Here is a 56,478-nt window from a genome sequence, read left to right as displayed (position 1 = left end):
AAGCCGCGGTGTCGTCCTGGTCTCCCGTCCGACGGAAATCGGGCAGAAAAACCCGCTCCTGCGGGGCCGCACATGCCGTACCGAAGCCGAGCAAGGTGGTACCGAGGACCAGCGAGCTCGTCGCGATCGCACGACGTCGGGAGTAGCGCGGCAAGAATGGCGAACCATCGGGCATCGTATCGTGTCCTTCATTGGCTGATCCTACCGCCCGCCGCTACGGACCCTGTCCAGAGAGCGTCAAATCCCAGAACAGGACCTCAGTGCTCGGTCGATACTGGCAATCGACCCGTTAGCGTGGCGTCGTCCAGGCAGTTGGTCAGGCTCTGCCCTACGGGCAGTAATCTACATGCTGCAGAGGCCGACCATACATTCGGGGCCTTGCCTCACGATGACCGATACAGCCGGACCCTCGCTCCAGCAAAAAAACCAAAGATTGCGCGCAGCTTTCCTGGCTCTGGACCAGGCATCGCCAACATTGCGCCCTCCGCTCTCCTCCGCGCGTGGCGATTGCAGACACGAGCCCGCAGCTTGCGAGAACGAGCGTATGCAGCTTAAGGGGCCCTATGATTACTCGAGAAAGACAAGCGCGTCCTGCAACGCTCGCGCGGATCGTCGTGCCCGTGCTTGTCGGTCTGGCAGGTCTTTCTGCATGTTCGGATGAAACGCTTTCGTCCGATCATCTGCCTGACGATACGCCACAGGCAACCTATAGTGCGGAAGAGCGACGATCCGCCGAGCGCCTGTCGATGGGGAACGTGGCGGCGATCGATGCCGCCGGCAGCGAATATCGCCAGGCGGCATTGTGCGTCGTTGCGCTGGAAACCGTTTCCGAAATGGCCGAGGATGGAAGCACCATGACCACCGAACAGCGTGCAGCCATCCAGCAGGCGCTCCGCATTTTCGAACAGCGCGCGCGTCGCAGCGCCGCGGCCGATGCCAGCGTGGTCCCGGCGGAAGAGCGCCTGGCGCTCGAAGCGCAATATCCCGAACGCCGCGAGCGAGCCCAGCTCGCATTGGGGTGTTTGCGCAAATTGTAAGGGTCCAAGCGTGATGAGCGGTGGGCGCGAGCGCAGGGATCTCGGGCCGCCTGGTTCCAACAGGGCGCCGCGCGAGGTGGTCAATGCGGCCAGTTGCATCTAAGGGCCTGCTTGAGCTGCCCCAGAGCCGATATTACGAGAGATCCATGAAAGCAGTCATCCTTGCCGGCGGCCTCGGCACGCGGTTCAGCGAAGAAACATCTGTCCGACCCAAGCCGATGATCGAAATCGGCGGCAAGCCGATCCTCTGGCACATCATGAAGATATACTCCGCCAACGGGGTCAGGGACTTCGTCATTTGTTGCGGCTACAAGGGCTATGTCATCAAGGAGTATTTCGCGAATTACTTCCTGCACACGTCCGATGTGACCTTTCACATGGCAGAGAATCGCATGGAGGTGCATCAACGCCGGTCCGAACCCTGGAACGTGACGCTTGTTGATACCGGCGATGCGTCGATGACGGGCGGACGGATCAAGCGCGTTGCCGATTACGTCCGGGAAGAGGAAGCGTTCTGCATGACCTATGGTGACGGGGTCGGCGATATCGATATCGCCGGCTCGATAGCTTTTCACCGCCGGCACGGGAAGCACGCGACCCTGACGGCGGCGATTCCGCCGGGCCGTTTCGGCGCGCTGGACATGGATGGCGACCGGGTGGCGAGCTTCCTTGAAAAGCCGGCGGGCGACGGTTCCGCGATCAATGCCGGCTTTTTCGTCCTGTCGCCGGCAGTGCTCGACTACATCGATGACGATTCGACCATCTGGGAACAGGAACCGTTGCGGAACCTGGCGGCCGACGGACAATTGATGGCGTTCCATCATTCCGGCTTTTGGCAGCCAATGGACACTCTGCGAGACAAGCAGAAGCTGGAAAGCCATTGGGAAGCTGGCGATGCGCAGTGGAAAGTATGGTGACCGGTGCGGTCGATCCCGAGTTTTGGGCAGGGAAGCGCGTTTTCCTGACCGGCCATACCGGCTTCAAGGGGAGTTGGCTGGCGCTCTGGCTCGGGGGAATGGGGGCGGAGATTCATGGATTTGCCCTTGCTCCGGACGACAATCCCAACCTGTATGATCTCGTCGATGCGGGGCGGGAGATCACCTCGACGAGGGGTGATATCCGCGATCTCGCTGCGGTTCGCGCGGCTATGGCGGAGGCCGACCCGGAAATCCTCATCCACATGGCCGCGCAGTCTCTGGTGCGTCCTTCCTACGATGACCCGGTCGGAACATATGCCACCAATGTCATGGGGACCGTCAATGTCCTCGAGGCGGCGCGCGCCTGTCCCTCGCTGCGCGCGATCGTGGTCGTTACCACCGACAAATGCTACGAGAACCGCGAATGGGATTGGGGTTATCGCGAGAGCGAGGCGATGGGCGGCCACGATCCCTATTCCAGCAGCAAGGGATGCGCCGAACTGGTTTCCTCGGCATATCGAGCCTCCTTCTTTGCGTCGGTCGCCGGCGGCCCGAAGCTTGCCACGGCGCGCGCTGGCAATGTCATCGGGGGCGGAGACTGGGCGCGCGATCGCCTGGTGCCGGATGCACTCCGCGCTTTTGGTCACGGGCAACGGGTTGCCATACGAAACCCGTTGGCAACCCGTCCTTGGCAACATGTGCTCGAGCCGCTGTCGGGGTATCTGGTCCTTGCGCAAGCGCTATGGCGCGATGGGTCCGGTTTCGCGGAAGGGTGGAATTTCGGTCCACGTGACGAAGATGCGCGTCCGGTCCGCTGGGTAGTGGAACAGCTTGCTGCGCATTGGGGTGGCGATGCGGGCTGGGTGGAGGCGGACGGTTTCCATCCGCACGAGGCCCATTCCCTCAAGCTCGACATATCGAAGGCGCGGGCACGCTTACACTGGCGGCCCCGTTGGGCATTGGAAGAGGCCGTGGAGCGTATCGTTGCATGGCAGAAGGCCTGGCTCGACGGTGCCGATATGCGCACGCATTGCTTGGCCGAGATCGAGAACTACACCCACACGACGACAGCCCTGGAAGAGACAATTCGATAATGTCCGAAGAGATGCGTTCACAAATTATCGCCATGGCGCGCGACTATTTCGATGCTAAACCGCAGCCGGAATTCATACCGGGCGAAACCTACATCCCGCCATCCGGCAAGGTGATGGATGCTGACGACTGCGCCAGTCTTATCGATTCCGCGCTCGATATGTGGTTGACGGCCGGACGCTATGCCACCCAGTTCGAGGAAAGGTTGGCCAAGGTCTTCGGAACGCGTTTCGCCAAGCTGACCGTATCGGGTTCGGCCGCCAATCTCCTCGCCTTCGCTTGCCTGACCTCATGGAAGCTGGGCGAAAAACGAATCAAGCCGGGGTCGGAAGTCATCACTGTTGCCGCTGGTTTTCCAACTACCGTGTCCCCGATCGTGCAATATGGCTGCATTCCCGTGTTCGTGGATGTCGATATCGCGACGCACAATGTCGATGTCGACCTGCTGGAAGCAGCCATTACGGACAAGACCAGCGCGGTGATGATCGCGCATTCGCTGGGAAACCCCTTCGATGTCGAGCGCGTCGCGCGGCTATGCAAAAAGCACGGACTTTATCTGATCGAGGACTGTTGCGACGCCTTCGGCGCGACGATCGGCGGAAAACAGGTTGGCACGTTCGGCGACGTGGCCACGCTGAGCTTCTACCCGGCCCACCACATCACGATGGGCGAGGGGGGCGCGGTGATGCTAAACAGCCCGCTCCTTGCAAAAATCGCGGAATCCTTCCGCGACTGGGGCCGTGACTGCTATTGCGCGCCGGGTCAGGACAACACCTGCAACAAGCGGTATGGCTGGCGCTTGGGCACCCTGCCGAAGGGCTACGATCACAAATACACTTACAGCCACGTCGGTTACAATTTGAAGGTCAGCGACATGCAGGCAGCTGTGGGAGTCAGCCAGCTCGAGAAGCTCGACCGCTTCATCGAGAAGCGCCGGGCGAATTTCGCCGGGCTTACACGCCGCCTGAAGGATCACGGGCTGGACCGGGTTTTCCATTTGCCGGAACCCACGCCGGGGAGCGACCCGAGCTGGTTTGGGTTTCTACTGACGCTGCGCGACGGGACGGGGATCGATCGCAATCTGCTGGTCAAGACACTGGAAGAGCGCAAGGTCGGCACCCGCATGCTGTTTGCCGGAAACCTGACTCGCCAGCCCGCCTTCACCCACGTCGAATATCGCGTGCACGGCGAGCTTACGCATACGGACAAGATCATGACCGACAGCTTCTGGATCGGCGTGTGGCCCGGCATCGACGATCGGCGCATGGATTACATGATCGACACGCTGGCCGAGATCACTCGGGAACTGGCCGACCATACGGCTGTGCAGCCAGCGTGAAGGTGGGCGAACGATCATGGAATTTCACGATTTCGGGCTAGCGGGTGCCATCGTCGTTCGGCCGCGCATTCTTGCCGATATACGCGGCTCCTTCGTGAAGGCCTTTCACGCGCCGAGCTTCGCCGAACGCGGAATGCGGACCGATTGGCAAGAGGAGTTCTACTCGGTGTCGCGACGCGGCGTTATCCGTGGATTGCATTTCCAGACACCTCCTGCAGCCCACGCCAAATTCGTCACCTGCCTGGCTGGAGAGGTGATCGACGTGGCGGTGGACATTCGGCGGGGCTCGCCTACCGAGGGGCGGGTGTGCAGCGTGAAATTGGACGAGCAAGACGGGCTCGGCCTCTATCTCCCCAGCGGGATCGCCCACGGCTTCCAGTCGCTGAGCGATACGAGCACCATGCTATACAAGGTCACCAGCGTTCATGCGCCGCAAAACGATGCGGGGATCGCCTTCGACAGCATCGGCTTCGACTGGCCGATCGCCGATCCGGTGGTTTCCGATCGCGATCGCCAACACCCCGCGCTTTCCGATTTCGCCAGCCCCTTCACCTTCGACGCGGCGGATTCCTCCTCGTGAGGCGTGCTCTCGTTACCGGAGCCACGGGCTTCATCGGTGGACGCCTGGTGGATACGCTGGTTAGCGGCGGATGGGCGGTCCATTGCCTGTGTCGGTCGGGAAGCGACACCCGGTCGCTCGACCCCCGGGCGGTCGTCCACCGGGCGCAGGCGCAGCCGGACGCGATCGACGAGGCAATGCGCGAAGCGAAGCCTGACATCGTCTTTCACCTCGCGTCGCTCTATCTGTCAGAACATGAGCCGGCGGACGTGGAGCGCCTTATCGCATCGAACGTCTTGTTCACTGCCATGCTGGCCGAGTCCATGTGCGCAGCCGGTGTTACCCGGATGGTCAACACCGGCACGGCTTGGCAACGTTTCCGCGTGACCGACCCGGGTGATTTCAACCCGGTCAATCTCTATGCCGCCACGAAACAGGCCGCCAGCGACCTGCTTCGTTATTATCATGATGCCCGTGGGCTCTCGCTCGTGACGCTGGAGCTTTTCGACACCTACGGCCGTGGTGATCCGCGACGCAAGATCGTGCAGCTGCTGGTCGATGTGGCGAAATCCGGGGATACGCTGGGCCTTTCTCCCGGCGAGCAGGTCATCGACCTTACGCATGTCGACGATGTCGTGGATGCTTTCGTGTTGGCCGCCGGGCGTCTGTTCGACGACGACCGGCCACGCAACGAGCGCTTTCTCCTGTCCGGCGAGCGTGCGACATTGCGCGATCTCGCCCGGTTGGTGGGGGATACGCTGGGGCGACCGATGAATATCGATTTCGGCGCGCGACCTTATCGTGCTCGCGAGGTGATGGAGCCGGTCGTTTCCGGTCCCCAGGCAAAACTGCCCGGCTGGCATCCGCAACGCTCTCTCGTCAAAAGTCTGCCCGAACTGGCCGGGCCGGACTGAACAGGCGCGCGGCCCACGCCAGAACATCGCACCATGCCCCCGACCGGTTTTCTTCGCGAGCCCACGACGCTTCTGTTCCTGGCCAGATTGCGCGCCAACTCGGCCGTGGTTGTCGGCGGGCTCGCCCAGATGCTTCAGTACGGATCCGGCCTGATCCTGTTGCCGCTGGTCGTGACTCGTCTTTCCGCTCCGGAAGTCGGCATTTGGTACATTTTCATCGCCCTTCAGGGTCTCGTCGCGCTCGCCGATTTCGGATTTCAACCGACCTTCGCGCGCAGCTTCTCGTCGGCCTATGCCGGCGCGAGAACGATCGAGCGACACGGCCATGCCGAAACCACGGGCGAGCCCAATCTGCCGCTTGTCATGGAGGTGCTCCGTTTGTGCCGCCGCTTTTACGCCCTTCTCGCGGCGGGCGTGGTAGTGCTCATGACGCTGATCGGCGTCTTCTATCTTCCGGAGGTCGTCCGCGGCGCCGTTCCCTTCGCCGAAGTGGCGCAGGCATGGATGGTGTTTTCGCTCGGCACCGCGCTCATGCTGTACTTTTCCTGGAATGCGGGTTTCCTCCTGGGAGCAGGACGGGTGTCGTCGACCTATTGGGGGCAGATCGCCAGTCGCGGGGGGTTCGTACTGATCGGAGGCGGGGCGTTGCTGCTCGATTGGGGCTTGATGGGTCTTGCCGTGGGGAACCTCGTTTCGGTTCTTCTCGCGCGCGTGATCCTGCAGTTTCGACTGCTGCCCCTGCTCCGCGCGTTGAACATCGTCCCCGCACCGGGCGCGGCGAATAGCAAGGCGCTGTTCAAGGCCTTGTGGCCGAACGCCTCGAGGATGGGGATGGTCTCGCTCGGGGGATTTCTGATCACGCGGCTGAACGTGCTCGTGGCATCCGCATTCTTCAGTTTGGAAGTCGCCGCCAGCTATGCAGTGACGCTTCAATTGTTGACCGCGGTTGGATCCGTCTCGCAGCTCCCGATCAACGTTGCCGTTCCCGAGATGGTGCGTATGCGCGTGCAAGGGAACCGTGATGGTCTCCATCGGACGTGGCTGATCCGGCAGGCGGCTCTGCTTGCCTTGTTCGTAACCGGTGTGGCGTTCGTGGCATTCGCCGCTGAATTCCTGCTGGCCTCCGTGGGCAGCAGTGTCGCGCTGCTACCTTTGCCGCTGATTCTGCTTATGGGGATGGTTCTACTGCTGGAGACCAACCACGCCAGTTGCGCGCTCGTCATAACCACCGGCAACACCGTTCCTTTCGTCAAGGCGGCGCTCTTGTCCGGGATTGCCGTAGCCATTCTCTCGATCGCGGGCGCGTGGGCCGGCTTGGGGGTGGCGGCGCTAATCCTGGCACCGGGGATCGTCCAGCTTGCCTATAATAACTGGAAATGGCCGCTGCTTCTTTGGTCAGAGCTCAAACCATGACCGCTTTCGTTGCATCCGACCCTTTCGCCGCGATTTCCGGCGTGCCGTCCGAGCTCGTCTGGGAGAAGGGCGGATCGGGTTCCCTGCCGCGCGCGACTATCGCCATCCCGACATACAGGCGCTTCGACACTCTTGTCGAAGCGATCGCCAGCGCGCTGGCCCAGACGGGCGTCGAGCCACCCGATGTCGTGATCGTCGACAACGAAGGACATGGCGGTAAGCCGGCCGCCATACAGAAACGGCTGGAGGAAGCGGGCGACTGTCGTGTCCGCTATTTCGTAAATGCCGAGAACCTGGGCATGTTCGGCAATTGGAACCGTTGCATTGAGCTTTCGCGAACGCCGTGGCTGACAATCCTCAACGACGACGATCTTCTGCGCCCGTCCTTTCTGGAACGCAGCCTGGCGGCTGTCGCCCGGTTGGGCGCGCCGGATGGAATCGTCTGCCGCAAGGGGGTACGCGACCGTCGCGCCAACCCGTGTCCGGCTAGACCTCCCAGCGCCCGGCAGCGTCTGAACAAGGCGATCGGGCGGGCGCTCGAACGGACGGCATTTCGCAACGGTGTCCTAAAAGTTGATGCGAGGCGGCTCTTCTTCGGAAATTTCATCGGCAACGGTGCGGGATTTCTTTTTCGCCGGGAGGCCGCATTCGAGCTGGGTGGGTACGATCCGGACGAATGGCCTGCGGCGGATTTCCTGTTTTACGTCCGCATGGCGCGCGCGGGTGGGCTGTTCCTGCTGGACGAGGAACTTGCCGATGTCGGCCTTGGCGACAACGAATCCCTTTCGTACGACGTGTTGTTTCGTTTCGTCACGCAACTGCATACGAATCGAATGGACATGGTGGGTGAAGCCGTACCGGCTAACTGGGCATCCATGACGCCTCAGCTCGCATCCAACCACGCTCTGCAGGCGGAACGTGCGTGGGGCGTGTCGCTCGACCGGGAGGCTTTGGAAATCGCTCTCGGCGGCATCAGGCTACCTGATCCCGATACCCGGCGCGAGGCTCTATGGCGCCTGCGGCACGGGGCCTTCTGAAGCCGATTCCGATTGGCCTTCGATCTCGCGCGGCTCTTATGCAAGCGGTCGTCGTCTCGGTTAGGAACCATCGCCAGGATCGCTATTCGACTCCCAGGCATCGACTTATCACGCCTCGTTAGAGATCATTCTCCAGGATCGGCGGTAACGGGGAATCTTGCGCCAAGCCGTCGACGAATGCGAGCTGGCGCGGAAGACAAACATCCTTCAGATCGTAGCGCTCGACGGCCGTAGAACGGGCGTTTTCCGACAGACGCCGACGCAGCGCGTCGTCGGCCAGCATCGCAGCTCCTTGATCGGCCAGTGCGACCGGATCGAAGAAGGGAAACAGCATGCCGTTCTCGCCATGTTGAATCACCTCGCGCAGCGGGGCGGTGTCGCTGGCGAGAATGGGGGTGCCCAGCGCCATCGCCTCGAGGAGCGACCAGGATAGAACGAACGGATAGGTCAGATAGATGTGCAGGCGGGAAATCGATAGGAGTTCGAGAAAGACCGGGTATGCAAGCGAGCCGGCGAAGTGGACCCGGCTCATATCGAGCTGATCCTTCACCTCGCGCAGAAAGATGTCCCGCCAATTGCTTCCTTCGGGCGGACGCGCGCCATAGCCGGTGCCGTTGTTTCCGATAATGAAGACCCGCGCGTTCGGCCGCGCGCGCAGGAGCGCGGGAAGAGCGCGCATGAAGATGTGATATCCGCGATAGGGCTCGAGATTGCGGGCCACGAAGGTGATCACTTCGTCGTCGCGCGTCACGCTCAGCCCGTTTCCCGTGGTGATCCTTCCTGTGGTGATGGGGCGGATCGTGCGGGTATCGATCCCGTCGTGCACGACGGTTATGCGATCGCGGAAGCCGGCGGGATAGGTGCTTTTCTGGAATTCGGTCGGTGCAAGACCGCGATTGGCCATGGAGAAATGAAGCTTCTGCGGCAACCCCTTGAGCTTCAGACGGATATTGCGTGCCTCCTGGTCGTCTCCCAGGGGAAATTCGGGATCGAAATCCGCGTCCCCGCCCGCCATCGCGTAGAAATATTCGCAGTAGATCGCCAGACGCGCCTGCGGCCAGACGTCCTTCAAAAACAGGGAGTCGCCCCATCCCGGGTGCGCCAGGATCACATCGGGTTCAAACCCCGCGGCGCGCAGTTCCAGCGCGGTCCGGAATGTCGCCTCGCCCCGGATCAGCTTGGTTTCGAATTCCTGGGCCCAGGACAGCTGCGAGCCGGTGCCGATCCGCGGCGTGGAGCGATGGATCTCCACTCCATCCATAGGCTCTGACTGGTTCATGGCGAGCGCGACCACGCGATCGCCTCGTGCGACCAATGCGGGGGCGAGATGTTTGAACTGTCCGGGGAAATTCTGGTGGACCAGTAAAACGTTCACGCTGCCGATCATCCCTTCTCTTCGATCGTTCGGCGTTCACTCGCGGAAAGCGGTCTCCTTCAGACGAGTGAACGGCGTGAGGAAATAGCTCAGGATCGACCGTTGGTCGCCTATCAGATTGACGTCCGCGACCATGCCGGGGGTGATCGGGAGCCTCTGTCCGGCCGGAGATAGCAGCGTGTCGGTTTCGGTCCTGATGCGTACGGTATAATAAGGTTCGCCGGTCTGCTCATCGACGATGGCGTCAGGAGAAATCCCGACCACCCGGCCCTCCATTCCGCCGTAGATCGAATAATCGTAAGCCGTTATCTTCACCAGCGATCGCTGTCCGGCTCGAACGAAGGCGATATCCGAGGGGCGCACCGAAGCCTCGATGGTGAGCCCGGACTGGGACGGAACAATCTCCAGGAGCGGTTCGCCGGGGCGAGCGATTCCCCCTACCGTGTTGATCAGCACGCGGTTCACGGTTCCGGCGAGCGGGCTGCGGACGACAGTGCGGTCGAGCCGATTGGCAAGTGCAGGCTGCGCTTCGCGCCGACTGGCGGCCTCGGCCTGAGCCGCCGCCAGTTCCGCACCCGCATTGGCCGTCCAGTCCTGTCGGGCCTGAACCAATGCGGCCCGCGCTTCGGCGACGGAGGATTGCGCGCGCGAAATCGCTGCCGAGGCAGCCACCGCCTGGCTCGAACTTACATTCGCCTGACGCTCGGCCTGAAGCAGGCTCATCTGCGGTTCGATCCCGCTCTCCACGAGAGGGCGCAGAAGGGAAACCTGTTGCTGCGCGGAATCTCGTCCGGCAACGGCGGCGGCGCGGTTCGCCTCGGCCTCGTTCACGGCGCGCTGGGCCTGCACGAGGCGCGCGCGCGACGCTTCCATGACACTCGCGAGATCGGCTTGCCGAGAGCGGTACAAGGACCGTTCGATCTCGATTTGCTCCTGCACGGCTCTGTTCTGCGAACTGGCAAAACGCGGCTCCCTGCCCGTCACCTCGGCGGTCAACCGCTCGATCTTGGCATCCAGTGCAGCCAGCGAGGATTGACCGACGGAATAATCGCTTTCGGCAATGGTCGGATCGAGCCGGAGAAGGGGCTGGCCCTCGCGTACCGTATCGCCGGCACTGACCAGAACACGTCCGACGATCCCGCCTTCGAGATTGGAAATCCGCTGCAACTGCGCCGTCGGGACCACTCGGCCGGTGGCATGCACCGTCCGGTCGATGTTCGTCAGCGCGGCCCAGAGGATAAGTATCGCAAAGAAGCCGAGCGTCCCCCAGAGCATGTAATTCGACATGCGGCGCGGCCGCAGCCACCCGGTCTCTTCGGCGCTTTTCTTCGTCTCGAAATCGGTCTCGGTCGCAGTGGTCGTGGAGAATGGGTGGGGCGCGTTCATCTCATGCGGCCTGTGGCTTGGTGATGGCGCGAAGGACATCGTCGCGTTTGCCATCGGCGTGAAGTTTGCCGTCGGCGATGATGACGACCCGTTCCACCAGGCGCAACAGGGAGATGCGGTGGGTGATGACCATCAGCGTCCGATCCGACAGTTCCGGCGACAGCCTTTCGATCAGGCTGTTCTCGCTTTGCATGTCCATGCCGCTGGTCGGTTCGTCAAGGATCATCATTTGCGGCGACCCCGCCAGCGCACGAGCCAGTGCGATACCCTGGCGCTGTCCACCCGAGAGGCTCTCGCCCCGGTCTGCAAGCCTGAGATCGTAGCCGTTCGCGATCCTGCCCACGAATTCGTGGGTTCCGGTGATCTTCGCGACCCGCAGAATTTCCTCGTCGTCGATCCCCGGCCGTCCCAGCGAAATGTTCTCGCGAATGGTGCCGGACAGAAGCACGCTTTCCTGCATGGCCGTACCGATCGCCTTGCGCAGGGAAGCCGGATCGATTTGGCGTACATCCGTTCCGTCCAGCAAGACCAGCCCGTCTGACGGATCGTAAAGCCCCAGCGCCAGGCGGGCGAGCGTCGACTTGCCGGATCCTATCCGTCCCAGCATGCCGACCCGTTCGCCGGGACGGATCGTCAGATTGATCCCGGACAGGGCATCTTCCTTCGCGCCGGGGTATCGGAAGGACACGTTGCGGAATTCCAGGAGACCTTCGATCCGGGCCGGTTTGAGGAGATTCGGCAAATCCGCCTCTCCTTCTTCCTCCATGAACGGACGAAGGGTTCGGAAAGCCGTCTTCGTCGCCGAGAGGCGCGAAAGCAGTTGCGCGATCTGCGAAAGCGGCGCGATCGCGCGGCTGCCGAGAAGGGAACAGGCGATCAGTCCGCCCATGGTGAGGTCGCCCGATTCGATCAGGAACACACCCAGGACGATCGAGCCCGTGTAGGAAAGCGTGGTGGCCGAATTGGCCATGTTCATGCTGAAAGCGGAAAGAAGGCGCTGCCGCGTGGCCATGTGCGAAAAATTGTCGATAGCGGAGAGCCAGCGCTGCTTGAGAATGCCCCCGGCGCCGGTAGCCTTGACCGTTTCCAGCCCGCCAATGGTCTCCACCAGGACCGATTGTTTTTCCAGTCCGTGATTCATCGCATCGGCGGCAAGGCGATCCATCGCCGGAAAGGTCACGATGCCGGCGATCACCACCGCCGGAACCGCCAACAGCGGAACGATGACCATCCAGCCGCCGATCAAACCGATCACCGCGAGGGTAAGGAAGATGAACGGAACGTCGACGATGGCGACCAGCGAGGCGGAGGCGAAGAAATCGCGCAATGTCTCGAGTTCGCGCATCGTGCCGGCAAGCGCCCCCGTCGAGCCCCGGCGGGACGCCATCCGCATAGCCATCAGCCTTTCGAACGCAACCTCGCCCACCGAGCGGTCGACGTTCACGCCGGCGATATCGACGAAATAGGCCCGCAAGGTCCGCAAGACGAAATCGAACACGATGATGATGCCCATCCCGATCGCCAGACCGATCAGGGAAGACGTCGCATTGTTCGGCAGGACCCGGTCGTACACCGTCATTGTGAACAGCGAGGAGACGAGCGCGAACACGTTGATCAGCGCCGCGGCGATCATGACCTTGGTGTAATTGTCGCGGTTCTTGATCATGGGCTCGAGCAGCCAGCGCGCGAATGGGCGCCGTGCCGAAGAGAACATCTGGGAATCGGTCATCGATCAGTCTCGAAGCGTGTAGTTCGGAATTTCGAGCGTCTCCAGCAACGCTCCGGTGCGTGCGAGCAGGACATACCTGGCCGCATCACGCTGGGCGAGCGCCTGCATATAGCCTGTCGCGGCGGAGTAGAAAGTATCGCTGGCCTCGATGACATCGAACAATGTCCCGCGAGAATAGCGAAATCGCTGGACGGTCGCGTCCCGGGTTTGCCGCGTGGCGATATAGGCCAATCGCAGAGCTTCGAGCTGACGCTCGAACGACTGCAAGTCGCTATAGGCCGTCGCCGCATCGCGACTGCTTTCTTCGCTGATGCGCCTGGCCCGAGCATCGAGCGCATCGGCGTGGGCCTCCGCCGCCTTGGCGCGCTGGGGCAAGCCGCCGAACAAGCGCTGGCGCAAAGTGACCCGCGCAACGACATCGTAGTCGTGCCGATCCTCGATGAGACCGTAGCGTCCCGCGTTGACCGATGCTCCCACCGACGGCAGCAGATCCTTGCGCGAGGCCCTCGCATCGTAACGTGCGGCCTGTGCCTGCAGCCGGGCTGCGCGAGCCTCCGACGTTTCCTGCGCCGCTGCCCGAACGATCTCGACCGAAGCGGGGATCCGTCCGAGTTCGGGGGCGCGCAGCAGTCCTTGCGGCGGTTCGACCCCCGTCAGTTCGCGATAGCGCGCTTCGGCCGAATCCAGTTGCTGCTGGAAGCGTGCCGCCCGGATATCGAGCTGCGCTATCGAGTTTTCGACGAGGGCCGCGTCGACCTGCGCCGAGGCGCCCTGTTCGATGCGATCCGCGATCGCGGCTCGTGCACCGGCCTGGCTGTCCCGATAGGCCCGCGTGAGCGCCAGAATGGTGCGCAAGGAATAAACGTCGTACCAGGCGGCAATGGTGTTGAGGGCGACCTGCTCCGCAGCACTGTCGACCCCTAGGGCCGCTGCGCGCAGGCGTACGCCGGCGGCATGGATGCGGTTGGACGTTGCGCCGAAATCGATCAGCAGCTGATTGACGGCCGCGAGGTAATCGAACCGTCGATCGGGCCGGGTCCGCTCGACGATATTGTCGATCTGATCACCTTCGAATTGACGATCGATGACCTGGAAGCCGACGATATTGACCTCGGCCGATGGCAGCAGTGCGGCTTCCTGCTGATAGAGCGCGTACTGGGCCTCCGTCGCGAAGCCGCTGGTCTCGTCCAGGGCCGGATGCAGGGCCACCGCGTTATGGACCAGCTCCAGGAATTCTTCCCTCGGCGCCATGGTGAAAGCGGTCCGCAGGACGGGGTCGGCTTCGGGATCGATCGCCAGAGGCTGGTCGCTGGGGGCGGGCAGCACGGTCGGTGAATCGCCTCCGGGCACGGGCGTCGGAAAAGGCAGATCGACAATCCTGTCGGAAGCAGGCCGGTCGAGGTCCGGGCCGAGCCCCGGCAAATCAATGCCGGTGTCCCGGGCCGGAGAGTCCATCGGATAGCCGCGGTCGGGCGTATCGATCGTCACGGGTGGCACTTCGGTCGAAGTGACCGGCGGAGGCGCGGGATTTTCCGCCGAGGCCGGCGGTTGGATAACGATCGGGGGAGTCGGTTGCGCGGCGATCGAAAGCGGCGCGCCGCCTGCCGCGATTGCACATGCGGCCAAGCCGATCGCACGCCGCCCCGGCGATACGCGCAGGCGTGCCGACGCGACCCAATCGCACGGAAACGGTTTCGAGGAATGGCGGATGCGCATGGGCCGGGGTCGTCGTCTATGAAAGGGTTGGTGGACGAAGCCGGAGCACCTGGCATCGAACGGCTGCACGCTCCCTTAACTGGGAACGAGGGCGCTGTCCACGGGCGCAAGTCGACGTGCAGCGGCTACCGCCAACAAAAAAGGGCCCCCGGATGGGGGCCCTTTCTCTTGTTCCGGTCCGGAAAGCCGAGGCTTACGGGGTCGGGATGGTGCCCGCCGGGGTCAGGACGAAGTCCGCCGCCGTCACGGCCGTGCCCGGCTGAAGCTGAGCGAACAGCTGGGCAGCGCCGACGCCGGTGCCATCGGCATCGTAGAACATCTGGCCGGTCGCCTGATCGTAAAGGATCTGCGGGCCGGCAGCAGTTGCTTCACGGCCGTTGACGAACTCGCTGGCTTCGAAGCTCGCACCGAAGTCGAAGGTTCCACTGTCGAGCGAGATGCGGTCGGAACCGCTTGCGAAGTCGACGATCACGTCCGCATTGGTGGTCCCGGTGTTCGCGAAGTGGAACGTGTCCGCTCCGCCGAGGCCGGTCAGACGGTCGTTGCCTGCACCACCGACCAGCACGTTGTTGCCCTGGTCGCCCGAGATCGCGTTGTTGCCGCCATTGCCGACCAGCGTGATGTTGGTGGCAACGCTCTGGTTGGCGGACACGAGGTTCTCGACGTTGGCGCCCAGAACGTAGCTGGCGCTGGTGTAGACCGTGTCGTTGCCTGCGCCAGCAGCTTCGTTGATGACGTCGCCCACAGCTGCGGCCGTGGTCGTGCCAGCGAAGTTGCTGCTGAACACACGATAGATATCGTCGCCCGCACCACCTTGCAGCGTGTCGCCGTCACCGTTCACATCGACGCCGCCGGCACCGTTCAGGGTGTCGGCTCCGGCACCGCCGGTGATCGTCTGAACGCCGTTGTTGCCGGTGAGGTAGACGCCGCCATCTTCGGTGGTGTTGATCGCAGTGACCGAAGCGCCGTTGCTGACGGTGATACCGCCGCCCGCATCGCCGTTGTAGGTCACCGTGTTGGCACCCTGGTTGTCGTTGATGATCGCACCGTCGGTCGCCACCAGATAGGTGTCGGCACCGTCACCACCGGACAGGGTGTCCGCGCCGCCGCCACCGGAGATGGTGTCGCCAGCGGCGGTGCCGATGATTTCCTGCGCCAGCGCGTTGCCCGTGATGGTCACAGCGGCACCCGCGCCGGAGCCGTCGATCGTCTCGACATAGGCACCGTCGGTAAGCGTGTAAGTGGTCACGCCCGCGCCGAGCTCGGCCGTGTCGTCGCCACCATTCTCGCTCTCACGGATGATCTCGTTACCGGTGGCGATAATGTAGGTATCGTCGCCGGCAAGGCCGATCAGCGTGTCGAAATCGGTGCCGTTGTCGCCGCCACCCGCAAGGGTGTCGTCGCCGGCCGCGCCCACGATCTGGTTGGCGATGGCACTACCCGTGAGGGTGTAGTCCGTCGTCGAGGCAGCGGAGGCAACCGTCAGGTTCTCGATGAAGTCGCCCCCGGCTGCAACAGCGTTCGCCGCCAGCGAATAGCTCGCGCTGGTGAAGATCGTGTCGTTGCCACCGGCGTTCGTGGCGGCATTGTAGGTGATGGTGTTGGCACCCGCATCGCGCAAGAACGTACCTTCGCCGACCACGTCGCTCTGAGCGTAGACCCGGTAGATATCGTCTCCGGCACCACCCCGGAGCACGTCGGCATTGGCCGTCGTGCCGCGGTCGCCATCGAGGATGTCGTTTCCGCCCGCACCGTAGATCGTCTGCGACGCGGTGTTACCCACGAGGTACACGCCCGGGGTGTTCGCGGCCGTGCCGTTCAGATCGAGGTTGGAGGCGACGTTGAAATACGGAGCCGGCGTGATGGAAACGCCAGCCGCGAGAACGGAAGCCGACGTGGTGTTCGCCAGGTTGAAGCCGCCCGTGGTACCGGTGAAGACGACGGTGTTGCTGCCGGACGCATCGGTGACGGTCTCGCCATCCATGTCGACCAGCAGAACGTCATCGCCCGCGCCGCCGACCAGCGTGTCCATGCCGGCGCCGCCCTCGAGGGTCTCGCTGCCGCCCGCACCATTGATCGTCTGACCGAAATTGTTGCCGACGACGTGCTGGTTGGCGTTCGCGTTGATCACCTCGATCTCGAGATCGGCCATCGAGCCGCCGTTGAAGGTGGTGAAGTTGTAGCCAGCGGCGCCCGCGACGAAGTTAACGGTGTCCGTGCCGCCGGTTTCCTGGCCGATGACGGTCAGCGTGGTGTCGGGATCGCCCGCTGCGGCACCCGGCACACGACCGATGACATAGGTATCATTGCCGCCGAAGCCGTTGAGCGTGTCCAGACCGCCACCACCGGCGAGGGTGTTGCTGCCCTGGTTGCCGGAGATGATCTGGTTGTCGGCCGCACCGGTCAGCGAGAGCGATTCGCTGCCCGCCTGGTTCTGGGCCGAGAGGTTCTCGATGCCCAAGGTCCCCAGGGTGTAGCTGGCCACGGCCAGGCCCTGCGCGTTGAGCGAGCTTGCGGAAACGAACACGATGTCGTTGCCGGTAGAGCCAGCCTCGCCGGCCACCACGTCATTCGGGTTCGAGATCAGGAAGGTATCGTCGCCGTCAAAGCCGAAGAGCACGTCGCCGGTGGTCGCGTCGGTGTTGCGACCGCCGATCAGGACGTTGTCGCCGGCAGTGCCAACGATTTGCTGCGCGAATTCGTTGCCGGTGAGATTGATATCGACGTCCGCGGTCGTGTTGAACGCGCCGTTCACGCTGGCTCCGCCGGCCGTGCCGGTCGGTGCGGCGGCATAACCGAGCGATTCGACCTCGGCGTTCGCGTTCAGCGTGAAGCTGCCCGAAGCAAAGACCAAGTCAAAGCCGCCGCCGACGGCTTCGGTGATGCCGTCACCAGCCACGACGTAATAGACGTCGTCGCCAGCGCCACCGGCCAGGGCATCGGTGCCCGCACCGCCGACGAGGGTGTCGTTGCCGGCATTGCCGAAGATGGTGTCGTCGCCGGCGAGACCGTAAAGAAGGTCGTTGCCGCCGTTACCGGTGATGGTGTCGGCATCGGCCGAACCCACCAGGGTATCGGCGTTGTCTGAACCGCGAATATCAGCCATTCTAAGAACTCCTAGTGAACATTAAGCGAATTACTGGACGGCCCGGACGGCCGAAACTCTAGAGGCCCACCTGACCCGATGTACCGGGCCGCGGCGAGCGTCTTCATGATCTGTGGTTAAATCTTTCGATCTGCTTGTAAATTTCCCCGCGGAACGCGAGAGCGTTCACTCTCCTTACAACCCCATTTTCAATAGATGGCGCGATGCTTATCCGACGGTTAGGCCGATAGCAAGCCGAAGAACGAGTTTTTTCCGGCGCCCCCCGGCAGGCCGATCGGCCGCTTCCGAAGCGTTCACCGCCGCCAGTGGCCAGTTGGTCCGGGTGCGGGCGTCGCGTCGACCTTCCCGGATGAATGGGGACCGGGAATGAAGGGGGGGGCGAGGAAATCCCTTTCGATGCCGCGACGAAGTTCTGCCTAGGTTCATTCCGACGGGCTAGGGGCGCGCGCCATGCTTTCCAAACTGGCTCGCCTCGTCCGGCCTGGCGCCGAAGCGTCCCCTCCCCCCTCGATTCCCGATGGCCGCCGTGTCTACGCGATCGGTGACGTGCATGGTCGCCTCGATCTGCTGCGCGAACTGGCGCGTGCAATCGAAGCGGACGATGCCCAGCAGGAGCCCGCGCAAACCACCGTCATCCTGCTGGGGGACCTGATCGATCGCGGGCCCGACAGCGCGGGCGTGATCGCCTTCGTGCGCAACTGGAAGGAGCGGCGCGATGTACGGGTTCTGATGGCCAACCACGAGCAAATGTTGTTGCGTGCGCTGGAATCGAAGGAGGTGCTGCGCGAATACATGCGCTATGGCGGTCGCGAAATGCTCCTGAGCTACGGAGTGGACCGGGACGACTACGACGCAGCAACGAACGACGAACTTCTCGCCATGCTTCCGCAGGTCCTACCGGAGGCCGATCTCGATTTCATACGCGGCTTCGAAGACTGGATTGCGATCGGAGATTATCTGTTCGTCCATGCCGGGATACGTCCGGGGGTACCGATTGAGGAGCAATCGGGCCGCGAATTCTACTGGATCCGCGAACCTTTCCTGTCGCATCGAAAGCCCCATTCCCACATGGTGGTGCACGGCCACACGATCACGGATCGCGTCGAGATACGCTCGAATCGCATCGGGATCGACACCGGCGCCTATGGCAGCGGGCGATTGACCGCGGTGGCGCTCGAAAAGACCGATCGGCGTTTCGTCGCAGCCGTCGAGGATGCCGTCGACGGCACGATCGCAATCGAGCATAACGAGACCGAGATGGCTTGAGTGCGGCTAGCAAACCACGCCTCAGGTCCGAGGTTGGACGGAATACATTGGCTCGACGGGCCAAAGGTGACTAACGGTGACGGAATGAAACTCCCTGTTACAGCCCCTGTTCTCCTTGCCGCGGCCGCGGCCCTCATCGCCGTCCCGAGTTTGGCGCAGACCGACACCTCGCGAGCCGTCGATCCGGAGGTCGAAGGTGGAGGAACAAGTTACCTCCTGCCTGCCGTTGCAATCGCCATCGGCACGGCTGTCATCGTCTTCGTCGGCGACGATGTTGGCGATGATCCCGTCAGCGCCTGACCGTCTTCAAGACTAGAATTGCGAATTCTGCGACGGGTCGCCCTTACTGGCGAGCGTGACACCAGAAACATCAAGAATGCATGACATGGCTGGCCCCGATCCTCAAATCTTGTTGCTGCCGCGCTATTCGGATCTCGGACCGAGCAGCCGCCTGCGCATGAGCCAGTTTGTTCCGGCGCTGCATGCAGCCGGTTTCGACACCCAAACCAAGCCCTTCTTTTCCGACCGTTACCTCGAGCGGTTCTTCGCCCATGGCCGTCAGGGCAAGGCCGAGGCGCTGCGGTCGGTGGCGCGGCGTCTCGGCACCCTGTCGCGCAGCACTGCGGATGTTTTCTGGATCGAAAAGGAGGTCTTTCCGTTCCTGCCAGCCATCGCCGAGCGGCAGGTTTGGGGCGGCCGCACACCCTATGTGCTCGACTTCGACGATGCAATCTTCCACAATTACGACCAAAGCGGATCGGCAGTGATACGCGCTCTGCTGGGCGACAAGTTGCGGCCGCTGATTGCCAACAGCGCAAGCGTGATCGTGGGCAACGAGTATCTCGCCGACTACGTTGTCCGGGCAGGCGCTCGAGACGTCGCGATCGTTCCGACGGTTGTGGACCCGGCGCGGTACCCGATAAAGGCCCCGCCAGACGATGGATGCATCCGCATCGGCTGGATCGGAACCCCGCGAAATGCCCGGTATCTCGCACCGGTCGTCGCGGCGCTCAACGGCCTTGCCGACCGTCTCCCGCTCAGGCTGGTCACCATCGGTGCGAATGGGATCGAAGGGCTTGCGATCCCTCAGGACAATCTCGTTTGGTCCGAAGAGCAGGAAGGCGAATTGCTGAGCGGCATCGATATCGGCGTGATGCCGCTTCCCGACAACCCGTTCGAACGGGGGAAGTGCGGTTACAAGCTGATCCAGTATATGGCAGCTGGAAAGCCGGTGATCGCATCGCCGGTAGGCGTGAACAGCCGCATCGTGACCGATACGGTGGGGCGTCTGGCCAGGGATACGCGCGCATGGAGCGATGCGATAGAGGAGCTCGCAGGCGATGCCGATCTGCGGCAAAGGATGGGTGCCGCCGCGAGGTGCAGGGTGGAGGATGAATATTCGATCGCAGCCGCAGCTCCGGTGATCCTGCGAAAGTTCGGCAATATACTGGGCAACGGAGGAAAGGTGGCCTGATGCGGATCGCGATGATCACCAGCGGGGCATCGAGCATACCGAACTTTCGGGGACCGCTGATCCGATACCTGTGCGAGCGCGGGCACGAGGTGATCGCGATGGCGCCCGACTGGACCGACGATCTGCGCGCGCGCACCCGCGCGGCCGGTGCGGAGGTCATGGACATATCACTCGATAGGGCCGGGATTCGGCCGTTTCGCGATGCGGCGGACCTTTGGCGTCTCAAAAGGCAACTTGCCGCAAGCAACGTCGATGTGGTTCTGTCGTATTTCGTGAAACCGGCGATCTTCGGATCGCTGGCAGCGCGAGCTGCCGGGATTCCCCGGCGCGTCGCGATGATCGAGGGGCTTGGCTATCTCTTTACCGAGGATGGAGAGCGCGCCACCTTGAAGCGCAAGATGCTGAGCGCGGTCGCCAAGGTGCTATTCCGGCTCGGATTGCGGGCAGCCGACCGGGTGGTTTTTCTCAATCGAGAAGACGCGGCATTGTTCGCCGACATGCGGCTGGTGGAACCCGCCAAGGTCGCGATGCTCGGCGCGATCGGCGTCGATCTGACGCAGCTTAGGCCGACACCGGCCCCGGTTTCGCCTGTCACCTTCCTGATGATGGGCCGTTTGCTTTGGCAGAAGGGAGTGCGCGAATACATCGCCGCGGCGCGAAAGGTCCGCTCGGTGCATCCGCAGACCCGGTTCGTGCTGCTGGGCGATCGCGACGCGAATCCGACCAGCGTGGGACTGGAGGAGCTGATCGGCTGGGTCGATGAAGGGGTCATCGAATGGCCGGGCCACGTCGACAACGTGCCCGAATGGGTCGCCGGGGCGAGCGTCTTCGTCCTGCCGTCCTACTATCGTGAGGGCGTGCCACGCAGTTCGCAAGAGGCCGCCGCATTGGGCCGCGCGATCATTACCACGGATTCGGTCGGGTGTCGCGAGACGGTGCAGGACGGTCGCAACGGGTTTCTGGTTCCGGTCCGCTCTCCCGATGCATTGGCGGAGGCGATGACGCGCTTTGTCGAGCATCCTGACCTTATCGTCAGCATGGGTGCCCGCAGCCGCGAATTCGCAGAAGAGCGCTTCGACGCGCGTGATTGGAACCGCGCGATGACCGAGCTCCTGATCAAAGAACAAGCCGGCGAGGCGACCCGATGAGCGCGGCGAGCGTCGATATCGTCATCGTGAACTGGAACGCTGGCCCGCTTCTTCGGGAGTGCGTGACCTCGATTTCCCGCGAGGCAGGGGATCTGGCAGCGAGCGTGGTCGTGGTCGACAATGGTTCGACCGATGGGTCGGCCAGACTTTCGGACGATGGATTGCCACTGATCATCGACAGGGCGGGTAGCAATCTCGGCTTCGCGCGAGCCTGCAATCGCGGCGCGGCGCGCGGCAGCGCTCCTTACCTCCTGTTCCTCAATCCCGACGCACAGATCGGCCCCCGTAGCCTTCACCACGCCGTGGAGCACTTGGAGTCCGAGCGAGGCACCTCGGACGGCATTTGCGGCGTTCAGCTATTGGGTGCGGACCACGAGGTTCAGCGGCACTGCGGCCGGTTTCCGACCGCGAGCACGCTGGTCGCGACCGCTCTCGGCTTGACCTCGCTCGCGCCCGGCATATTCCGTCCGGTCATGTTGGGCGAATTCGACCACAGATCGAGCAGGCATGTCGAGCACGTCATCGGTGCCTTTTACCTGATCCGGCGGGAGGTGTTCGAAAGTCTGGGCGGCTTCGACGAACGCTTCTTCGTCTATCTCGAAGATCTGGACTTGTCGCAACGTGTGGCTCAGGCCGGCTGGGGGACCTATTACCTGGTCGGAGCGCCGAGCTTGCATGTCGGTGGCGGAACGAGTTCGCAGGTCAAGGCGCACCGCCTGTTCTATGCCAACCAGAGCCGGCTGGTTTACGCCTTCAAGCATTTCGGCCGCGTAGGAGCCTGGGCAGTCGCCGCTGCGACACTGATTGTAGAGCCGTGGGTCCGCCTGGCGCGCTCGGCGGTGCGCGGCAGCCGCGCCGATGCAGTCAACACGTTGAAAGCATACCGGATGCTGTGGGAAGCGCTTCCACGGGTACTGGCGAGCAAGGATCGGTGAGCGATTTCCCCCCTCTTCTCTGCGTAGCGTGCCGCCGGGGCACGATCGCCCAGCAAGATCCGCTCCGTTGCGACCAGTGCGGCGTGGTATACCCGCGCAGCGGTGGGCGTCCGGTTCTTCTGCGGCCCGACAATCCGCTGTTCGCTCCAGCCATCTATCGCGATGATGGTCCCGCACCGGCACCCCCTCGCGGCGGGCGCCGGATCGCGCCGGACCCTTCCGTAAACATGGCGGGCAAATGGGTTCTCGACCGGTTGCGAGGCCTGCTGCCAACCGCGGGTACGGCCACCGTAGTCGTAGTCGGCGGAGGCACCCAGCGGGCCGATCTCGACCGTCTCTTGTGCCGCGATCGCGACGTCCGGATTATCTACACAGACATCGATGTTCGTGCCGATGTCGACATATTCGCCGATGCGCACGACTTGCCGTTCCAGGATGCCAGCGTCGATGCCGTGGTCACCACCGCGGTGCTCGAACATGTCATGTATCCCGAGCGGGTCGCGGCCGAAATCGCGCGTGTGGTGAAGGTGGGCGGTCACGTCTATTCCGAGCTTCCCTTCATGCAGCAGGTCCACGAAGGCGCCTACGATTTCACGCGGTATTCCGCGGTTGGACACCAGCGTCTCCTCAGGGAATTCACCCCTGTCGAATGCGGCCTTGTTGCCGGGCCGGCTACCGCGCTCGTTTGGGCGCTCGAACACTTTTTCCTTTCGTTCGCGCCGGGGCGGCGGTCCCGGCTGGTCACGAAGGCCGCCGTACGATGGGTCTTCGGCTGGCTGAAATACATCGACTACCTGATCCGAAACCGGCCAGCGGCGCTGGACGGGGCGTCTTGTACCTATTTACTGGGCGAGAAGGCCGGCGTCCCCAGGTCGGACGAGGCCATCGTCGCAGCCTATGCCGGAGCGCAGAGCCTCTCGCATGACTAAACCGTGCAAATACGCTCGCATCCGCTCGAGTTCGGACATGGCTTCGCGGCGCTGGGTTATGGAGCCCGCGCGATGACGATCGCGATCACGGGCGCCGGCGGGTTCGTCGGAAGACATTTCGTCGCGGAATGCGAGGCGCGAGGCTATCCCGTGCGCCCCTTGGTGCGCCGCGCACGCGGACCGGGCGACACCGAAATCGGCGATATCGCCGCTCCACCCGACTGGGCAGCAATCCTGGCGGGGTGCGACACCGTTATCCATGCCGCGGCACGCGTGCATCAGATGGAAGACAGATCCGCCGATCCCCTCGCGGATTATCGCAGGGTCAACACCGAGGCGACCGCAGCGCTGGCGCAAGGAGCCGCGCGCGCAGGCGTTCGTCGCATGGTGTTTCTCAGTTCGATCAAGGTGAACGGAGAGTCGACCACCCGGGGGCGACCATTTCGCGCCGACGACCGGCCATCGCCGGAAGATCCCTACGGGGTGAGCAAATGGGAAGCCGAACAGCGGCTCGCGGAAATTGCGGCGCGAAGTGGTCTGGAGGTGGTGATTGTCCGCCCACCGTTGGTATACGGGCCCGGCGTCGGAGCGAATTTACATCGCATGATGCGTTGGCTATCGCGTGGTCTGCCGCTGCCCCTGGGTGCGATAGACAATCGCCGCAGTCTGATCGGGATAGGTAACCTCTGCGACATCCTTCTGACGATTGCGACGGCTCGCGACGTGGCCGGGAAAACATTCCTCGTCAGCGACGGCGACGATGTTTCGACGACAAGGATGCTGCGCATCTTGCGCGATGCGCTCGGGTCGCGAAGCGTGCTGCTACCCGTTCCGCAAGCCCTCCTTTCGAAGACGCTCGGGGTGCTTGGCGGGCGAAACCTGGCCGATCGGCTCATCGGAGATCTGCAGATCAGTTCCGATGCCACGAACCGGCATCTGGGCTGGCGCCCGCCCCACACGGTGGAAGAAGGCCTCGCGCAGACTGCCGCCGCGTTCGTGGCAACGAACACATGAATCGCGCCGCCGATCTCGTCTTGGCGCTCGCCCTCGCGATGGTGCTTATCGTTCCGATCGCTATAATCTCAGGCTTTGTCGCCGCGACCTCGCGTGGGCCGATCCTGTTCTGGTCGCAACGGATCGGCCAGGGCGGCAAGCCGTTCGCAATGCCCAAATTCAGAACGATGCGGACGGGCACGCCGGTGGTTGCGACTCATCTGCTGCAGGATGCGCGACAGGCGCTGACCCCGATCGGGGGATTTCTTCGCAGTACAAGCCTCGACGAATTGCCCCAGCTCTGGAGCATCCTGCGCGGGGACATGGGGTTCGTCGGTCCCCGCCCCGCACTGTTCAACCAGGACGATCTCATGGAATTGCGGCGCGCTGCGGGGGTGGATTTATTAAGGCCCGGTTTGACGGGCTGGGCCCAGATCAACGGCAGAGATGAACTGTCGATCGAAGAAAAAGTGAAGTTCGAGAGCGAATATCTGAGGCGCAAGGGAATGCTGTTCGATCTCAAGATCATCTTCCTCACCGCTCTCAGGGCGCTCGGGCGCAAGGGTGTTTCCCATTGAGCAATTTTCTCAGACATAAGATGGACAGGCTGGTCGGGGAGCTGCTTGCCCTGCCCAGAGTGGTCAAGCAAACCTTGGCCTTTCTTCTCGATTCGGCAATCATCGTCTGGTCGGTCTACGCTGCCCTCTATCTACGGCTTGGGGTCTGGAGAGTCCCCACCGGGGACATGGTGTGGGCAGTCTTGTGCGCGCTTCTCATCGCCATACCGCTGTTCGTGACGGGCGGGCTATACCGCGCGATCTTCCGCCATGCGGCCCTGTCTTCCGCGCTTCTCCTCGCACGCGCAGGATTGGTCTACACGGCCCTGTACAGCCTGATCTTCACGTTCTGGGGGCTTCCGGGCGTTCCGAGGACGCTGGGCATCATCCAGCCGATCATCCTGTTTATCGGTATCGGTGCGAGCCGCGCCTTCGCGCATTACCTCCTCGGCCAGCGTTACCGGCGGTTCGACGGGACGGCGTCCCCCCCGGCGGTCGTGATCTACGGGGCGGGCGATACCGGTCGTGCATTGGCGCGTTCCTTGCGCATCAATCGGGATGTTCGGGTGGTCGGCTTCATCGATGACGACGCATCGCTGTATCGCGGTCATATCGAGCACCTGCCCGTGCTGTCCCGCAAGCACCTCGACGGGCTGATCGAGAAGCACCAGGTCGCCGAAGTCCTGCTGGCCCTGCCCTCTGCGACACGGTTGCGCAGACGCGAGATCGTGAAATGGCTGAGCAAACGTCCAGTGGCCGTTCGCAGCGTCCCCGCCCTCAACGATCTCGCCAGCGGCAAAGTCCTGGTCAGCGAGATCCGTCCCATCGTCATCGAAGACCTGCTTGGCCGACAACCCGTCGAACCTGACTGGGAGCTTCTCAAGAGGCCGATCGCAGGTCGATGCGTTCTCATCACGGGCGCGGGCGGCTCGATCGGAAGCGAACTCGCGCGTCAGATCCTCGCGCTTCAACCCCACTCCATGATCCTGGTCGAAGTATCCGAAGCCGCGCTTTATCAGATCGACAGGGAGCTCAGGACTGCGGAAGCCCATGAACGGACCAAGATCGTTCCGATACTTGCCTCGGTGAGGGACAAGGGTAGGCTGGATTCCATTTTCGGCCAGTACAGGCCGGATACTGTCTTCCATGCCGCCGCCTACAAGCATGTCCCCCTCGTCGAAGCGAACTATCTCGAAGGCATGAAAAACAACTTCCTCGGGACGAAGAACGTCGGCGAAATCGCGGTGCATCATGACGTCAGCGATTTCATTCTCATTTCCTCGGACAAGGCCGTCAGACCGACGAATTTGATGGGTGCATCGAAGAGGTTGGCGGAGCTGGCGATCCTGGCTTTGGTGGACAGATATCCGGATATCCGGTTCTCGTCGGTCCGGTTCGGCAATGTCCTCAATTCCACCGGGTCGGTGGTCCCGCTGTTCAAGGAGCAGATCGAGGCGGGCGGCCCGGTGACGGTCACGCATCCGGAAATGACGCGCTACTTCATGACCATTCCCGAAGCGGCGCAGCTCGTTCTCCAGGCGGCCGCCATGTCGCAGCGCGGTGGCGACACGTTCCTGCTCGATATGGGCAACCCGGTTCGCATAGGCGATCTTGCCAAGCTGATGATAAAACTCTCGAATCTTTCGGTCATGAACCGCGAGAAAACGTCCGGCGATATCGAGATATCCTACGTCGGCCTGCGGCCCGGAGAAAAGCTGTACGAAGAACTTCTGATTGGCTCGCAGTCGGAAGAAACCGAACACCCCCGCATTTTCAAGGCCAACGAACCTCTCGATCCAGCTATCGATCTGGCCGCTAAGCTAACCGCTCTCGAAGCCGCGCTCTTGAACAGCGACGAGGGCGAAGTGATGGCGATCGTGAAGGAAGTCGTCGAAGGTTATCAGCAGAGTGGAGCGATAGCGGACGTCGAGTGCGGCACGGCTTCGCAACCGACCTGATCGACCCGTTCTCGACGGGACGCATCAATCCCGCACCAGCGCGCGCAGCGCCTCGACCCGGTCGGCCTCGTGGACCGGCTTGTCCCAGCGGATGCGGTGGATGCGGGGGAAGCGCATGGCGAGGCCGCTCTTGTGACGCTTGCTCTCGTGGACGCTGTCGAACGCCACTTCGAACACCAGGCTCTTGTCGGTTTCGCGCACCGGGCCGAAGCGGTTGACGGTGTTGCTGCGGACATGCCGGTCGAGCTTCTTGAGCTCCTCGTCGGTGAAGCCCGAATAGGCCTTGCCCACCGGCAGCAGTTCGGCGCCTTCGTCGGGATCGCCGTCCCAGCAACCGAAGGTATAGTCGGAAAAGAAGCTCGAGCGCTTGCCGCTGCCGCGCTGGGCATACATCAGCACGCAGTCGACCAGCAGCGGATCGCGCTTCCATTTGTACCAGTAGCCCACGCGCCGGCCGGCGATGTAGGGGCTGTCCCTGCGTTTCAGCATCAGCCCCTCGATCGCATCGTCGCGGCTGCCTTCGCGGATCTGCGCGAGATGCTCGAAATCGCGCGCCTCGACCACGCGGCTGAGGTCGAAATGCGTGTCCGGCAGACGTTCGATGAGCTGTTCCAGCCGCTCGCGACGGGCGGTCCAGGGCAGTTCGCGCAGATCCTCGCCTTCCAGCAGCAGCACGTCGTAGAGCCGGACGAAGGCGGGCGCCTCGGTCAGCATCTTCCTGCTCACGGTCTTGCGGCCCAATCGTTGCTGCAACGCATTGAAGCTCGCCGCGCCGCCTTCTTCTCCGCCCTGGTGAGCGCCGCGCACCAGGAGTTCGCCGTCGAGCACGGCGGGAAAAGGCAGCACGTCGAGCAGCTCGGGGAAGGTTGCCGAAATATCGTCGCCCGAGCGTGAATAGACGCGAGTCTCGTCTCCGGCACGCACCAGCTGCACGCGGATGCCGTCCCACTTCCACTCCGCGGCGTAGTCGGCGAGATCCACCACCGTTTCCTCGAGCGGGTGGGCGAGCATGAAGGGGCGGAAGGTCGGCAGATTGGCGATGTCCGGCGGCGGCTTTCCATGCGCCGCCCAGTCGAACAGTTCCGGATAGGGCGGCTGGAGCCCGTGCCAATATTCCTCCACCTCGTCGACGCCCACCTCGAAAGCCTGGGCGAAGGCTGTCTTGGCGAGGCGGCTGGAGACGCCGATCCGCATGCCTCCGGTAGCAAGCTTGAGCAGCGCGTAGCGGCCCGAAGGGTCGAGCCGGTCGAGCAGGCCGGGCAGTTCGGCGAACACGCTCTTGCGGTTCATGCCGGAAAGCATCGCGACCGTTTCGGAAACGGTGGGTGGCGAGGGATCGGTTGCCGGCGATGGCCACAGCAGGCTCGCCGTTTCCGCCGTGTCGCCGACGAAGTCGCGGCTGAGCGTCCACAGGACTGGATCGATCCGGTCCTTGAGCAGATTGCGGATGGTGGAACTCTTCACCGCGGGAAAATCGAGACCGTCCGAAAGCGCCGCCAGCGCCCATCCCCGGTCCGGGTCCGGCGTCGCGCGCAGGTATTCGGCGATCAGCCGCAGCTTCTCGTTGCGGCTGCGGGTGTAGACCAGCGCATCGATCAGGGCGGCGAATTCTTCCACGCTACCTGCCCCGCCTAGTCATCTTCGTCCTCGTAGCCCACCATCGCCAGCGCGCGGGCGCGGCGCTGGGTCAGCTGGCACCAGCGCAGCAGCGCATCCTCGCGGCCGTGGGTGATCCAGTTTTCCTGCGCGCCGACCTCCTCGATGGTGCGGGTGAGCTCGTTCCAGTCGGCATGGTCGGAGATGACCAGCGGCAGCTCGACATTGCGCTGCCGCGCACGCTGGCGCACGCGCATCCAGCCCGAGGCCATCGCGGTGATGGGATCGGGTAGGCGGCGGCTCCAGCGGTCGTTGAGTGCGGAGGGCGGGCAGACGACGACATGGCCGCGGATGTCCTCCTTCTTGTAATCCATCACCATCCGCAATTCGCCCAGATCGACGCCGTGGTCCTCGTAGAGCCGGCACATCTTCTCCATCGCGCCGTGGAGGTATATCGGCGCGTGATGCCCGGCAGCGCGCAGCTCGGCGATCACTCTCTGCGCCTTGCCCAGCGCATAGGCGCCGACCAGCACGCAACGGTCGGGATGCGCGGCCAGCCGATCGAGCAGCTTGGCCATCTCCTCTGCGATCGGCGGGTGCGTGAAGACGGGCAGGCCGAAGGTCGCCTCGGTGATGAAGATGTCGCAGGGAGTCACTTCGAAGGGAGGACAGGTCGGATCGGCCCGGCGCTTGTAGTCGCCGGTGACGATCACGTGTTCGCCCGCATGTTCGAGCAGGATCTGCGCGCTGCCGAGCACATGACCCGCCGGAATATAGGTCGCATCGACCCCGCCGGGCAGGCGGATCGTCTCGCCATATTCGACCGGCGTCGCGCCTTCGCGGGTGTTGTAGCGGAGGTCCATGATCGCCAGCGTTTCCGGCGTGGCGACGGTCTGGCCGTGTCCGCCGCGCGCGTGGTCGGCATGACCGTGCGTGACCAGCGCGCGGTCGACGGGGCGCGAGGGGTCGACCCACGCGTCGGCCGGGACGACATGGATGCCCCACGGTTCGGGTTTGATCCAGGAGAAGGGGGCGGCCGCCATCCCCGATTCAAACAGGTGGGGGCCGATGCGTTCCCGCGTGGAGCGTGCCCCGTTCCCCTCAGCGCCTCACGAGGCGGTGCGGAAGCGTTCCAACATCCGCTTGAGCGTCGGCTTCTGCCCGGTCGCGAGCAGGCTGGCGCGGAACAGCCGGCCGATGAAGACCATCTCCAGCGCGATGGTGACGGCCAGCAGCGCGCCGGTGCCGAACAGCACCCATGTCTCGATCCCCATCCCCAGACGCGCGAGCACCGCAAAGGGCGTCCATAGCGGGACCCAGGTCAGAACCTGCACGATCAGCTCCTCGCGCCCGGCGATCACCGCCTGGAGCAGGAAGGTGATCGGCAGCAGGATCGCGAGCAGGACGGGCATCATGTAGCCCTGCGCCTCGCTCATCGAATCCACCATCGCTCCGATCGCGACGAACAGCGCCGAGATGAGGACATAGCCGGCGATGAAGAAGTAGAGGATCGCGAAGATGATTCCGGGCGAGGAGACCGGCTCGAGCGCGGGGCGGATCATGTCCGAGATCACCCCTTGCGTCGCATAGGCGGCCCCCGCCGCGCAGCCGGCCCAGACCGCTATCATGAGCAGCCCGACGGTCAGCGCTCCCAGCAGTTTGCCGTACATCAGCTCTTCGGGCGTGATGCAGGCGAGCAGGCTTTCGAGCAGCTTGTTCGACCGTTCCTCGACCGATCCCTGCAGCATCCAGCTGCCCGACAGCATCAGGCTCATCATCAGGATATAGGCGAGGGCGAGCGGGACGATGGAGCGCACCAGCAGCGCCTCGCGCGCTCCCCCGCCGGGCGGCGGCGTGGTTACGGAGATGGCGGGCGCGGCGGTCTGGATCGCGGCGGCCTCCGCCCCGGAAATGCCGCGCTCGGCAAGCAGCCGGGTGCGCAGGTCGCCGGTCAGCACTTCCTGCATAGTGGTGACGAAGCTCGCGCGCGGCTGGTTCGCCGAATAGAGGCCGATGCGCGGATCGGCGGGATAATTCGCCCCCACGAGGACGACGATCTCGGGCGCATCGTCGCTGTCGCTGTCGAAGAGGCCCTGAGCGGCATCGGCGAAAGCTTCGCCCCCGAGCCCATCGAGCTGCGCCGGTTCATCCACGAAGGCATAGGTTGGAGGATCGGCCTCGAACTCCGGGACGCCCTCGGGCTTCACCGAGTCGATCTTCTCCAGCGCGCCGTCCACGCCGCCCGCCTGGCGGAAGCCCACGACGTCGGCGGGCGTGTACCAGCGATCGTGCTGTGCCCAGGGCGCCTGCGGATCGGCGGCCTCGAGATCGTAGCGCTGGACGTAACGCGACAGGCTGCGCAGCGTTTCCCTGTCGTCCTCGAAGGCGAAGCGGGCTTCGAGCGCTGCGGCAGCACTGCCGCCCGAGCGATCGATCACCGCGACGCGGGTCGCCTCGTCATCCTCGAGTGTCTCGCCCAGGATCGGCCCCAGCGCCAGCGCCACCGGCAGGATCAGCAGCGTCAGCCAGAAGCTCTTCATCGCCAGGATCTGCTTGAACTCGCGGCGTGCGACGAGGAGGATATTGTTCATCATTTCTCCACTCCCTCGCCGCCGACGAGCTGGACGAAGACATCGTGCAGGCTCGCGCGCCGCTCGTCCCACCGGCGCAGGGCGATGCGGCTGGCGGTGCAATGTTCGAGCACGGCCCCGGGCGCCACGCCGGGGTCGAGCTTCACGTCCCATTCCTGCCAGCCCTCGGCGGGCTGACCCAGCGGCTTGGCCGAAGCGACGCCGGGGAGCTTGTCCATGTCGGCCTGCGCCATCGCGACGAGGCTGGCGGGCAGTTGCGCGCGCGCTTCCTCCAGCGTGCCTTCGAAACGCTTGCGGCCCTTGCGCAGCAACAGCAGCCGGTCGCACAACCGCTCGGCATGCTGCATGACATGGGTCGAGAAGACCACCGCCGCGCCGCGTCGCGAGGCGCGCAGGATTTCCTCCTCGAGCAAGCCCTGGTTGACCGGGTCGAGTCCGCTGAACGGCTCGTCGAGCATCAGCAAATCGGGCTGGTTGACCAGCGAGGTGGCAAGCTGGACCTTCTGCGCCATGCCCTTGGACATGTCGCCGATGTCGCTCTTGGCCCTATCGCCGAGGTCGAAACGGCTGAGCAGTTCCATCCCGCGCTGACGTGCCGTCGCGGCATCCATCCCCTTGAGCCTGCCGAAATAGACGATGGTGTCGATCGCGCTCATGCCGGAATAGAGGCCGCGCTCTTCGGGCAGGAAACCGATCGCGGCGGCGTTGCGCCGGTCGGGTGCACTGCCGAGCACCGAAATAGTTCCGGAAGTCGGACGGATGATGTCGAGCACCATGCGCAGCGTCGTGGTCTTGCCCGCGCCGTTGCCGCCCAGGAAACCGAAGATTTCCCCCGGCGCGACGGCGAAGGACAGATCGTCCACCGCCAGCACATCGCCGAAGCGCTTGGTGAGATCCGTTACTTCGAGAACCGCCATCGACCCCGCCCCTGATGCGTGATCGAGGGGCCTATGGGCTGCTGGCCACGGAAACAAGGCCGGTGCGGACCAGGACGCGAAAAGGGCCGACGAACGCCGGCCCTTCCGCTCGTGTCCGCAAGGACCGATCCGTCAGTTCTTGACGTCGTCGCCAGCGCCTTCGCTGGCGTCGGCCTCGGGCTTCTTTCTGGGCGCCGCCTTCTTCTTCGGCGCTTTCTTCGCCCTTCCCTTGGGCGGAGCCGGGGTCAGCTCGAAGCTCGGCTTGCCGTCCTTCATCGTCACCGAAACCTCGCCGCCATCGGCGAGCTTTCCGAACAGCAGTTCCTCCGCGAGAGGTTGCTTGATCCGTTCCTGGATCAACCGGCCCATCGGGCGCGCACCGTAGAGCCGGTCGTAGCCCTTGTCGGCGAGCCAGGCGCGGCTTTCCTTGTCGAACTGGATGTCGACGTTCTGTTCGGCCAGCTGGAGTTCGAGCTGGAGGATGAACTTGTCGACCACACGTGCAACCGTCGACTTGCCCAGATAGGCGAAGGGCACGATCGCATCGAGGCGGTTGCGGAACTCGGGGGTGAACATGCGCTTCACCGCTTCCTCGCTCGCATCCTCCTTGCTGACGTCGCCGAAGCCGATGCCGCTGCGCGCCATGTCGGCGGCCCCGGCATTGGTCGTCATGATCAGCACGACATTGCGGAAATCGACCGTCTTGCCGTGGTGATCGGTCAACCGGCCGTTGTCCATCACCTGCAGCAGGATGTTGAAGAGGTCGGGGTGCGCCTTCTCGATCTCGTCGAGCAGCAGCACGCAATGCGGGTTCTGGTCGACCGCATCGGTCAGCAATCCGCCCTGATCGTAGCCGACATAGCCCGGAGGCGCGCCGATCAAGCGGCTGACCGAGTGGCGTTCCATATATTCGGACATGTCGAAACGCTTGAGTTCGATCCCCATGATGCTGGCGAGCTGACGCGCGACCTCGGTCTTGCCGACGCCGGTGGGGCCGGAAAACAGGAAGCTGCCGATCGGCTTGTCCGGATCGCGCAGGCCGGCGCGGGAAAGCTTCATCGCGGTGGACAGCTTTTTCACCGCCGCGTCCTGACCGAACACGACGTGCTTGAGGTCGCGCTCGAGGTTTTCGAGTGCCTTCTTGTCGTCGGCACTGACCGATTTGGGCGGGATGCGGGCCATGGTCGCGATCACCGCCTCGATCTCGCGCGCGGTGATCTTCTTCTTGCGGCGGCTGGGCGGCACCAGCATCTGCATCGCGCCGACTTCGTCGATCACGTCGATCGCCTTGTCGGGCAGCTTGCGGTCGTTGATGTAGCGCGCCGACAGCTCGACGGCGGTCTTCAGCGCATCGGCGGTGTAGGTCACCTTGTGGTGATCCTGGAACGCGGTCTTGAGCCCTTTCAGGATCTTGATCGTGTCCTCCACCGTCGGTTCGTTGACGTCGATCTTCTGGAAGCGCCGCAGCAGGGCGCGGTCCTTCTCGAAATGATTGCGGAATTCCTTGTAGGTGGTCGACCCGATACAGCGGATCGCGCCGCTCGACAGCGCCGGCTTGAGCAGGTTGGAGGCGTCCATCGCCCCGCCGCTGGTCGCACCCGCGCCGATGACGGTGTGGATCTCGTCGATGAACAGGATCGCGTGCGGCATGCCTTCGAGCTCGTTCACGACCTGCTTCAGCCGTTCCTCGAAATCGCCGCGATAGCGCGTGCCGGCGAGCAGCGCGCCCATGTCGAGCGAATAGATCACCGCTTCCGACAGGACGTCGGGCACCTCGCCCTCGACGATCTTGCGGGCGAGGCCTTCGGCGATGGCGGTCTTGCCCACGCCCGGATCGCCGACATAGAGCGGATTGTTCTTCGACCGGCGGCAGAGGATCTGCACCGTCCGGTCGACTTCGGGACCGCGGCCGATCAGCGGATCGACCTTGCCGTTCTCCGCCTTCTTGTTGAGATCGACCGTGAACTGGTCAAGGGCGGTTTCCTTCTTGCCCTTGCCGCCGTCCTTCTCGTCGGCTTCAGGCTGCGCATCCTCGGCGCCCTGTGCCGGCTTCGCCTCGAGCTGCTTGCCGCCCTTGCCGATGCCGTGGCTGATGTAGCTCACCGCATCGAGCCGGCTCATGTCCTGCTGCTGGAGGAAATAGACCGCATAGCTGTCGCGCTCGGAGAACAGGGCGACCAGTACGTTGGCACCGGTAACCGTGTCCTTGCCGGAGGACTGGACGTGAAGGATCGCCCGCTGGACCACGCGCTGGAAACCGGCGGTCGGCTGGGGATCGGCCTCGTCGTCGGCCTTGAGCTGCTGGTATTCCTGCTCGAGATACTGGCGCACCGCCGCGCCCAGCTCGTCGATGTCGACGCCGCAGGCACCCATCACCTGGGCCGCATCCTGATCGTCGATCAGGGCGAGCAGCAGATGTTCGAGCGTGGCATATTCGTGGCGCCGTTCCGAAGCGTCGGCGAGCGCCTGGTGGAGGGTCTTTTCGAGATTGGCGGCAAAGCTGGGCATTCAGGGACTTTCGTGATGTCGGGCCGGGGATCGACCGTAGCGGGCACTGTCGGAATCGAACGCGGTGCTATCGCTATCTTGAACGAAGATAGGAAGCATTGCGGCGATTTCGAGGCGGGGTCCGCGGCGATCGGATCGAAAGCCCCGCATCGGCCTATTCCTTGCGTCCGAACAGCGCGTCTGCCGCGTCGCGATGGGCGGCTGCCTTGAGCCGGTGCTTTTCGACCCGGGCGATCTCGTCCTCGAGCAGACGAATGCGATCCTGGAGTTCGTCCTGGGAATAGGGTCCGAGATCCTCGGCGGCGAGCTTGCTCGCGGCATCGCCTTTCGGGCGCGGCAGATCGTCGGCGTCCATCGATGCGCATTCTCCCGCCGCGCGTCCTTGCTGTCAATTGCGGCGCGCGTTACACGCGCCTCTCTTTTTCGGGGAGTTGCATGGCCGACACGCTGCCGCAGACCATGACCGCGATGGGTTTCGATACCCCCGGCGGACCCGACGTGCTGCGTCCCGAGACGCTCCCGGTGCCCGAACCCGGCCCGGGACAGGTTCTGATCCGGGTCAGCCATGCCGGGGTCAACCGGCCCGACGTCATCCAGCGCACGGGCTTCTATCCGGCACCGCCCGGGGCCTCACCGATCCCCGGGCTCGAGATCTCGGGAACCGTTGTCGCCACGGGGGAAGGGGCCGCTCCCGAACTGCTCAACCGGAAGGTCTGCGCCCTGGTTACCGGGGGCGGATATGCCGAATACTGCCTCGCCCGCGCCGAACATTGCCTCCATGTCCCGCGCGATATGGCGATGGCGGAGGCGGCGGCGGTGCCCGAGACGCTGTTCACCGTCTGGCACAACGTCTTCGAGCGCGGCTGGGCGCGCGACGGCGAGACGCTGCTGGTTCACGGCGGAACCAGCGGCATCGGGACCATGGCGATCATGCTCGGCAAGGCCTTTGGGCTGAGGGTCGCGGTGACCTGCGGCAGCGAGGACAAATGCGCCGCCGCCCGCGAGATCGGTGCCGACCTCGCTATCAACTACAAGCAGCAGGATTTCGTCGAGGAGGTCCGCGCCTTCACCGAGGGGCGCGGGGCCGACGTGGTGCTCGACATGGTTTCCGGCGAATACGTCCAGCGCAACCTCGACTGCCTGGCCGAGGACGGGCGCCACGTGACCATCGCCGTGCTCGGCGGGATGCAGGCCGAGATCAACATGGCCAAGCTGATGTCGCGCCGCCAGACGATGACCGGCTCGACGCTGCGGGCCCGGCCCGACGAGTTCAAGGCGCTGCTGGCGGACGAGATCTACAACCACGCCTGGCCGCTGTTCGAGGATGGAACGATCCGGCCGGTGATGGACGAGATTTTCCCCCTTTCGGAAGCCGGCGCGGCCCATGCGCGAATGGAGGCGGGCGACCACATCGGAAAGATCGTACTGGCGATGCCCGGGTTCGAATCGGCCTGACTCCGAACCGTCGCAAAGACGCGGATCGGTAACCGCGCTGTGAATCCCCTGTAACATTGGTGCGCCATGGCATTCTCCAAGTCGGATGGAGCGAATGCCATGACCGAACTGCCGAAAGACCTTTCCGAATTCACCAATGTCGCCGGGTTTCCGCCGATCGAGGCGTCCATTCCCGAACGGACGATCGGCGAGCGGCGGCGTTTTCGCACGATCTGGATCAGCGATGTCCATTTGGGCACCAAGGGCTGCAATTCGCAGCTTCTGATCGACTTCCTTGACCACACCGACAGCGAAACCATGTACCTGGTCGGCGACATCATCGACGGTTGGCGGCTGAAGAAGAAGTTCTACTGGCCGCCCGAACACAACGACATCGTCTGGCGAATCCTCAAGCGTGCCAAGCGCGGCACGCGGATCGTCTATATCCCGGGCAATCACGATGAGATGGTGCGGCCCTTTTCGGGAATGAACTTCGGCGGCGTTGAAATTCGCCGCGCGGCCTTTCACGACACCGCCGACGGGCGGCGGCTGATGGTGCTTCACGGCGACGAGTTCGACACGATCATGCTCGCGCACCGCTGGCTCGCCTTCGTCGGGGATGCGCTCTACCATTTGATGATGCAGTTGAACGGCTGGGTCGCGGCGGCGCGCAAGGCGCTGGGCCTGCCCTATTGGTCGATCTCCAAGGCGGCCAAGCATAAGGTCAAGAACGCGGTCGAATTCATCTCGAAATACGAGGAGGTCGTGGCCCGGGCCGCGGGCGAGCGCGGGGTCGACGGCGTCGTCTGCGGTCACATCCACACCGCCGAGATCCGCAGCTTCGAACACGAGGGCCGCCCGGTCGCATATTACAACGATGGCGACTGGGTCGAAGGCTGCAACGCGCTGGTCGAACATTTCGACGGACGGATGGAACTGCTTCACTGGCCGGACGAGATGGCGCGCCGCGAGGCCGAGCAAGCCCTCGACACCGCGCACAAGGCCGGGCTCGCGAAAGCCGCGTGATGCTGATGCAACCTGTCGCGGGGGCCGAAAAGTGCCGTTCGCAGCCGCGGCGGATCGCAATCGTTACCGATGCCTGGCTGCCCCAGGTCAACGGAGTGGTCCGCACCCTGACCAGCACCTGCAACCTGCTGCGCACGCAGGGCCACGAAGTCATGGTCGTCTCGCCCGACCGGTTCGCGAGCATGCCGTGCCCGACCTACCCCGAAATCCGCCTGGCGGTCACCCGGCCCGGGGCCGTCGCCAGGCTCTTGCGCGACTTTCGCCCCGATGCGATCCACATCGCGACGGAGGGCCCGCTGGGCATGGCGGCGCGAGGCTACTGCCGGAGGCGCGGAATCCGCTTCACCACCGCCTTCCACACGCAGTTTCCCGATTACCTCGCCAGGCGCACCCATCTGCCCGCGCGCTGGTTCTGGCGCTATATCGAATGGTTCCACAAGCCCGCCCGGCGGGTTCTGGTGGCGACCGAAAGCGTCAGCGAGGAATTGCGCGGTCACGGTCTCGATCGCCTCCATCGCTGGAGCCGCGGGGTCGATCTGGCCAGTTTCTCGCCCCGCGCTGCCCCGCCTGCCGAATATGCCGATCTGCCGCGCCCGATACAGCTCTACGTCGGCCGGGTCGCGGTGGAGAAGAACATCGAGGCATTCCTCGCCGCGGACTACCCCGGAAGCAAGGTGGTGGTCGGAGACGGACCTTCGCTGGCAAGCCTGCGCGCCCGTTTTCCCGACGCTCATTTCGCCGGGCGGAAGTCGGGTGCGGAACTGGCGGGTTACTACGCCGGGGCGGACGTCTTCGTGTTCCCCAGCCGCACCGATACGTTCGGCCTGGTCATGATCGAGGCGCTGGCCTGCGGCACCCCGGTGGCCGCCTTCCCGGTCGCCGGACCGCGGGACATCGTCACCGAGGCGACCGGGGCGCTTTCGGAAAATCTCGAGCGCGCCATCGACGCGGCACTCTATTGCGACCGCGACCAATGCGCCGCCTACGGTGCGACCTTCAGCTGGGAGGCGGCGACCGGCCAGTTCCTCGACGGCCTGGCCGAGGCCGAGCCCGCCGCCGCCTGACGAGGCAGCCTGAAGACTTGCCCGCAGGCGGGTTTGCGCCTAGATCGTCGGGATGACGGCCGCTCCGCGAGGGGCGGCCCTTCTATTTTCGACACCCAGATCAAGGGCAATTCCATGGCCGACCAACCCAAACCGCTGATGCCGCATGCGACCGCCACCTGGCTGGTCGACAACACCGGCCTGTCCTTCGATCAGATCGCCGAATTCTGCGGCCTCCACATCCTCGAAGTCCAAGCCATGGCGGACGATCTGGCGGGTTCCAAATACACCGGTCGCGATCCGGTCCATGCCGGCGAGCTGACGCAGGGCGAGATCGCCAAGGGCGAGGCGGATCCCTCCTACACCCTGACGATGCAGCGCGCGCCGGTGGCGGTCAGCCGCACCAAGGGGCCGCGCTACACGCCGGTGTCCAAGCGTCAGGACAAGCCCGATGGGATCGCCTGGCTGCTGCGCAACCATCCCGAAGTGTCCGACGCGCAGATTTCCAAGCTGATCGGCACCACCCGCAACACCATCGGCGCGATCCGCGACCGCACCCACTGGAACATCCAGAACATCCAGCCCAAGGATCCGGTGACGCTGGGCCTGTGCTCGCAGCGCGAGCTCGATGCGGTGGTCGCCAAGGCGGCCAAGAAGGCCGGGATCGAGGATGCCGCTCCGGTCGTCGAGAGCGGCAGCGATCGCGACCGGCTGATCGAAGAGCTGCGCGCCGAGCGCGAGGCGAACGAGAAGGCCGCCGCCGAAGCTGCGCAGGAAGCCGAAGCCGCCGCCTGGCTCGAAGCCAAGCGCGCCGAGGAAGGCAACTCCGACACCTGACGGCCATGCCCCGCGGGAGACGCCTTTCCCACCCTTTTTCCTTGGCGGTGGGCTTCGGATCGGCCATGCCACTGACATGGCTGTCAGTAAGCGCTTCCCACCCGCGCCCGAACGATACGGGCATGCCAGTCCGTGGAATTCCCCGGTCCGGCCCGAACCGCTCCCGGCGATCTTCGCGCGTCAGGCCCGCGAACGGCCCTCGGCGCGGCTGGTCGAATTCCTCGGCCGCGATTTCACCTATGCCGAAATCTTCGCGGAAGCCCGACGTTTCGCCGCCGGGCTGATCGAGCGCGGGATCGCGCCGGGCGATCGGGTCGGACTGTTCCTGCCCAATGTGCCGACCTATATCGCCGCCTATTACGGAGCGATGATGGCCGGCGCCGTGGTGGTCAATTTCTCGCCGCTCTATTCGGTCGCGGAATTGAGTCATCAGGTCGAGGATTCGGGCACGCGGCTCCTGGTTACACTCGATTCGCCGATGCTGCTGCCGAACGCGGTCGCGGTGCTCGAACGGTCCTCGCTCGAAAGCGTCGTCGTCGCGCAGCTGTCCGCGATGCTGCCGCGGGTGAAGAGCCTCGCCTTGCGAACGCTCGGCCGCAAGCAGATCGCGAGCCTGCCGCGACGGGACGATGTCTTCCGCTGGAACGAGTGGCTGTCGAGCGCCGCGCCGGACCTGCCGGATGTCGCGGCCGACGATCTCGCGCTGCTGCAATATACCGGCGGGACGACCGGTACGCCGAAGGGGGCGATGCTCACCCACGCCAATTTGTCGAGCAACGCCAAGCAGGTCGACATGATCGACCCCTTCGATCGCGACGAGCCGGATATCGTCCTCGGCGCGCTGCCGATGTTCCATGTTTTCGCCAATACCTGCGTACTCAACCGCACCGTGGTGAAGGGCGGGGCGATCGTCATGCTGCCGCGCTTCGAAGCGAAGCAGGTGCTGCAGGCGATCGACCGGGGTCGCCCGGTCGCCTTCCCGGGGGTGCCGACGATGTTCCAGGCCCTCCTCGAACACGAACACTTCGCCCGGACCGACTGGTCGTCGCTCAAGATATGTATTTCCGGCGGCGCGCCGATGCCGGGCCCGGTCCGCGAGAAATTCGAGGCGGCGACCGGCGTGCGGCTGGTCGAAGGCTACGGCCTCACCGAAAGTTCCGGCGTGGTCTCCACCAATCCCTACGAGGGGCTGCGCAAGCCCGGCACGATCGGACAGCCGATCCCGGCGACGCAGGTCATGCTGCTCGACAAGGAAGACCCCACCCGGCTCGCGCCAGACGGCGAGCCGGGCGAGCTCGTCGTGCGCGGCCCGCAGGTCATGCAGGGGTACTGGAACCGCCCGGACACGCTAGCGAGCGCCTTTGCCACCTACAACGGCGAGGGCTGGCTGCGCACCGGCGACGTCGCGACGATCGACGAGGACGGCTTCCTCGCCATCGTCGACAGGATCAAGGACATGATCGCGGTCGGCGGTTTCAAGGTCTTCCCGAGCGAGGTCGAGAACGCGCTGCTGCGCCACGATGCGGTGCGCGAGGTGCTGGTGATCGGCGTGCCCGACGACTACCGGGGCGAATCCCCGCGTGCCTATGTCACGCTCAATCGCGGGTTCGCGCCTACCGGAGACGAGCTGCGCGACTGGCTGAACGCCCGCGTCGGCAAGCACGAAAGGGTCGATGCGGTGGTGATCCGCGAGGATCTGCCCAAGACCATGATCGGCAAGCTCGACCGCAAGGCCCTGAGAGCCGAAGTCCTGCCCGGCTGATCAGCTCGCCAGGGTCAGGCTGGGCTCGGAGGGCCGCGCTTCGCCCGATTCTTTGGCGACACGCTTCTCGACCCGCGGACTGAAGCGGCCTTCCACCTGGGCGCCCTGCTCGATCGTCAGCGCGTCGTAATGGACATCGCCGTCGATCCGCGCGGTCTTGAGGATGACGAGTTCGCGAGCCTTGATCGAGCCGGTCACCTTGCCCGCGAGCCGCGCGCTCTCCGCCTCGACTCCCCCTTCGATGACGCTGCTTTCGCCCTGGACCAGCGCGGTGCAGGCGATGTCGCCTTCCACCGAACCGTCGATGTGGAGGTCGGACGAGGCGCTGATGTCGCCCTTCACGGAAATGTCCGATCCGAGGACCGAGAAGGTCGAATTGCCGGAATTGCGGGTGGCCATGGCTCTGAGCGTGTCCGGATCAGCGACCGGAGAGCCGAGGGGCGCGGCGGATTTCTTTGAGAACATCGGGAGCCTGTTCGAGAAAAGTGCGGGGATTGACGGCGCGGCCGTCGATGCGAACCTCGAAATGGAGGTGCGGTCCGGTCGAACGGCCGGTGCTGCCGATCGCTCCGATCACCGCGCCGGGCAGCACTTGATCGCCGGGCTTCGCAGCGAAGCGGGACATGTGGGCGTAACGAGTCGTCACCCCGTTCCCGTGTGCAATTTCCACTGTCTTGCCATAGCCGGATTTCCACCCGGCATAAGTCACGCGGCCCTTGGCCGCGGCGTGGATCGGGGAACCGACCGCGCCCCTGAAATCGAGGCCCTGATGCATCGCCCCGGTGCCGGTGAAGGGGTCGCGCCGGAAGCCGAAGCCGGACGAAATGCCCGCCAGGCTCGCCGGCAGGAATTGCGGAACGCTCTCCAGCCCCTGCTCGAGCGCGCTCATCCGCGCGAGGCTGAGGCCGAGGCGTTCGAAACGCGGGTCGACGAACTCGTCGTCGAGCAGCGGTTCGAGCGGACCGCCCATCGCCTGGCGTTCGGCGTTGCGGGTGATCTCGGCCGGGTCGAGACCCAATTGGCGCAGCGCGTTTTCGGCGCGGCTGGCGCGACCATCGGCGAAGCGGGTGAGACCTTCGGCGAAGGCCAGCTGGCGGGCTTCGATCCGTGCCAGCGCCGCGGCTCCCGGCAACGCCATGCCGACCTTGTCGATCGTCTCTGCCGCTTCGCTGCGCGAGTCGCCGACATGCGAATCACTCTTCACGTCTTCGGGAAGCGAGGAAAACGCCGCGTCGAGGAAGTCCTGACGCTGCTGGAGATCGCGCGTGACCGCATCGATATCGTCGCGATAGGCTTCCAGCCGGTGCTCGGACTTGGCGACGCTCGCTTCGCGATCGAGCAGCGAAGCGCGGTCGGCGGAGGCGCGGTATTGCTGCCAGCCCATCGCGCCGAGCGAGACGCCCCACGCAAGGAGAGCGGCGACACCGAGGCCCGCCGCGGTCATCTGCAGGCGCGAGGAAATCGTCAGGAAGCGCACCCGGCCTTCGGATCGCATGAAGAGTTCGCGTTCGGGGAACCATCCCCTGACGCGCGCGATCCAGCCGCCTGTGGCGTTGTTTTCAATGGTCAATGCGACCCCCCGGTCCCGTCGGCTTGTTGTCCTGTTGCAGGCGGCCGTATCGAATGTTCCTATCTCAAGCGAATCTCGGTTCCCGCTAAAGAGACGAGTCGAACGAGACTCGGGACGGAGCGTTTCCCAACAGCGGGGGTCGGGGTCGCACGACCTTCAATCGGGCCGTCCGCGGCGCTTTTCGCGCGGCTCCCATCGATTCGGCGACTGACAGGCCGGATTCCCTTTGCTAGCCGCGATCGGTGTCGGAAATTCTACAGTCGATCGAGGCCATGGCCCGTAAAGCGCGCTCCGCGCAGCGTTCGCTTGCACGCGCGGGCGACGCGGCGAAAGCCCAAGCGCTTACCCAAGCTGCCGAGACCATTCGCGCCCGGGCGGACACCGTACTTGCCGCCAACGGGCAGGATTGCAGCTCTGCACTGGAGGCCGGCCTCGATCCGGCGATGGTCGATCGGCTGTTTCTGGACGAGGGGCGGCTCGAGGCCATAGCGTCCGCGCTGGAGACGGTGGCGCGTCTTCCCGATCCGGTGGGGGAAACGATAGACAGCACCGTGCGGCCCAACGGGCTCGAACTGGTCCGACGCAGGGTGCCGGTCGGGGTCATCGGCATGATCTACGAGAGCCGGCCGAACGTCACCGTCGACGCGGCGGGGTTGTGCCTGCGCAGTGGCAACGCCGTACTGCTTCGCGGCGGGAGCGAGGCGAAGCGCACCAATCGCGCGCTCCACGCCGCCTTTGCAGAAGGGATCGCCGCCGCCGGCCTTCCGCGCGAGGCGGCGCAACTGGTGCCGACGCAGGATCGGGCCGCGGTCGGGGCGATGCTCGGCGCCACGGGGCTGATCGACATGATCGTTCCGCGCGGCGGCAAGGGCCTCGTGGCACGCGTTCAGGCCGAAGCGCGGGTTCCCGTGCTCGCCCATCTCGACGGCATCTGCCACACCTATGTCCATGCCGATGCCGACCCGGCGATGGCCGAGGACGTGGCGGTCAACGCCAAGATGCGCCGGCCCGGCGTCTGCGGGGCGATGGAAACGCTGCTGATCGATGCCCGCTATCCCGCGACGAGCGAATTGCTCGATGCGCTGATCGCCGCCGGAGCCGAGTTGCGCGGTGACGGCCGCAGCCGGGCACTCGATCCGCGAATCGCCCCGGCGGACGAGGAGGATTGGGATACCGAATATCTCGCGCCGACCCTTTCGGTCGCGGTCGTCGACGGGATCGATGCGGCGCTGGACCACATCGCCAGGCATTCCTCGGGCCACACCGATGCCATCGTGACGGGGGACGCAGCTGCGGCCGAGCGCTTCCTTGCCGAAGTCGACAGCGCCATCGTCATGCACAATGCCTCGAGCCAGTTCGCCGATGGCGGCGAGTTCGGGCTGGGCGCGGAGATCGGCATCGCCACCGGGCGGCTGCACGCGCGCGGGCCGGTGGCGCTGGAAGGGCTGACGACCTACAAATGGGTCGTGCGCGGCAGCGGACAGACGCGCCCTTGAACCGTGCGATCCGCATCGGACTGCTCGGCGGAAGCTTCAACCCGGCCCATGGCGGCCACCGCCGCATCTCCCTGTTCGCGCGCGAGGCGCTGGGTCTCGACGAGATCTGGTGGCTGGTGTCGCCCGGCAATCCGCTGAAGCCGAAAGCGGGAATGGCTCCGCTTGCCGCGCGCATGGCCTCGGCCGCGGCGCAGGCGCGCCGGGGCCCGATCCGCGTGACTGCCATCGAGCGCGAGCTCGGCACGCGATATACGGTCGACACGCTGCGCGCGCTCCAGCAGCGCTTCCGCAAGCGCCGGTTCGTGTGGCTGATGGGCGCGGACAATCTCGCCCAGTTCCACCTGTGGCGCGACTGGCGCGGCATAGCGCGCAGTATGCCGATTGCAGTTATCGCGCGGCCGGGCTATGATGGCGCTGCCCTCGCGAGCCCCGCGATGGCCTGGCTGCGGCACTTCCGCGTGCCGCTCGCCGGTTTCAGGAACAGGGGCGAATGGAGCGCACCGGCGCTAGTGATATTGCGTTTCGATCCAGACGAACGGTCGGCCACGGCGATCCGCCGGGCGGACCCCGATTGGTTCGCGGACCATGCCGGAACATCCATCAGGGACCAGCTGACCCGCCGTCCGGTTTCGGACGAGGACATGCCTTCGGCATGATGCGGGCCAGCATCCATGCGGTCTCTCGCCTCACGCTACAGGAGCTGACCATACGCTTATGCCTCAGGCACAAGCCCATCCGGCGCAAGCCGAACCCGCACGGGTGCTGCCCTTGACCAAGGCCGGTACCGCCCCGCTGCTCGACCTCGTCCTGCAGCACCTCGACGACGATCAGGCGCAGGAGATCGTCACCATCGATCTCGAAGGCAAAAGCTCGATCGCCGATCACATGGTGATCGCCTCGGGCCGCTCGACCCGCCAGGTCGCATCCATCGCCCAGAAGCTCGCCGAGAAGATCAAGCAGTCCGGCTTCGGCCCGGTCAAGCTCGAGGGCCTGCCCGCCGCCGACTGGGTGTTGCTCGACGCCGGCGACGTCGTCGTCCACCTCTTCCGACCGGAAGTGCGCAGCTTCTACAATCTGGAGCGCATGTGGGCCTTCGGCGACGCGCCGCCGGTCGCCGCCGGGAGCGCGTAGCTCGTTTTTCGCTCGCGCATCCGCGCGAGCGTCCTCGGTGCCCTTCTTCGCTCACTACGCTGGGTGGGGCACCTGCGGGGCATGCCGTGCGCTTGCGGTCGCTGGTTACGACCGTGCTCCGCAACCTTTCTTCGAGGTATCGATATCGTGCTCCTTCACGTCATCGCACGCGGGAAGATCGGGCGGTCGCCCGAGGCGGAGCTGATCGAGCGCTACGAAAAGCGGATCGGCTGGCCGATCAGGTTCACCGAGCTGCCCGAGACCGGGGGGCGCGTGGCCGAACCGGCGAGTCCCGGCCGGACTGTGCTGCTCGACGAGCGCGGCAGGAACCTTTCTTCGGAGGAATTCGCCGCGATCCTCTCGCGCTGGCGTGACGAGGGTGTGCGCGAGGCGCGCTTCGTCCTCGGCGCGGCGGACGGGCATCCGGCGGAAGAGCGCGACGGGGCCGACCTGCTGCTTGCCTTCGGCAAGGCGACCTGGCCACACCTGCTGGCGCGCGCGATGCTCGCCGAACAGCTCTACCGCGCGACCACGATCGTCGCCGGTCACCCCTATCATCGCGGTTGAAGCTGCGGCAGGATGACCCGGTGAAGCGCGCCGCGATCCTTTCTGCCTTGGCACTCGCAGCAGCAGCCGTGGTCGTGATCCGGGCGGAGGGACCGGCCGAGGCGCAGGGGCTGCGGCCCGGGGCCGATTTCGCCGACAGCACGGAGGCCCGCGCCGCCCTCGACCGCGCCCGTGCCCGGGCACGCAGCGCGCGCGCGCGGGGCGAGGCATTCGAGGCGGAGGAACGGCGCAGCACCGCCGCCGCGGAAAAGGCCCAGGCGCGCGCCGCCGCGCTCGCCGCCCGGGTCCAGCAGGCCGAGGCGGCAATCGGGATCGCCGAGGCCGAACTCGCGCTTGTGGATGCTCAGCGGCGGCGGCTGGACCGGAGGCTGGCCCAGCGCCGCGGCCCGATCGCCGAACTCGCCGCAGCGCTGCAGACGATGGTCAGGCGCCCCCTGACCCTCAGCGTGTTGCGCCCGGGTTCGCTCAAGGAAACCGTCTATCTCGGCGCGGTGCTCGACAGCACGGTACCGCTGGTGCGCGATCGCACCGCCGAACTCCGGGGCGAAATAGACCGTGCCAGAGAACTGCAGGCGGCGGCGCGCCGTGCTCTTGCCGATCGCCGCACCGCCGAAAGCCGGCTTGCCGCGCGCAGGACCGAACTGGTCGCGCAGTCCGAACGCGAACGGATCACCGCGCGGCGCGCAGGGACGGCCGCGGATCGCGAGGGGATCCTCGCGCTCGCGCTGGCCGAAGAGGCCCGCGATCTCGACGCGCTGCTGGGCGATCTCGAATCCGCGGGCACCCTGCGGCGGCGGCTGGCCGCGCTGCCCGGCCCCATCATGCGGCCGGCCGATCCCACGGCGGTGCGGCGCCGATCATCGCCTGCGCCCGCCCCTTCTTCGACCGCGCCGCCCTCGCGCTACCTTCTGCCGGTCGACGGGCGCGTCGCCGCGGGCTTCGGCGAGGAGGCGGCGGGCGGAGCGCGCACCGACGGGCTGGTCCTCGTCCCGCGACCCGGAGCCCAGATCGTCGCGCCCGCCGCCGGCCGCGTCAGCTTCGCCGGTCCCTATCGCGGCTACGGACGGATCGTCATCGTCGAACATGCCAATGGCTGGACCAGCCTCGTCACCGGGCTCGGACTGCTCGATGCGCGGGTCGGCCAGGACGTCGTCGCCGGCTCGCCGCTCGGCAGGGCCTCTCGCGGAGGGCCGCGCATCGGCCTCGAGCTGCGCCGCTCCGGCACTCCGGTCAACCCGCTCGACCATCTCTCCCGCGCTTCGTCGAACGGAGCTTGAGCCGCCCCGCTCCCATCCTCATCTGGTGTTAAGCCCGCGCGCAGGATAAGGTGTGCCGGATTTTGGAGGTTTCCCACCGATGAAGATCGCTCAACTCGCCCGCAGCGCCGCGCTCGTGACAGCAGTCGCGCTGATTCCCGCGACCACGGCCGGGCTCGCCCAGGTCGATGGCCGCGCCGGGCCCGAATTCGCCAAGGTGCTCGCGGTCTATCAGCGGATCCAGGCGAGCTATGTCGAGCCGGTCGAGGACGAGGTCCTTCTGCGCGGCATGATCGACGGCATGCTGGCTGCGCTCGACCCGCATTCGGCCTATCTCGACGGCGGCGATCTCCAGCGGCTCGAGACCATGATCGACGGCAACTACTCCGGGCTCGGCCTGTCGGTGGTGCTCGAAGACGGGGCGGTGAAGATCGTCTCTCCCTTCCGCGGCAGCCCGGCCGATCAGGCCGGGATCAAGGCCGGGGACTTCATCACCCATCTCGACGGCAAGCTGATCTACGGCGGCAGTCTCGACGATGCGGTGGCGCAGATGCGGGGCGAGGCGGGGACGGCGATCCGGCTGACCATCTTCCGCCCGGGCCGCGATGAGCCGTTCGACGTCAGCGTGACGCGCGGCGTGATCGAGCTCGAACCGGTCACCCACGAATTGCTCGACGGCAATATCGGCCACATCATGATCAACGAATTCTCGCGCGATGTCGGGGCCGACGTCTTCGCTTCCTGGGAGGCCTTGCGGAGCGAGGCGAGCGGACGGCTGAGCGGTCTGGTGCTCGATCTGCGTTCGAACCCCGGCGGCTCGCTCGACGAGGCGGTGGCGCTGTCCGACCTGTTCCTGTCCGACGGACAGATCGTCTCCCAGCGCGGCCGCGCGCGGGGCGAGAACATCTCGTATGACGCCGAGACCGTGTTCCGCGGCGATATCGCCGAGGATCTGCCGATCATCGTGCTGATCGATGCCGGTTCGGCCTCTGCTTCGGAAATCGTCGCCGGCGCGCTCCAGGACCACCGCCGTGCGGTCGTCATGGGCGAGCGCAGCTTCGGCAAGGGCAGCGTCCAGTCGCTGCTGCCGCTCGGCCGCGACGCCGCGCTCAAGCTGACCACGGCGCGGTACTACACTCCGTCCGGCCATTCGGTGCAGGAAGGGGGCATCAAGCCCGACATCGCCGTGCCGCAGCTCTCCGATCCCGATCTCGCCAAGCGCGCCAAGTTCATCATGCGCGAATCCGATCTGCGCGGCCATCTGGTCAACGAGATCGGACTGGAGGAATCCGCTCTGGAGCGCGATCGCCTCGAGGATCCGCGCTTCAAGCTGACCGCCGCGGAACTGAAGGAACAGGGGATCGAGGATTTCCAGCTGCATTATGCGGCCGAGACCCTCCGCCGGACCGGGACGCGAGCGGTCGCTCGCAACAGATAGGTCCGGCTCCCGCGAATGGCCCCAAAACCCTCGTTCCGGCTCGCGCAGATGCTGGCACTTGCCGTGCCGGCGCTGCTGCTGGGCGGCGCCTATCTCTCGCAATACGCCTTCGGGCTCTACCCGTGCGAGATGTGCTGGTGGCAGCGCTACCCGCATTTCGCCGCTGTCGGCTTCGCGCTCCTGTCCTGGCTGGCGCCTGCCAGGCGGCTGTGGTTGGTGCTCGCCGCCGTCGCCATGCTCGTATCGGGGGCGATCGGCGGGTTTCACGCGGGCGTCGAATACGGCTGGTGGGAAGGCATCACCAATTGCGCGACGACACCGGTGGGGGTGGGCGAAAGCGCGCTCGATTCGATCATGAACGCGCCGATGATCCGCTGCGACGAGGCGCCGTGGTCGCTTCTCGGCATCAGCCTAGCGGGGTGGAATTTCCTCGTCTCGACCGTTAGCGCCCTTGCCATCCTCTTTCTGTTGTTCCGGAAGCCCCATGCACAAGCCTGACATTCACCGCATGATCCGCGTCGACCAGGCGGGCGAGTTCGGCGCCACGCGAATCTACGCCGGCCAGCTGGCGGTGATGGGCGATCGCGGACCGCATTCGGCCGAGATCGCCGGCATGGCCGAGCAGGAGGCCGGGCACCGGGCGAAGTTCGATGCGCTGATGGCGCGCCGCGGCGTGCGCCCGACGGCGCTGCAACCTTTCTGGAATGTGGCCGGCTTCGCGCTCGGCGCCGGCACCGCGCTGATCGGGCCGGAAGCGGCAATGGCCTGCACCGCCGCGGTCGAGGAAGAGATCGATCGCCATTATTCGCAGCAGCTCGACGAGCTGGCCGAAGCCGGGGACGATCCCGAGCTCGCCGGAATGATCGAGGAGTTTCGCGAGGACGAGCGTGAGCACCGCGATGCCGCCCTGGCCGCCGGGGCCGAGCGCGCGCCCGCCTATCCGGTGCTATCCGGCCTGATCCGCCTTGGATGTCGCGCCGCGATCCGGCTGTCGGAACGTGTCTAGAAGGTTCGCTCCCGAGCTGGAACGGCTTGGCTTCATCGTCGGTTAAACAGGAAAGGCGCGTTGTCGCGTCGCAGAAAACGCCAGGATACCGCCATGACCGCTCGACTGATCCCCTTTCTTCTCGCCGCCGGTATGGCCGCAACCCCTGCGCTGGCGCAGGACGAGGCCGGCGAGCGCGTCAACATGGTCATCGTCTATGGCGAGGACGCATGCCCGGTCAGTTCGGACGCCGAGATCGTGGTCTGCGCTCGCAAGGCGGAGAACGAGCGCTTTCGCATTCCCGAGAACCTGCGCTTCAGCGATAGTCCGCAGAACCAGGCCTGGGCCGAGCGGGTCGAGCGGCTCGAGATGGTCGGTGATTTCGGCACGCTGTCCTGCTCTCCGGTGGGCATCGGCGGTATTACCGGCTGCACGCAGGAAATGATCGATGCCGCCTACGCCGATCGCGAGGAGGGCACGGACGTACGCTTCGGCGAACTGATCGCCGCCGCGCGCGAGGAGCGCCTCTCCACGATCGACGCCGACGCCGCCGCGGAACAGGCACGCGTGGAACAGATCGAGCGCGAATATATGGAACGGCTCGAGGCCGAGCGCGAGGCACCGGTCGGCGACGAGGCGACGGAGGACGATCTTCCCCCGCCGCAGTGAAGCCACGCTCGTCGCTTGCCGTTGCGTGGCGGCGAGCTTCGGGTAGAGCTGCGCAGGATGGCTGCGCGGCAAAAAATTCTCACGGTGTTCGGAACCCGGCCCGAAGCGATCAAGCTGTTCCCGCTCGTTCACGCTCTCCGGGCCGACGACAGGTTCGTTTCGCGGGTCTGCGTGTCGGCGCAGCATCGGGCAATGCTCGATCAGGTTCTCGCCATCGCGGATATCGTCCCCGATCACGATCTCGACCTGATGACCCCCGGGCAGTCGCTCGATGCACTCACCGCGCGTGCCCTGACCGGAATCGGCGAAGTTCTCGACAAGGAGAAGCCCGACTGGGTCGTGGTGCAGGGCGACACCACCACGGTGATGGCGGGTGCGCTGGCTGCCTACTATCGCCAGATCCCCGTCTGCCATGTCGAGGCGGGGCTGCGTTCGGGAGATATCCACCATCCCTGGCCGGAGGAGGTCAATCGCAAGGTGGTCGGCACGTTCGCCGCGCTTCATTGCGCCCCGACACAGACCGCGGCGAATGCTCTTCTGGCGGAGAACGTCGATGCCGAGACGGTGCACGTCACCGGCAACACGGTGATCGACGCCTTGCAGTGGGTCACGGCCAGGATCGAGCACGATCCCTCGCTTGCGTCGGGATTGGCCGAGCTGGAAACGCGTTTTGCCGGAAAGCGGATCATCGGCATGACAACTCACCGCCGCGAGAATTTCGGGGAGGGTATGCGCGGCATCGCGGAAGCGGTGAAGCGAATTGCCGCACGAGACGATGTCGCGATCGTCTTTCCCGTCCACCTGAACCCCAACGTGCGCGAACTGATGCACGCGGAGCTCGCCGGTTTCGACAACGTCGCCCTGATCGAGCCCCTGGACTATCCGCATTTCGCAAGGCTCCTGGCGATCAGCCACCTGATGCTGAGCGACAGCGGCGGCGTGCAGGAAGAAGCTCCGGCCCTGGGCAAACCGGTGCTGGTGATGCGCGAGACGACCGAACGGCCCGAGGGCGTCGCAGCGGGCACGGCCAAATTGGTGGGCACCGATCCCGACAGGATTGTCGAGGAAGTCTCCCGGCTGCTCGACGATCACGCCGCGTATGATCAGATGGGGCACGCGCACAATCCGTTCGGAGACGGTCATGCCGCCGTTCGGATTATCGAATTGCTGGCCGGCTGACGTTCTCGTCGCAACGAGGTCCGCGGTTGCTCAGGTCAGCGTGCCGGATCGCGCCACTGGACCAACCGACTCTCGCAGGAGTCGTCATCGACGCTCGTCAGACCGTCGAGATGTCGGGTGCGTCTTCCTGCTTCATTCCGACCACATGGTAGCCGGCGTCGACATGGTGCACCTCGCCGGTGACGCCGGACGAGAGGTCCGATAGAAAGTAGAGCCCCGAGCCGCCGACATCCTCGATTGTGACGTTGCGGCGCAGCGGCGCGTTGAACTCGTTCCATTTAAGGATGTAGCGGAAATCGCCGATGCCGCTCGCTGCCAGCGTCTTGATCGGGCCGGCGCTGATCGCATTGACGCGGATGCCGGCGGGACCGAGGTCGTTGGCGAGATATTGGACGCTGGTCTCCAGCGCCGCCTTGGCAACGCCCATGACGTTGTAGTGCGGGATCACCTTTTCCGCGCCGTAATAGGTCAGCGTCAGGATCGACCCCCCGCCGGTTCCGTCCTCCCGGAGCGGCGGCATCATCTCGGCCGCGCGCTTGGTCACCGCGACGAGGCTGTAGGCGGAAATGTTCATGGTCATCAGGAAATTGTCGAGGCTGGTGTCGACATATTTGCCGCGCAACTCGCTCTTGTCCGAAAAGCCGATCGCGTGGACGACGAAATCGATCGTGTCCCAGCGTTTCTTCAGCGTCGCGAAGGCCGTGTCGAGCGCGTCCATGTCGGACACGTCGCATTCGAAGGTGAAGTCGCTGCCGAGCTGTTCGGCGAGCGGCTTGACGCGCTTGCCCAGCGCCTCGCCCTGATAGGAGAAAGCCAGCTCCGCGCCCTCGGCGGCCAATTTGCGGGCGATGCCCCAGGCCAGCGACTTGTCGTTCGCGAGGCCCATCACCAGCCCGCGTTTTCCGGCCATCAATCCGGTCATTCCGCACCCTCCTGTATTTCGCGTTCGTGCGCCGCGGCGGCGCGCCGCCGGTCGTCGGCCTGTCCGAGAGTGTTCATCTCCTCCTCGGGCGTTTCGGCCATCGCGGCGTTGAGTTCGGCGCCTATAACCACGCCGAGCCCGACGAGCCAGAAGAAGAACAGCGCGATCATGATCCCCGCCAGGCTGCCGTAGGTCAGATTGTAGCTGAAGAAGCTGCGCAGCACGATCGGCAGCAGGCTGGTGACGCCGATCCACCACAGCGTCGTGAAGAGCACGCCGGGCCATTTGGGATAGCGCTTGGCGCGGTAATGCGAGGGCGTCAGCGTGTAGAACAGCAGGTATAGCGAGCCGAACAGCCCCAGCGCCGGGACCACGCGCGACAGGCGCAGCGCGGTGATGCTGTCGACCAGATCGGGGAAATAGGCGTCGATCACCTGCTGCGCGGTGCCGATCACGAGCTGCGCCAGCAGCGACAGCAGCAGCAGCAGCACCGCGGACAGGATAACCCCGGCCGACAGCAGCCGGTACTGCCAGAAGGCGTGGGTCATTTTGGTGCCGTAGGCACGGCGCAGGATGTCGCGGATCGTCTCGATCAGGCTGCCCACGGTCCACAGCGCGACCGCGGCCCCGCCCCACAGCAGCCATCCCGAACGCGCCTCGATCACGTCGCGCGCGACCGGCTCGATGACGTTGCCGACCACCGGGGGCATGGCGAAGAGGATGGCGTTGATCGTCGCCGCGCGGTCGCTTTCCTCGCCGATCAGCGAGAAGATCGCGGCGCCGAGGATGAAGAAGGGGAAGATCGAGAACATCGCCAGATAGGCGAGGTTGCCGGCATGGATGAAGCCGTCGTTGAAGGTGCCGACGGCGGTGCGCTTCATCACCTCGAAGGCCTTGGTGCCGGGTCCGACCCTTCGTTCCACCCGTCCCCGCAAGGACATCTGCCGGCGCGATTCCGGGGAGAGCGATTCGATCTCGCGTTCCTCGGCCTGCGGCAGATCCTGGTCAGACAAAAGGCATTACACTCCGAGCTTCGCCCTGGGATCGCTGTCGTCCTGCCAACCCTCGAGCCGCTCGGCGAGTTCCGTCAGATCGGCGGGGAGCTGGATTTCCAGCGTCACCAACTGGTCGCCGCGGCTGCCGTCCTTCCTGGAAAAGCCCTTGCCCTTGAGCCGCAGCGTGCTGCCCCCGTGGGTACCGGGCTTGATCGTCATCATCACCGCGCCATCGACCGTGGGGACCCGCACCTTGCCGCCGCGCACCGCCTCGTCGAGCGTGATCGGCAGGTCGAAGCGCACGTCGTCGCCCTCGCGGCGGTAGAGCCTGTGCGGTTCGATCTCGATGGTGACGATGCCGTCGCCGGCACCGCCCGCGCCGGCCTCGCCCTTGCCCTTGAGCCGCATCTGGGTGCCGTTCTCGAGCCCGGCGGGGAGCTTTAGATCGATGGTCTTGCCATCGGCCAGGGTGATGCGCTGGTCGCGCCGCGTCGCCGCATCGGTGAAGGGCACGCGCAGGCGGTAGCCGATGTCGGCCCCCTTGCGCGGCGGTGCGCGCCGCTGGCCGGCCCCGCCGAAGGGGCTGCCCCCGGGCTGCCGGGCGCGACCGCCGGCTCCGCCGAACAGGCCCTCGAAGATGTCGCCGAGATCGACCTCCTCCGCGCCGCCGAAGCCGCGGAAGTCCTCGGGGCGGAAATCGCGCGGACCGCCTCCGCCGCCGAACCCGCCGCCCCCACGGCCGCCGCCGAAACCGCCGCCCCCGAACGGTCCCTGGCCGGCGAAGGGATTCGCCGGATTGCCCTCGGCATCGATCTCGCCGCGGTCGAAACGGGCGCGCTTGTCCTTGTCGGACAACAGGTCGTAGGCGTTCGTGACTTGGCTGAATTTCTCCGCCGCCTGCGGATTGTCCTTGTTGCGGTCGGGATGCAGCTCCTTGGCGAGCTTGCGATAGGCGCTCTTGATATCCTTCTCGGACGCGGTGCGGCTCACGCCGAGGGTGGAATAGGGATCGGCCATTGCGCAGATTAGCTAGGTCCTGCGGCTGGCGAGGGCAAGCGGCGCTTTCCTACGCCGGTTCGGGGCGGTAGGGCCTTCACCATGTCCAGCCTACGCATACCCCTTCCCCGCCGCCTCGCTCCCGCACCCGGGCGAATGGCCGCACGGGTCGAAGATTTTGCTTCCGGACCGTGTAACACCTGTAACACTTGTTCAGGATCGCGCGATGAAGGCTGAACAGAGCGTCATTCCTGCGAGCGATCCCATCGCCCTGTTCGACGCCTGGTTCGCCGAGGCGCGCGAGAGCGAACCCAACGATGCCAACGCGATGGCGCTGGCGACCGCGACCCCGGACGGTGCTCCCTCGGTGCGCATGGTCCTGCTTAAGGATCACGGGCCCGAAGGCTTCACCTTCTACACCAACGCCGAAAGCCGCAAGGGCACGGAAATCGCCGCCAATCCGCAGGCCGCGCTGCTGTTCCACTGGAAGAGCCTGCGCCGCCAGATCCGTATCGAAGGGCCGTTGGAGGAAGTGAGCGGGGCCGACGCGGATGCCTATTTCCACTCCCGCGCCTTCGTCAGCCAGGTCGGCTCGGCGGCCTCCGACCAGTCGCGCCCGCTGCCGGACCGTCAGGTCTATCTCGACCGGGTTGCCGCAATCGAAGCGCGGCATCGCGACCACGGCGAGGTGCCGCGCCCGCCGCACTGGACCGGCTTCCGCCTGATGCCCTCGCGGATCGAGTTCTGGCTCGACCGCCCCAACCGGCTGCACGATCGCCGCCTGTTCGTGCGGGAAGGCGGCGGCTGGGCGGACACGCTGCTCTACCCGTGAGCACGGATCGCGCCTTTCTCGCGCGCAGCGCGGCGCTCGCCTCGATCGCGGTCGCGGTGGTGCTGGTCGCGCTCAAGCTGTGGGCGAGCTGGCGGACCGGCTCGACCGCCATGCTCGGCAGTCTCGCCGATTCGGCGCTCGATCTCGTGGCCAGCCTGGCGACGCTGACCGGCGTCTGGATCGCCGCCCAGCCGGCCGACCGCGAACACCGCTTCGGACACGGCAAGGCCGAGGCGCTGGCGGCGATCTTCCAGGTCATCCTGATCGCGATCTCGGCCTCGGCGATCGCCTTTCGCGCCATAGCGACGCTGATCGCGGGGCAGGAGACCCAGGCTGCGGAAACGGGCATCGCCGTCTCGCTGGTCGCGATCCTGCTGACTTTCGCACTGCTCGCCTGGCAGCGATTCGTGATTCGCCGTACGGGATCGGTGGCGATCGGGGCCGATCACGTCCACTACCAGTCCGACCTGCTGCTCAACCTCGCCGTGATCGCTGCGCTCGCGCTCGACCAGTATCTCGGTTTCGGGCTCGCCGATCCGCTGTTCGGCCTCGCCATCGCCGGCTGGCTGCTGCGCGGGGCGTGGCTGGCGGTGGGCGAGGCGATCGACCAGTTGCTCGACCGCGAATGGTCCGACGAGAAGCGGCTGGCCTTCGTCGCCGCGGTCGCGCGCCATACCGAGCTCAGCAACCTCCACGATCTGCGCACCCGCAGCAGCGGGACTCAGGATTTCGTCCAGTTCCACGTCGATCTGCCCGGCGAGATGAGCGTCGAGGAGGCGATGGCCATCGTCCACCGGGTGGAAGATGATCTGTGCCGCCAGTTCCCCGATACCGAGGTGCTGATCCACATCGATCCCGCCGGCCATGTCGACGAACCCGACAATCCGCTGGTCGAGGAAGACGAGTTCGCCAAGCTGGAGAACAAGAGCTGATGCGCCTGCCCTATGTCCATGTCGATGCCTTCGCCGACCGCCCCTTCGCGGGCAATCAGGCTGCGGTCATGCCGCTCCGGGAATGGCTACCCGACGCGGTGCTCCAGGCGATCGCGGAAGAGAACAACTTCGCCGAAACCGCCTTCGTCGTCCGCGATTCGAGCGGGGAGGCGGACTACGAACTACGCTGGTTCACCCCGACCGAGGAGGTCCGGCTGTGCGGCCACGCCACGCTGGCGAGCGGTCACCTGCTGCTGACCCATGCCGATCACCTGCCCGATGCCCACGTGGTGACCTTCCGCACCAGGCAGGCCGGCATTCTCGAAGTGCGGCGAGCGCAAGGGGGCTACGAACTCGCCCTGCCCGCGATCCGGACCGAGCCAGGCGAATGGCCCGAAGCGGTGGCGCTGCTGGGCGCCGAACCGCGCGAGGTCCGGCTCAACCCCGATGGCTACGGCATCTACCTGTTCGACAGCGCGGATCGGGTTCGCGCGCTCGACCCCGACCTTCGCGGGCTGAAGGCGCTGGGGAACGACCAGTTCATCTGCACCGCGCCGGGCGATCGCACCGATGTCCTCAGCCGCGTCTTCGTACCCGGCGGCGGGGTCGACGAGGACAGCTTCACCGGTTCCGCCCACGCCTGCCTGACGCCGTTCTGGAGCGAGAGGCTGGGGCGCGAGCGCTTCACTGCGCATCAGGCGAGCGCGCGGGGCGGGGATGCCACCTGCCGCATGGACGGGGATCGCGTCTGGCTGGCCGGGCAATGCGTGACGGTGGTCGAGGGGGTGTTCCTGCTGCCGGACTAGCCGCCCGCGGCCGGGTAGAGCTCGATCACGTCGGCGGCTTGGTCCAGCATCGCCTCGCGCTGCGGGGCGTCGGAATGGCCCAGCCGCACCAGCGTCAGCCGCTGTTCGGG

Annotated in this window: 53 protein-coding genes (2 of these 53 cut by a window edge); 35 read left to right on the top strand and 18 right to left on the bottom strand. The window is 65.2% G+C overall.

What is annotated here, in order from left to right; genetic code table 11:
* Positions 1-94 carry the 5' portion of a right-handed parallel beta-helix repeat-containing protein gene (locus ACGHN1_RS00555; RefSeq protein ID WP_390547400.1) on the bottom strand. It extends 1,280 nt beyond the left edge of the window, so 94 of the gene's 1,374 nt are visible here — the first part of the coding sequence; the start codon lies at positions 92-94; the stop codon falls past the left edge of the window.
* A 469-nt stretch (positions 95-563) separates the two neighbouring features.
* Between ACGHN1_RS00555 and ACGHN1_RS00550 the strand changes: the two genes are divergently transcribed.
* The 8 genes from ACGHN1_RS00550 (at position 564) to ACGHN1_RS00515 (ending at position 8,308) form a co-directional block, all read left to right on the top strand.
* Positions 564-1,037 carry a hypothetical protein gene (locus ACGHN1_RS00550; protein ID WP_390547399.1) on the top strand — a complete coding sequence of 158 codons (474 nt, stop codon included), beginning with the start codon at positions 564-566 and terminating at the stop codon, positions 1,035-1,037.
* A gap of 146 nt (positions 1,038-1,183) precedes the next feature.
* Entirely contained in the window at positions 1,184-1,954 is a 771-nt protein-coding gene (gene rfbF, locus ACGHN1_RS00545; protein ID WP_390549703.1) for a glucose-1-phosphate cytidylyltransferase, read from the top strand.
* Positions 1,948-3,048 (top strand): CDP-glucose 4,6-dehydratase, encoded by a 1,101-nt coding sequence (gene rfbG, locus ACGHN1_RS00540; protein ID WP_390549701.1) that lies wholly within the window; start codon positions 1,948-1,950, stop codon positions 3,046-3,048. The genes rfbF and rfbG overlap by 7 nt, the downstream gene beginning before the upstream one ends.
* Positions 3,049-3,059: 11 nt before the next feature.
* A complete protein-coding gene (gene rfbH, locus ACGHN1_RS00535) occupies positions 3,060-4,385 on the top strand; it encodes a lipopolysaccharide biosynthesis protein RfbH (protein ID WP_390547397.1) in 1,326 nt (441 codons plus the stop codon).
* Positions 4,386-4,401: 16 nt separating this feature from the next.
* Complete coding sequence (gene rfbC, locus ACGHN1_RS00530) at positions 4,402-4,965, top strand: dTDP-4-dehydrorhamnose 3,5-epimerase (protein WP_390547395.1); 564 nt, start codon at positions 4,402-4,404, stop codon at positions 4,963-4,965.
* Positions 4,962-5,858: an NAD-dependent epimerase/dehydratase family protein gene (locus ACGHN1_RS00525; RefSeq protein WP_390547394.1), complete on the top strand. Its 897-nt coding sequence runs from the start codon at positions 4,962-4,964 to the stop codon at positions 5,856-5,858. The genes rfbC and ACGHN1_RS00525 overlap by 4 nt, the downstream gene beginning before the upstream one ends.
* A gap of 33 nt (positions 5,859-5,891) precedes the next feature.
* A complete protein-coding gene (gene wzx, locus ACGHN1_RS00520) occupies positions 5,892-7,271 on the top strand; it encodes an O-unit flippase-like protein (RefSeq protein ID WP_390547392.1) in 1,380 nt (459 codons plus the stop codon).
* The gene (locus ACGHN1_RS00515) at positions 7,235-8,308 is read left to right on the top strand and encodes a glycosyltransferase family 2 protein (protein WP_390547390.1); all 1,074 of its coding nucleotides are present in this window, start codon (positions 7,235-7,237) and stop codon (positions 8,306-8,308) included. The genes wzx and ACGHN1_RS00515 overlap by 37 nt, the downstream gene beginning before the upstream one ends.
* Before the next feature lie 118 nt (positions 8,309-8,426).
* On the opposite strand, the gene ACGHN1_RS00510 is transcribed toward ACGHN1_RS00515, so the two are convergent.
* The 5 genes from ACGHN1_RS00510 to ACGHN1_RS00490 all read right to left on the bottom strand — a co-directional run bounded on the left by ACGHN1_RS00510 (position 8,427) and on the right by ACGHN1_RS00490 (position 17,620).
* Positions 8,427-9,695 (bottom strand): glycosyltransferase, encoded by a 1,269-nt coding sequence (locus ACGHN1_RS00510; protein ID WP_390547388.1) that lies wholly within the window; start codon positions 9,693-9,695, stop codon positions 8,427-8,429.
* Between the two features lie 24 nt (positions 9,696-9,719).
* The gene (locus tag ACGHN1_RS00505; protein WP_390547386.1) at positions 9,720-11,069 is read right to left on the bottom strand and encodes an HlyD family type I secretion periplasmic adaptor subunit; all 1,350 of its coding nucleotides are present in this window, start codon (positions 11,067-11,069) and stop codon (positions 9,720-9,722) included.
* A gap of 1 nt (position 11,070) precedes the next feature.
* A complete protein-coding gene (locus ACGHN1_RS00500) occupies positions 11,071-12,798 on the bottom strand; it encodes a type I secretion system permease/ATPase (RefSeq protein WP_390547384.1) in 1,728 nt (575 codons plus the stop codon).
* 3 nt (positions 12,799-12,801) lie between these two features.
* Positions 12,802-14,424 (bottom strand): TolC family protein, encoded by a 1,623-nt coding sequence (locus tag ACGHN1_RS00495; RefSeq protein WP_390547382.1) that lies wholly within the window; start codon positions 14,422-14,424, stop codon positions 12,802-12,804.
* Positions 14,425-14,707: 283 nt separating this feature from the next.
* Positions 14,708-17,620: a beta strand repeat-containing protein gene (locus ACGHN1_RS00490; RefSeq protein WP_390547380.1), complete on the bottom strand. Its 2,913-nt coding sequence runs from the start codon at positions 17,618-17,620 to the stop codon at positions 14,708-14,710.
* A gap of 450 nt (positions 17,621-18,070) precedes the next feature.
* Between ACGHN1_RS00490 and ACGHN1_RS00485 the strand changes: the two genes are divergently transcribed.
* From ACGHN1_RS00485 to ACGHN1_RS00445, 9 genes are all read left to right on the top strand, one after another.
* Positions 18,071-18,886: a metallophosphoesterase family protein gene (locus ACGHN1_RS00485; RefSeq protein WP_390547378.1), complete on the top strand. Its 816-nt coding sequence runs from the start codon at positions 18,071-18,073 to the stop codon at positions 18,884-18,886.
* A gap of 150 nt (positions 18,887-19,036) precedes the next feature.
* Positions 19,037-19,186 carry a hypothetical protein gene (locus ACGHN1_RS00480; protein ID WP_390547376.1) on the top strand — a complete coding sequence of 50 codons (150 nt, stop codon included), beginning with the start codon at positions 19,037-19,039 and terminating at the stop codon, positions 19,184-19,186.
* 85 nt (positions 19,187-19,271) lie between these two features.
* On the top strand, positions 19,272-20,360 hold the full coding sequence (locus ACGHN1_RS00475; RefSeq protein ID WP_390547374.1) for a glycosyltransferase family 4 protein: 1,089 nt from the start codon (positions 19,272-19,274) through the stop codon (positions 20,358-20,360).
* Positions 20,360-21,508, top strand: a complete 1,149-nt coding sequence (locus ACGHN1_RS00470) for a glycosyltransferase family 4 protein (protein WP_390547372.1) — start codon at positions 20,360-20,362, stop codon at positions 21,506-21,508. Before ACGHN1_RS00475 ends, ACGHN1_RS00470 begins: the two co-directional genes overlap by 1 nt.
* Positions 21,505-22,443, top strand: a complete 939-nt coding sequence (locus tag ACGHN1_RS00465) for a glycosyltransferase family 2 protein (protein ID WP_390547370.1) — start codon at positions 21,505-21,507, stop codon at positions 22,441-22,443. Before ACGHN1_RS00470 ends, ACGHN1_RS00465 begins: the two co-directional genes overlap by 4 nt.
* 227 nt (positions 22,444-22,670) lie before the next feature.
* Entirely contained in the window at positions 22,671-23,372 is a 702-nt protein-coding gene (locus ACGHN1_RS00460; protein ID WP_390547368.1) for a class I SAM-dependent methyltransferase, read from the top strand.
* Between the two features lie 72 nt (positions 23,373-23,444).
* Positions 23,445-24,386 carry an NAD-dependent epimerase/dehydratase family protein gene (locus ACGHN1_RS00455; protein ID WP_390547366.1) on the top strand — a complete coding sequence of 314 codons (942 nt, stop codon included), beginning with the start codon at positions 23,445-23,447 and terminating at the stop codon, positions 24,384-24,386.
* Complete coding sequence (locus tag ACGHN1_RS00450) at positions 24,383-24,943, top strand: sugar transferase (protein WP_390547364.1); 561 nt, start codon at positions 24,383-24,385, stop codon at positions 24,941-24,943. The genes ACGHN1_RS00455 and ACGHN1_RS00450 overlap by 4 nt, the downstream gene beginning before the upstream one ends.
* Before the next feature lie 20 nt (positions 24,944-24,963).
* Positions 24,964-26,880, top strand: a complete 1,917-nt coding sequence (locus ACGHN1_RS00445; RefSeq protein WP_390547362.1) for a polysaccharide biosynthesis protein — start codon at positions 24,964-24,966, stop codon at positions 26,878-26,880.
* A 24-nt stretch (positions 26,881-26,904) separates the two neighbouring features.
* Here ACGHN1_RS00445 and ACGHN1_RS00440 read toward each other — a convergent pair whose 3' ends face one another.
* The 6 genes from ACGHN1_RS00440 to ACGHN1_RS00415 form a co-directional block, all read right to left on the bottom strand.
* The gene (locus ACGHN1_RS00440) at positions 26,905-28,497 is read right to left on the bottom strand and encodes a cisplatin damage response ATP-dependent DNA ligase (RefSeq protein WP_390547361.1); all 1,593 of its coding nucleotides are present in this window, start codon (positions 28,495-28,497) and stop codon (positions 26,905-26,907) included.
* A gap of 14 nt (positions 28,498-28,511) precedes the next feature.
* A complete protein-coding gene (locus ACGHN1_RS00435; RefSeq protein WP_390547359.1) occupies positions 28,512-29,519 on the bottom strand; it encodes a ligase-associated DNA damage response exonuclease in 1,008 nt (335 codons plus the stop codon).
* A 66-nt stretch (positions 29,520-29,585) separates the two neighbouring features.
* A complete protein-coding gene (locus ACGHN1_RS00430; protein ID WP_390547357.1) occupies positions 29,586-31,070 on the bottom strand; it encodes an ABC transporter permease in 1,485 nt (494 codons plus the stop codon).
* A complete protein-coding gene (locus tag ACGHN1_RS00425) occupies positions 31,067-31,984 on the bottom strand; it encodes an ABC transporter ATP-binding protein (RefSeq protein WP_390547355.1) in 918 nt (305 codons plus the stop codon). Before ACGHN1_RS00425 ends, ACGHN1_RS00430 begins: the two co-directional genes overlap by 4 nt.
* Before the next feature lie 132 nt (positions 31,985-32,116).
* The gene (clpA, locus tag ACGHN1_RS00420) at positions 32,117-34,492 is read right to left on the bottom strand and encodes an ATP-dependent Clp protease ATP-binding subunit ClpA (RefSeq protein WP_390547353.1); all 2,376 of its coding nucleotides are present in this window, start codon (positions 34,490-34,492) and stop codon (positions 32,117-32,119) included.
* A gap of 154 nt (positions 34,493-34,646) precedes the next feature.
* Positions 34,647-34,847 (bottom strand): DUF1192 family protein, encoded by a 201-nt coding sequence (locus tag ACGHN1_RS00415; RefSeq protein ID WP_390547351.1) that lies wholly within the window; start codon positions 34,845-34,847, stop codon positions 34,647-34,649.
* Positions 34,848-34,927: 80 nt separating this feature from the next.
* Between ACGHN1_RS00415 and ACGHN1_RS00410 the strand changes: the two genes are divergently transcribed.
* The 5 genes from ACGHN1_RS00410 to ACGHN1_RS00390 all read left to right on the top strand — a co-directional run bounded on the left by ACGHN1_RS00410 (position 34,928) and on the right by ACGHN1_RS00390 (position 40,594).
* Positions 34,928-35,947, top strand: a complete 1,020-nt coding sequence (locus tag ACGHN1_RS00410; RefSeq protein ID WP_390547349.1) for an NAD(P)H-quinone oxidoreductase — start codon at positions 34,928-34,930, stop codon at positions 35,945-35,947.
* A 99-nt stretch (positions 35,948-36,046) separates the two neighbouring features.
* On the top strand, positions 36,047-36,952 hold the full coding sequence (locus tag ACGHN1_RS00405) for a UDP-2,3-diacylglucosamine diphosphatase (protein WP_390547347.1): 906 nt from the start codon (positions 36,047-36,049) through the stop codon (positions 36,950-36,952).
* A complete protein-coding gene (locus tag ACGHN1_RS00400; protein ID WP_390547345.1) occupies positions 36,952-38,016 on the top strand; it encodes a glycosyltransferase family 4 protein in 1,065 nt (354 codons plus the stop codon). The genes ACGHN1_RS00405 and ACGHN1_RS00400 overlap by 1 nt, the downstream gene beginning before the upstream one ends.
* A 114-nt stretch (positions 38,017-38,130) precedes the next feature.
* Positions 38,131-38,832 (top strand): DUF1013 domain-containing protein, encoded by a 702-nt coding sequence (locus ACGHN1_RS00395; RefSeq protein WP_390547343.1) that lies wholly within the window; start codon positions 38,131-38,133, stop codon positions 38,830-38,832.
* A 76-nt stretch (positions 38,833-38,908) separates the two neighbouring features.
* On the top strand, positions 38,909-40,594 hold the full coding sequence (locus tag ACGHN1_RS00390) for a long-chain fatty acid--CoA ligase (protein ID WP_390547341.1): 1,686 nt from the start codon (positions 38,909-38,911) through the stop codon (positions 40,592-40,594).
* Here the strand turns inward: ACGHN1_RS00390 and ACGHN1_RS00385 are convergent, their stop codons facing one another.
* Both ACGHN1_RS00385 and ACGHN1_RS00380 read right to left on the bottom strand, forming a co-directional pair.
* Entirely contained in the window at positions 40,595-40,993 is a 399-nt protein-coding gene (locus ACGHN1_RS00385) for a polymer-forming cytoskeletal protein (protein WP_390547339.1), read from the bottom strand.
* Between the two features lie 19 nt (positions 40,994-41,012).
* A complete protein-coding gene (locus ACGHN1_RS00380; RefSeq protein ID WP_390547338.1) occupies positions 41,013-42,164 on the bottom strand; it encodes a peptidoglycan DD-metalloendopeptidase family protein in 1,152 nt (383 codons plus the stop codon).
* A gap of 272 nt (positions 42,165-42,436) precedes the next feature.
* Between ACGHN1_RS00380 and ACGHN1_RS00375 the strand changes: the two genes are divergently transcribed.
* The 10 genes from ACGHN1_RS00375 (at position 42,437) to wecB (ending at position 50,885) form a co-directional block, all read left to right on the top strand.
* Positions 42,437-43,660 (top strand): glutamate-5-semialdehyde dehydrogenase, encoded by a 1,224-nt coding sequence (locus ACGHN1_RS00375; RefSeq protein ID WP_390549699.1) that lies wholly within the window; start codon positions 42,437-42,439, stop codon positions 43,658-43,660.
* Entirely contained in the window at positions 43,624-44,316 is a 693-nt protein-coding gene (locus ACGHN1_RS00370) for a nicotinate-nucleotide adenylyltransferase (protein ID WP_390547336.1), read from the top strand. Before ACGHN1_RS00375 ends, ACGHN1_RS00370 begins: the two co-directional genes overlap by 37 nt.
* A gap of 58 nt (positions 44,317-44,374) precedes the next feature.
* Complete coding sequence (gene rsfS / locus ACGHN1_RS00365; protein WP_390547334.1) at positions 44,375-44,791, top strand: ribosome silencing factor; 417 nt, start codon at positions 44,375-44,377, stop codon at positions 44,789-44,791.
* Between the two features lie 147 nt (positions 44,792-44,938).
* Entirely contained in the window at positions 44,939-45,358 is a 420-nt protein-coding gene (locus tag ACGHN1_RS00360; RefSeq protein WP_390547332.1) for a 23S rRNA (pseudouridine(1915)-N(3))-methyltransferase RlmH, read from the top strand.
* A 20-nt stretch (positions 45,359-45,378) separates the two neighbouring features.
* Positions 45,379-46,635 carry a murein hydrolase activator EnvC family protein gene (locus ACGHN1_RS00355; RefSeq protein WP_390547331.1) on the top strand — a complete coding sequence of 419 codons (1,257 nt, stop codon included), beginning with the start codon at positions 45,379-45,381 and terminating at the stop codon, positions 46,633-46,635.
* Positions 46,636-46,714: 79 nt separating this feature from the next.
* Positions 46,715-48,052 carry a S41 family peptidase gene (locus ACGHN1_RS00350; RefSeq protein ID WP_390547329.1) on the top strand — a complete coding sequence of 446 codons (1,338 nt, stop codon included), beginning with the start codon at positions 46,715-46,717 and terminating at the stop codon, positions 48,050-48,052.
* Between the two features lie 15 nt (positions 48,053-48,067).
* On the top strand, positions 48,068-48,550 hold the full coding sequence (locus tag ACGHN1_RS00345) for a disulfide bond formation protein B (RefSeq protein ID WP_390547327.1): 483 nt from the start codon (positions 48,068-48,070) through the stop codon (positions 48,548-48,550).
* Positions 48,537-49,058: a demethoxyubiquinone hydroxylase family protein gene (locus ACGHN1_RS00340; protein WP_390547325.1), complete on the top strand. Its 522-nt coding sequence runs from the start codon at positions 48,537-48,539 to the stop codon at positions 49,056-49,058. The genes ACGHN1_RS00345 and ACGHN1_RS00340 overlap by 14 nt, the downstream gene beginning before the upstream one ends.
* Positions 49,059-49,151: 93 nt before the next feature.
* Positions 49,152-49,706, top strand: coding sequence for a hypothetical protein (locus tag ACGHN1_RS00335; RefSeq protein ID WP_390547323.1), 555 nt, complete (start codon positions 49,152-49,154; stop codon positions 49,704-49,706).
* A 57-nt stretch (positions 49,707-49,763) separates the two neighbouring features.
* The gene (wecB, locus tag ACGHN1_RS00330) at positions 49,764-50,885 is read left to right on the top strand and encodes a non-hydrolyzing UDP-N-acetylglucosamine 2-epimerase (RefSeq protein ID WP_390547322.1); all 1,122 of its coding nucleotides are present in this window, start codon (positions 49,764-49,766) and stop codon (positions 50,883-50,885) included.
* 97 nt (positions 50,886-50,982) lie between these two features.
* Here the strand turns inward: wecB and fabI are convergent, their stop codons facing one another.
* From fabI to ACGHN1_RS00315, 3 genes are read right to left on the bottom strand one after another with little or no spacing between them, the layout of a single operon-like run.
* A complete protein-coding gene (gene fabI / locus ACGHN1_RS00325) occupies positions 50,983-51,807 on the bottom strand; it encodes an enoyl-ACP reductase FabI (RefSeq protein ID WP_390547320.1) in 825 nt (274 codons plus the stop codon).
* On the bottom strand, positions 51,804-52,820 hold the full coding sequence (locus tag ACGHN1_RS00320) for a YihY/virulence factor BrkB family protein (protein WP_390547318.1): 1,017 nt from the start codon (positions 52,818-52,820) through the stop codon (positions 51,804-51,806). The genes fabI and ACGHN1_RS00320 overlap by 4 nt, the downstream gene beginning before the upstream one ends.
* 6 nt (positions 52,821-52,826) lie before the next feature.
* On the bottom strand, positions 52,827-53,819 hold the full coding sequence (locus tag ACGHN1_RS00315) for a DnaJ C-terminal domain-containing protein (RefSeq protein WP_390547316.1): 993 nt from the start codon (positions 53,817-53,819) through the stop codon (positions 52,827-52,829).
* Between the two features lie 205 nt (positions 53,820-54,024).
* On the opposite strand from ACGHN1_RS00315, the gene pdxH reads away from it, so the two are divergent.
* Genes pdxH through ACGHN1_RS00300 form a run of 3 tightly spaced genes read left to right on the top strand, consistent with a single transcriptional unit; the run spans position 54,025 to position 56,368 of the window.
* On the top strand, positions 54,025-54,630 hold the full coding sequence (gene pdxH, locus ACGHN1_RS00310) for a pyridoxamine 5'-phosphate oxidase (RefSeq protein ID WP_390547314.1): 606 nt from the start codon (positions 54,025-54,027) through the stop codon (positions 54,628-54,630).
* On the top strand, positions 54,627-55,562 hold the full coding sequence (locus tag ACGHN1_RS00305; RefSeq protein ID WP_390547312.1) for a cation diffusion facilitator family transporter: 936 nt from the start codon (positions 54,627-54,629) through the stop codon (positions 55,560-55,562). Before pdxH ends, ACGHN1_RS00305 begins: the two co-directional genes overlap by 4 nt.
* A complete protein-coding gene (locus ACGHN1_RS00300; RefSeq protein ID WP_390547310.1) occupies positions 55,562-56,368 on the top strand; it encodes a PhzF family phenazine biosynthesis protein in 807 nt (268 codons plus the stop codon). The genes ACGHN1_RS00305 and ACGHN1_RS00300 overlap by 1 nt, the downstream gene beginning before the upstream one ends.
* Here the strand turns inward: ACGHN1_RS00300 and ACGHN1_RS00295 are convergent.
* Positions 56,365-56,478, bottom strand: partial view of a serine hydrolase domain-containing protein gene (locus tag ACGHN1_RS00295; RefSeq protein ID WP_390547308.1) — the end only. It continues 1,035 nt past the right edge of the window; the window shows 114 of its 1,149 coding nt (coding positions 1,036-1,149); its start codon lies beyond the right edge, outside the window; its stop codon occupies positions 56,365-56,367. The genes ACGHN1_RS00300 and ACGHN1_RS00295 overlap by 4 nt on opposite strands.

It is taken from the genome of Qipengyuania sp. MTN3-11 (assembly GCF_042851825.1).
Classification (GTDB): domain Bacteria; phylum Pseudomonadota; class Alphaproteobacteria; order Sphingomonadales; family Sphingomonadaceae; genus Qipengyuania.
This window is presented reverse-complemented; position numbering and strand designations above follow the sequence as displayed.

Bases quoted from the DNA above. Each gene is read 5' to 3' on its own strand.
- ACGHN1_RS00395 (WP_390547343.1), top strand. From the start codon at position 38,131: ATGGCCGACCAACCCAAACCGCTGATGCCGCATGCGACCGCCACCTGG.
- ACGHN1_RS00515 (WP_390547390.1), top strand. From the start codon at position 7,235: ATGGCCGCTGCTTCTTTGGTCAGAGCTCAAACCATGACCGCTTTCGTT.
- ACGHN1_RS00445 (WP_390547362.1), top strand. From the start codon at position 24,964: ATGGACAGGCTGGTCGGGGAGCTGCTTGCCCTGCCCAGAGTGGTCAAG.
- ACGHN1_RS00485 (WP_390547378.1), top strand. From the start codon at position 18,071: ATGCTTTCCAAACTGGCTCGCCTCGTCCGGCCTGGCGCCGAAGCGTCC.
- ACGHN1_RS00390 (WP_390547341.1), top strand. From the start codon at position 38,909: ATGGCTGTCAGTAAGCGCTTCCCACCCGCGCCCGAACGATACGGGCAT.
- ACGHN1_RS00405 (WP_390547347.1), top strand. From the start codon at position 36,047: ATGACCGAACTGCCGAAAGACCTTTCCGAATTCACCAATGTCGCCGGG.
- ACGHN1_RS00375 (WP_390549699.1), top strand. From the start codon at position 42,437: ATGGCCCGTAAAGCGCGCTCCGCGCAGCGTTCGCTTGCACGCGCGGGC.
- ACGHN1_RS00430 (WP_390547357.1), bottom strand. From the start codon at position 31,070: ATGATGAACAATATCCTCCTCGTCGCACGCCGCGAGTTCAAGCAGATC.
- clpA (WP_390547353.1), bottom strand. From the start codon at position 34,492: ATGCCCAGCTTTGCCGCCAATCTCGAAAAGACCCTCCACCAGGCGCTC.
- ACGHN1_RS00550 (WP_390547399.1), top strand. From the start codon at position 564: ATGATTACTCGAGAAAGACAAGCGCGTCCTGCAACGCTCGCGCGGATC.
- ACGHN1_RS00435 (WP_390547359.1), bottom strand. From the start codon at position 29,519: ATGGCGGCCGCCCCCTTCTCCTGGATCAAACCCGAACCGTGGGGCATC.
- ACGHN1_RS00340 (WP_390547325.1), top strand. From the start codon at position 48,537: ATGCACAAGCCTGACATTCACCGCATGATCCGCGTCGACCAGGCGGGC.
- ACGHN1_RS00300 (WP_390547310.1), top strand. From the start codon at position 55,562: ATGCGCCTGCCCTATGTCCATGTCGATGCCTTCGCCGACCGCCCCTTC.
- wzx (WP_390547392.1), top strand. From the start codon at position 5,892: ATGCCCCCGACCGGTTTTCTTCGCGAGCCCACGACGCTTCTGTTCCTG.
- ACGHN1_RS00450 (WP_390547364.1), top strand. From the start codon at position 24,383: ATGAATCGCGCCGCCGATCTCGTCTTGGCGCTCGCCCTCGCGATGGTG.
- ACGHN1_RS00410 (WP_390547349.1), top strand. From the start codon at position 34,928: ATGGCCGACACGCTGCCGCAGACCATGACCGCGATGGGTTTCGATACC.
- wecB (WP_390547322.1), top strand. From the start codon at position 49,764: ATGGCTGCGCGGCAAAAAATTCTCACGGTGTTCGGAACCCGGCCCGAA.
- ACGHN1_RS00490 (WP_390547380.1), bottom strand. From the start codon at position 17,620: ATGGCTGATATTCGCGGTTCAGACAACGCCGATACCCTGGTGGGTTCG.
- ACGHN1_RS00455 (WP_390547366.1), top strand. From the start codon at position 23,445: ATGACGATCGCGATCACGGGCGCCGGCGGGTTCGTCGGAAGACATTTC.
- fabI (WP_390547320.1), bottom strand. From the start codon at position 51,807: ATGACCGGATTGATGGCCGGAAAACGCGGGCTGGTGATGGGCCTCGCG.
- rsfS (WP_390547334.1), top strand. From the start codon at position 44,375: ATGCCTCAGGCACAAGCCCATCCGGCGCAAGCCGAACCCGCACGGGTG.
- ACGHN1_RS00400 (WP_390547345.1), top strand. From the start codon at position 36,952: ATGCTGATGCAACCTGTCGCGGGGGCCGAAAAGTGCCGTTCGCAGCCG.
- ACGHN1_RS00385 (WP_390547339.1), bottom strand. From the start codon at position 40,993: ATGGCCACCCGCAATTCCGGCAATTCGACCTTCTCGGTCCTCGGATCG.
- ACGHN1_RS00505 (WP_390547386.1), bottom strand. From the start codon at position 11,069: ATGAACGCGCCCCACCCATTCTCCACGACCACTGCGACCGAGACCGAT.
- ACGHN1_RS00315 (WP_390547316.1), bottom strand. From the start codon at position 53,819: ATGGCCGATCCCTATTCCACCCTCGGCGTGAGCCGCACCGCGTCCGAG.
- ACGHN1_RS00415 (WP_390547351.1), bottom strand. From the start codon at position 34,847: ATGGACGCCGACGATCTGCCGCGCCCGAAAGGCGATGCCGCGAGCAAG.
- ACGHN1_RS00345 (WP_390547327.1), top strand. From the start codon at position 48,068: ATGGCCCCAAAACCCTCGTTCCGGCTCGCGCAGATGCTGGCACTTGCC.
- ACGHN1_RS00370 (WP_390547336.1), top strand. From the start codon at position 43,624: ATGGGTCGTGCGCGGCAGCGGACAGACGCGCCCTTGAACCGTGCGATC.
- ACGHN1_RS00475 (WP_390547374.1), top strand. From the start codon at position 19,272: ATGGCTGGCCCCGATCCTCAAATCTTGTTGCTGCCGCGCTATTCGGAT.
- ACGHN1_RS00460 (WP_390547368.1), top strand. From the start codon at position 22,671: ATGGCGGGCAAATGGGTTCTCGACCGGTTGCGAGGCCTGCTGCCAACC.
- ACGHN1_RS00470 (WP_390547372.1), top strand. From the start codon at position 20,360: ATGCGGATCGCGATGATCACCAGCGGGGCATCGAGCATACCGAACTTT.
- rfbF (WP_390549703.1), top strand. From the start codon at position 1,184: ATGAAAGCAGTCATCCTTGCCGGCGGCCTCGGCACGCGGTTCAGCGAA.
- rfbC (WP_390547395.1), top strand. From the start codon at position 4,402: ATGGAATTTCACGATTTCGGGCTAGCGGGTGCCATCGTCGTTCGGCCG.
- ACGHN1_RS00335 (WP_390547323.1), top strand. From the start codon at position 49,152: ATGACCGCTCGACTGATCCCCTTTCTTCTCGCCGCCGGTATGGCCGCA.
- ACGHN1_RS00350 (WP_390547329.1), top strand. From the start codon at position 46,715: ATGAAGATCGCTCAACTCGCCCGCAGCGCCGCGCTCGTGACAGCAGTC.
- ACGHN1_RS00465 (WP_390547370.1), top strand. From the start codon at position 21,505: ATGAGCGCGGCGAGCGTCGATATCGTCATCGTGAACTGGAACGCTGGC.
- rfbH (WP_390547397.1), top strand. From the start codon at position 3,060: ATGCGTTCACAAATTATCGCCATGGCGCGCGACTATTTCGATGCTAAA.
- ACGHN1_RS00500 (WP_390547384.1), bottom strand. From the start codon at position 12,798: ATGACCGATTCCCAGATGTTCTCTTCGGCACGGCGCCCATTCGCGCGC.
- ACGHN1_RS00425 (WP_390547355.1), bottom strand. From the start codon at position 31,984: ATGGCGGTTCTCGAAGTAACGGATCTCACCAAGCGCTTCGGCGATGTG.
- pdxH (WP_390547314.1), top strand. From the start codon at position 54,025: ATGAAGGCTGAACAGAGCGTCATTCCTGCGAGCGATCCCATCGCCCTG.
- ACGHN1_RS00510 (WP_390547388.1), bottom strand. From the start codon at position 9,695: ATGATCGGCAGCGTGAACGTTTTACTGGTCCACCAGAATTTCCCCGGA.
- rfbG (WP_390549701.1), top strand. From the start codon at position 1,948: ATGGTGACCGGTGCGGTCGATCCCGAGTTTTGGGCAGGGAAGCGCGTT.